The following is a 51388-nucleotide window of genomic DNA, read 5'->3' as shown; positions in this document are numbered from 1 at the left end:
CGGTCTATTAGCTCTGCCCCTGTCCGGGGCGGGACTTACTTTCTTTGCTGCTGCAAAGAAAGTAAGCAAAGAAAGCAGCTTTTCTGGCAGCAGTCACAAACCGGCAACGCACTGGCAATACTGACTGGCCCATCGCCTAAGTGTCGCCCTCAAACATCCACCCGGCTTGGTGCGCGGCACGCACTGACACCTCTAAAACTTCAACAGAGCGGTATGCGCTACGTTCCGGTCCGTCCGCGCTTCGCTCGGACGAGGGGCACAACCGAAAACCGGGGGACTACGACCTCGACCTCGAACCTAAACCGCACGACGAAAGCACCTCTCGTCCAGCGAAGCGAAAACGGATGAATGACTGCTGTGCCAACTCGTTCACTGCGCGATGACACAGTGCGTGCCGCGCACCAAGCCCCTCGGTCTTTTGAGGGCGACACTTAGGCGCTGCGCCACTCGGTATTGCGAGTGCGTTGACGTGCGGTGACTGCTGCCTAAAAAAGCTGCTTTCTTTGCTTACTTTCTTTGCAGCAGCAAAGAAAGTAAGTCCCGCCCCGGACAGGGGCAGAGCTAATAGACCAAGACCAAAACAAGTTCCATAGAAGCGCAAGCAACAGTAAACGGGTGCCAACCACACCACTAGTCCTGTTCACTCCGCGCAACGCGCTTGTTGGAAGTCCGCTCATCGAGCCACCGGACCACCTGCGGACCATACCCCCGCGGGGCCTTCGCGACCACGCGCGCCGCCAGATCGGCGAGACAGTCGCCCGCCAGCGCCTCGCGCATGCGTTTCTCCGCGTTTCTCATCACCGCGTGAATCGCGCAGACGCCGCTCGTCGCCCAAGGCGGCGGGTCCTCGTCGAACACGGCGCAGCGCGCGCGAATCTCCCTGCATTCGAAGATCGGCTTGTCGCCGTCGATCGCATCGACGACATCGAGCACGCTGATCTGCGAGGGCGGCCGCGCGAGCGCGAAGCCGCCCTTCGCGCCCTCGGTGGCGATCACGAGTCCCGCCTTGTGAAGCTTGGTGAACAGCTTCGCGACGTAGTCGACGGGCACCCCCTGAAGGTCCGCAAGATCGCGCACGCTGGCATCGCGCACGCCGTGCGGCGGCTCCGTCAAATAGAGCATGCAATGCAACGCGTACTCCACGCCCGTGCTGATGTGCGACATGTCCACTCCGGTCGACTGGTTTCCTCACTCACGCCGAGGACTCTTGCTGGAACAACCCGAATATTTCAAACCACACGTTTGCTTACAAACGCACACCGCTTGTCATTTGCCGATTGGCTAAATTGGTTTCACGCAATCACACGCGGATTCAAACGGATCTACACGGAGAAACCAATGAAAAAAATAGCGATCCTCGCAGCGCTCGCCGCCTTGCTCGGCACATCGCTCGGTGGCTGCATCATCGTGCCGGATGGCGGTGGCTACGGCTATCACCATCATCACGACTGGTACCGCTAAGAAGACACACGCACCCACACACCTTCAGAGGGATACACCATGAACAAGACGAAGAAAGGCCTGTTGCTCGCATCGCTTGCCGCCGCGCTCGGCATGGGACTGATGAACGTCGCCTCGGCCGACGATCATCGCCCCGGCTACGTCCATACCGTCGCACAAGGCTGGCACGGCGACCGTTACTGGGACGGCCATCGGTACTGGTCGCGCCACGACTGGGAGCGCCGTCACCCGACGAGCTATCATCACGCGCCGCCGCCCCCGCCGCATCGTTACTACTGATGCATCGCGGAAAGCCTCTGATCGCTGACCGCGACCGGGGCATCGAAAAGCCGGGACATGTCCCGGCTTTTTGCATTCGCGCGCATCGCTACCAGCTCTTCGGATCACCGCCGAGTTCCTTGCAAGTGTCGTAGGCGATGGCCTGCAGCTTCTCTTCGCCGATCTGCCCGGAAAGCGCATAGCCCGCGCGGTTCGCCGCCCAGTAGTACGTCGTGCGCGGTCCGTCGCGCAGCATGCGGATCTTCGACTGGCTGCGCGAGACGGTGGTCGTGTAGAGCGTGATCCGCTCGCCGGCCGCGTTCTGATACATGAGCTGCGCCGCCGGCCCTTCCTCGCCGGGAAGCAACCGCCCGCCGACGAGCTGGAATCCATACTCGGCAAGCGACGGAATCGTGAGCGTGCGATTGAGCCGCTTCGACAGCCAGTTGACCAGATGATCCTGCTGCGCCGCCGCCACCTCTACCGCATGACGCTGCTCGGGCGCATAGACCGCGTATGCAATGTCGGCGCGTTGCGCAAACGGCGGCCGTTCGTCGTGAAGCGCGGGCAGGAGCATGTGTAACAAATAGCCGCAAGCGATACCGACGAACACCCAGCACGCCGCCATCAGGAACCGTTCGCGCCGCCGCGGACGCATCACGACGACCTGCGGCTCCGCGGCCTCGCTCGCGAAGAGCGCACGCAGCGCATTGTCCTGCGCGCGGTACGCCGAGACGGTCGCGGCACTCGCCGGATCGCGTGCGATGCGCTCCGCCACGGCGGCGCGTTGCTCGTCGTTCAGCTCGCTGTCGAGATACGCCGACAGCGGCTGGAGGTCCTGCCCATCCTCAGGTTGGTCAGGACGGTCGGGGCGGTCCGGAGTCGTCATGTGCGATTCACCACTTTCAGCGACGAAGCCGAAGACGCGCGGCGCTGCGGCTCTTCACCGAGCAGCACACGCATGTGTTCGCGCGCGCGCGAAAGCCGCGACATCACGGTTCCGGCCGGCACGTTCAACACCACGGAAGCCTCCTGATAACTCATTTCCTCGACGCACACGAGCAGCATCACCTCACGTTGCTCGACGGGCAGGCAATAGAGCGCGCGCTGCACGTCACGCAGCACGAGCCCGTCGACTTCGCCGACCGGCGCCGCCATTTGCCGCCACGGCGCGGTTTCGTCGTCCACCGCGATGTCGCGGCGGCCGCGCAACTGGTCGATATACAGATTGCGCATGATCGTGAACAGCCACGCGCGCAGATTGGTCCCCGCGCGAAAAGCCTTAGAGCGGCCGAGCGCGCGTTCGGTCGCGTCCTGGACCAGATCGTCGGCCCAGGCGCGGTCGCCCGTCAGTGCGCGCGCGTAACGGCGCAACTGCGGCAGGTGGGCGAGCAGATCGGTCTCGAAACTCAAGACGCACCGCCCGCCAGCTTGCAGACATGGCGCATCATCAGTACCCGCCGCCGCCCATTTTCGGCACGTTGCCGGGGCCGTTCGCGCCGCCGCTGCTCACGCCGCCGCTTACCGTGCCGCTCGCGCAGGCCGCCCCCAGCACCGTCAAGCCGAGCGCCGACAAAAGCGCGAGAATTCTGATCGATTGCAGCATGTCCGCCTCAGCTGAGATCAGGGCTTCGCAACGTGCCAAACGTCGCGGAAGTTGTCGCCGTTCTTTTCGCCTGGCTTCGTGTCCTTCGCAAACCGGTAAAGCCGCTTGCCGTCATAGGCCCACTGCTTGCCGCCTTCGGCCGACTCCGTGGTCCACTTGCCCGACGGCTTGTCGGAATCGGTGGCCATTGCGGCGGGCCACGCCTGCACGCAAGCGCCCGAGCACGCGCTCGGACCGCCCTTGGTGTCCTTGTCGAAGGTGTAGAGCGTCATGCCGTTCGCGTCGACGAACATGCCGTTGTCCGCCTTCGGCGGCGCCGCGAAAGCGTTCGCCGAAAAGATCAGAGCGCCAAGCAGGCCTCCCGTTGCAGCCATAGCGATTTGCTTCTTCATTTCATCTCCTCTCTGGTGAAGTAACCGTAGAACGATCGGCGGCGCCGAACTATTCCGCGGGTGACGAAAAAAAGCTGCGTTCCGGTCTGACCGAGTTTCCGGAGGCTCGCGAAACCTTAAGCCCCCGCCTCCTCGCGCCAGCGGCGCGTGTCCCTGAGCGGCGGCGCGCCGAACAGCCGGCTGTACTCGCGGCTGAACTGCGACGCGCTCTCATAGCCCACGCGATGCGCGGCGGTCGCGGCATCGGCGATATCGAGCAGCATCAGCCGCCGCGCTTCCTGCAACCGAAGCTGCTTCTGGTACTGCAGCGGACTCATCGCGGTGACCGCCTTGAAATGGTGATGCAGCGACGACACGCTCATATGCACGTCCCGCGCGATTGATTCGATGCGCAGCGGCTGGTCGAAGTTCTGGCGCAGCAGCAGGATCGCGCGGGCGATGCGCTGTGTCTGGCTGTCGGTGAGCGCGATCTGGCGCAGCCGCGCGCCCTGCCCGTTCATCAGCAGGCGATACAGGATTTCACGCTTCACGAGCGGCGCGAGGATCGGGATGTCCTCGGGCGTGTCGATCAGGCGCAACAGGCGCAGCACCGCGTCGAGCATCGTGGCGCCGAGCCGGTTGACGTAGAGCCCGCGAGCGGCGTCCGAATGCGAAGCCGGCGGCAGGCTCTCGTCGCGGATCAGCTCGGCGATCGCCTCGACGTCGAGGTCGAGCCGCAAACCGAGATACGGCTCGGTTTCGCTCGCGACCGTCACCTGCCCCATCACCGGCAAATCGACCGACGAAACGAGATAGTGCAGCGGATCGTAGACATATACGTCGTCGCCGACCATCAGCCGCTTCGATCCCTGCGCGATCAGCGCGAGCGCAGGCGTCTGGATGCCGTGCTTCGGGCCGCCGGGATTCATCACGCGATGCAGGAAGAAGCCGGGAACGGGCGTGTCGACGGTGCCTTCGGAGCCGACGGTGAAGCGGTCGAGCAGTGCGACGAGTTCGAGCCGCGCCCCGTCGAGGGACGGATCGGGCGCACGGTGCGGATCGTGGCCGTCATGGCCGTCGTGGCCGTTCAGGGGATGCTGCTGGTCGTGCGAAAGGGTCTCGTTCAGTGCCATGGTTTCGCGAAAGAAGGAGGTTTCAGGGACTGTAGGTAGCTTACTCGCGCGTGCGCGAGTTCGCTCACCGCGCCCCGCTGCCTTTGCAGGAACAGGCAATGATCCGACAGGATCAGGCTATGGCCGCCGCTTCCGCCGGGACGATACTGCACGGGCGGCGGTCCGGCCATGTCCGCACTCAGCGCGCGCAAAATCGCTGCGACGCGGCAATTCCGGCCGGACGGCATCCCGTCAGCCATAGAGGAGTAGTCCATGCGCTACAGAAAATTCGGCAATACCGGTCTCTTCGTTTCGGAACTGTGCCTCGGCACGATGACCTTCGGCGGCGGCGGAGGCGGCATCTGGGACAACATCGGCCAGCTCCAGCAGGCGGACGCCGACAAGCTGATCGGCGGCTCGCTCGATGCGGGCATCAATTTCATCGATACCGCCGACGTCTACGCGGACGGCCAGTCCGAGATCATCACCGGCCAGGCGCTGAAAAACCTCAAGGTGCCGCGCGAGAACGTGGTCGTCGCGACGAAGATCCACGGCGAAACCGGCACGAAAAGCGTGAATTCGCGCGGCGGCTCGCGCTTTCACATCATCGACGGCGTGAAGGCGAGCCTGAAACGCCTGCAACTCGATCACGTCGACCTGTACCAGATCCACGGCTTCGATCCGGCCACGCCGATCGAAGAGACGCTGCGCGCGCTCGACAATCTCGTGCAGCACGGCCACGTGCGCTATATCGGCGTGTCGAACTGGGCCGCCTGGCAGATCGCGAAGGCGCTCGGGATTTCGGAGCGGCTCGGGCTTGCGCGCTTCGAATCGCTGCAGGCTTATTACACGATCGCCGGGCGCGACCTGGAGCGGGAACTCGTGCCGCTCCTGAAAAGCGAGAACGTCGGCTTGCTGGTGTGGAGTCCGCTCGCGGGCGGCCTGCTCTCGGGCAAGTACACGCGCGAGGGCGGCAAGGAAGAAGGCAGCCGCCGCACCAAGTTCGACTTCCCGCCGGTGAACGTCGAGCGCGCTTACGACTGCATCGACGCGATGCGCAGCTTGGCCGAAGCGAAGGGCGTCTCGGTTGCGCAGATCGCGCTCGCGTGGCTCCTGCACCAGAAGGCCGTGACGAGCGTGATCATCGGGGCGAAGCGCGTCGAGCAACTCGATGACAACATCGCCGCGACCAACGTGCGCCTGAACGAAGACGAACTCGCCGCGCTCGACGAAGTGAGCCAGTTGCCGGCCGAGTATCCCGGCTGGATGCTGGCGCGGGTCGGCGAATACCGGATCAGGCAGTTGAAGGAAGCGGCCGACTACTAATCCGGTTTGCCGAACGGCAGCGTCATCAGCAGCGAGTCGTGATAGATGCCGTCGATCTTGAGCGCGCGCGGTTCGCGGGCGAACTGCTCGAAACCCGCCGCGCGATAGAGCCGGATGGCCGCTTCATTGTCCGGCGCAACGACCAGTTGGACTTCCTCGACGACGCCGCGTGCATGATCCAGCACCCGCTCGACAATCGCCGCAGCCATTCCGGTGCCGCGCGCGGCGGGGCGCACGTACATGCCCCACAGCGTGCCCTTGTGCCTGAGCTTGGCGCCCGCCGGCACAAGCAGCCCGGCGATGCCGGCGAGCGTGCCGTCGCCGAGCCAGCCGCCGAACACCGCGTGGTCCGCGATGCGCGCCTCGAACCACGCGAGGGGCTGGATCGTTTCGTCGTCCCAGGAGGCGCCGAAGCCGTCCGGATGCAGTCGCAATCCTTCGAGACGGATGTCGCGATAAGCGGCGACATCGGCGGGGGTCAGCCGGCGCAGCGTGAATGAGGAAGGATTCATTTCGGCCGGGATGCGCGGTACTTCGACAGAAAGCGGTCGAGTTGCGCGGCGAACTGCTTGCCGTCACGCGGACTGTACGGCGACGGTCCGCCCGTCTCGACGCCGGTGCTGCGCAGTTGATCCATCATCGAACGCATGGTCAGCCGTTCCTCGATGTTCTCCGCGCTGAACCATTCCCCGCGCGGGTCGAGCGCATGGGCGCCCTTCGCGAGCACACTCGCCGCGAGCGGAATGTCGGCGGTGATCACGAGATCGCCCGCCTCCGCCATCTCGACGATGCGCGCATCGGCCACGTCGAAGCCCGACGGCACCTGCACCGAGCGGATGAACGGCGACGGTGGCGTGCGCAGAAACTGGTTCGCGACGAGCGTCACCGACACCTCGACGCGCGGCCCCGCTCGAAACAGGATGTCCTTGACGACGGCGGGACACGCGTCGGCATCGACGAGGATTTGCATGGCGTCACCTGGGCATTCGGGCTGGTCATCATACCGGGTGGCGCTATGTTTTTCAGATGATCGGCTTGCCGCCCGTCACGGCGATGGTTGCGCCCGAGGTATAGCTCGACTCGTCGGAGGCCAGCATCACGTAGGCGGCGGCGAGTTCGGCCGGCTGGCCTGCGCGCTTCATCGGCACTTGCGAGCCGAAATTCTTGACCTTTTCGGGCGGCATCGTCGACGGAATCAGCGGCGTCCAGATCGGACCCGGCGCGACGCAGTTCGCGCGGATACCCTTTCCGGCGAGCAGTTGCGCGAGGCCGCCGGTGAAGTTCTGGATCGCACCCTTGGTCGTGGCGTAGGCGATGAGGCCGGGATTCGGGGCGTCGGCGTTGACCGAACTGGTGTTCACGATCGCGCTGCCCGGCTTCATGTGTGGCAGCGCGGCCTTGATGATGCGGAACATCGCGCCGATGTTGGTCGAGAACGTCTTGTCCCACTCGTCGTCGCTGATGTCTTCGAGGCCGTCGTAGGTCATCTGATAGGCCGCGTTGTTCACGATCACGTCGATGCCGCCGAACTTCTCCACCGTTTTCGCGACCAGATTGCGGCAGTGCGCGCGATCCGTGATGTCGCCGGGCAGAAGCAGCGCGCGGCGTCCCGCTTCCTCGACCCAGCGCGCGGTTTCCCGGGCGTCGTCGTCTTCGTTCAGATAGGCGATGGCGACGTCGGCGCCTTCGCGCGCATAGGCGATCGAGACCGCCCGGCCGATGCCGCTGTCCGCGCCCGTGACCAGCGCGACCTTCCCGGCGAGGCGTCCACTGCCCTTGTAGGTTTTTTCGCCGTGGTCCGGTTGCGGGTCCATCGGCGCGGTCAGGCCGGGCTGGCGGTCCTGTTGCTGATCGGGAAACGGCGGGGTCGGATAGGAACGCTCGGTCATGATGGTTCTCCTGGCATCGGTTGTCGGATAACGATTGGACCGTTTTCAGCAAACGCCGGGCCTGTCGCCCTCGCGCCGAACGCCTAGACTCGTTGATACGCAACCTGTTCGAATGCGCGCGGACCTCACGCATGACCGATTTCGTCACCCTCCCCGCGACCGTCTCGCGCGATTCCGTCACGGTCGAATACGAATGGCTCGCCAGCGAGGGCCGCGACGCGCCCGTCGTCGTGTTTCTGCACGAAGGGGGCGCGCCGGCCGCCTCTGGCGAAGCGCCCGATGACTGGCCGATGGCACTCGGCCGGGCGCTGACTCGCGCGCTCGGCATGCGGGGACTCGTCCATTCGCGGCCGGGAAGCGGCTGGCCCGCCACGTTGCGCGCCCACCCGCATCCCTGGCCGATCGACCTGCTGCGCCAGCAGGCATGCGACATCCTGCCCGGACTGCTCGACGCCCTCGATATCGATCCGGCGCACCGCCGCCGCATGTGGATCGTGGGCGCGCGCGACGGCGCCACGATCGCGCTGCTCTATGCGATCGCGTATCCGGAAGCGCTGGCGGGTGTGGCGCTGATCGCACCGCAGGTTTTCGCGGAACCCGCGCGCACGGAGGACTTGTTGGGCGCGCGCGCCACCTTCGAAACGACGAACCTGCACAAGCGCCTCGGGCGCTTTCACGGCGACGCCGTTGCGACGCATGACGCACCGCCCGCGCAGACGCCACCGGAGCCATCGCTCGTCAACTGGAACCTCGAAGGCGAACTGGATGCCATCCGCTGCCCCGTGCTCGCACTGCCCGCGAACGCCGACGAGGACGAGTGCTTCGCCCGCCATCTCGATGCGCTTCGGCTGCACGCAACCCGCGCACGTCCGCTGGAGATCCCGCCGGCGCCGCCCGCGGACAGAGACGCGCTGATTGACACGATCGTGCGCTTTATCGAACGCTGCACCCCTCTATCTCAAAATTAGATAGGCGCTATCCGCCGTATCGCGTTGCGCGATACGGGCAGGCGGCATGACACTGTCTTCAACAAAATCACACGCATTCATGGAGACAATCATGCGTACTCAAGTCGGCATCATCGGTGCGGGCCCTGCTGGCCTTCTTCTCTCCCATCTCCTGCATCTGCGCGGCATCGACTCGGTCGTGCTCGAAGCGCGCAGCCAGCACGACATCGAATCGACGATCCGCGCCGGTGTGCTCGAACAGGGCACGATGGACCTGCTGAACGAAGCCGGCCTGGGCGCACGGATGCAGGCGGAAGGCGCGCTGCACCACGGCTTCGAACTGGCGTTCGAAGGGCAGCGCCGCCGCATCGCGCTCACCGAACTGACCGGCCATTCGATCACCGTCTACGCGCAGCACGAAGTCATCAAGGATCTGGTCGCCGCGCGCGTCGCTGCGGACGGCGCGCTGAAGTTCAACGTCTCGAACGTCTCGGTGCACGACTTCGACGGCGCCGCCGACGCGAAACCGCGCATCAAGTATCGCCACGAAGACCGCGACGAAGAACTGGAATGCGACTTCATCATCGGCTGCGACGGCTCGCAAGGCGTCGCGCGCGGCTCGATTCCGCCGGCGCTGCGCCACGATTACCAGAAGATCTATCCGTTCGGCTGGTTCGGCATCCTGGTGGAAGCGCCGCCCTCGTCGGATGAACTCATCTACGCGCGGCACGATCGCGGTTTCGCGCTCATCAGCACACGCTCGCCTGGCGTCCAGCGCATGTATTTCCAGTGCGATCCGAAGGACACGGCTGAAGCGTGGTCGGACGATCGCATCTGGGCGGAACTCCACGCGCGCGTCGATACCGCCGACGGCTGGCAGATCACCGAAGGGAAGATCTTCCAGAAGAACATCGTCGGCATGCGCAGCTTCGTTTCCACGCCGATGCAGTGTGGCAAGCTCTTCCTCGCGGGAGACGCCGCGCACATCGTGCCGCCGACGGGCGCCAAGGGGCTGAACCTGGCCGTATCGGACGTGAAGGTTCTGACGGCAGCGCTCGTCACGTTCTATGAGGAAGGCCGCAGCGACAAGCTCGCGGGCTACACCGAGACCGCGCTCAAGCGCGTGTGGCGCGCGGAGCACTTCTCGTGGTGGATGACGCGCATGCTGCACAAGCTCGACGACACTTCGCCGTTCGAGCAGCGTCTGCAAGTAGCGGAACTCGAGCACGTGACCACTTCGCGCGCCGCCGCGACCGCCCTTGCGGAAAATTACGTAGGTAGTGTCGCGGTTTAACCGCGACTGTGGCTGCGGACGGTGCTGGTCCGCAGCCACCAAACGCTACAGCAGCGCGATAACCCGCACATCCCCCTCCACTGACGGCACGACCTGCCCGCCCACGCGCCGGAACGTGATCGAGACGGTCCGTTCGCCGACCCGCAAATCGCCGATCTCCAGCCAGTCGATGCCATCCGGCAGTTGCGGCCGGTCGATCCGTACCTCGTCGCGCGAGGCGTCGATCGTCATGCCGAGACAGGCTTCCAGAATCATGAACGGCGCTCCCGCCGCCCACGCCTGCGGCAGGCACGCGACCGGGTAGGCGATCGGCTTCTCCCCGCGCTGGCGCGTGAAGCCGCAGAAAAGCTCGGGCAGACGCATGTCGAAGGTCACCGCCGCTTCGAACAGCGCCTGCAACAGCCGCACGGCGCCGCCGCGGTCGCCGTAGCGCGCAAGGCCCCGCGCGCACATCGCGGTGTCGTGCGGCCAGACCGAGCCGTTGTGGTACGACATCGGATTGAAGCGCGGCTGGGTTGCGGCCAGCGTGCGCACGCCCCAGCCTGTGTGAAAGAGCGTCGATTCCAGTTGCCGCGCCACCGCCTCGCCGCGCTCGCGCTCGACCAGGTCGAACGCGAGCAGATGCCCCGCATTCGACGCCAAAACGCGGCACAACTCGCCGTGACCGTCGAGCGCGATGCCGTAGAACTGCGACTCGGGCATCCAGTACATCGCCTCGACGCGATCGCGGATGTTCTGCGCGCGCGCCTCGTATTCGATCGCGTCGTCCTTGGCGCCGCGCTGGCGGGCGAGCCGTGCCATCGTGGCGAAGGCCGTAGCCGCGTAGCCCTGCACTTCGACGAGCGCGATCGGACCGTCGGGGAAACGGCCGTCCGCGTGAAACACGGAATCCTGGCTGTCCTTCCAGCCCTGGTTTGCGAGACCGTGTTCGGACGCGCGCTGATAATCGAGCAGGCCGAACGCGTTCTTGTCGCAGTGGCGCGCGATCCATTGCGTGGCCAGTTGCAGCGACGGCCACAGTTCGTCGATCAGCGCGCGGTCACCGGTCCGCTCAGCGTAGGCGCCAGCGAGCACGACGAAGAGCGGCGTACTGTCGACGCCGCCGTAGTACATCGCGAACGGCACCTCGCCGGTGGCGGCCATTTCGCTCTTGCGCGTCTCGTGCATGATCTTGCCGACTTCAGCATCGCGAAACGCCGAGTCCTCGCGCGCCTGATGCGCCGCGAGAAAGCGCAGCACGCCGCGCGCAAGCGACGGTTGCAGCCACAACATCTGCAGCGACGTGATGATCGCGTCGCGCCCGAACGCCGTGGAGAACCATGGAATGCCCGCGTAGGGATAGGGGCCAGTCTCCAGGTCGGTGGTCAGGAGGCCCAGGTCGGATAACGAGCGGTCGATCCATTCGCTGAAAAGCGGGTTGCTCGACCTGACCCGCGCCGTCGCGCGACGCCGTTCGCGCATGCGCTGGTGCGCCTCGACGAGCGCCTCGCGGATCGCCGACCGGCCCGATTCGGGCGCGCATTCCGGAGCTTCGGCGGCGTTCAGCTTGCTCTGCTCGCTCGCGTCGCTGAGCGCGAGGGTCACGGCCGTTACCGACAGATAGATGGAAATTGCCGTTTCCGACTGGATGTCGAGCGTGTAGTCGGCGCGGCTGGGCGTCAGCGCGTCCGGCTCGGGCGTGAACTGGATGCGCGCAGTGCGCTCGACTTCATCGAGGCCCGTGTAGCGCAGGACCACCTCTCCGTTCTCGACGACCGGCGGGCGCACCGTGCCGCGCTTCTTGCGCTTGGCGCCGCGCACTTCGAACATGTCGAGGAAGTCGGCGGCGAATGAAATCGACAGCGGAACGGTGGCCGGTTCTGTCCCGTAGTTGGTGAGCACGATGCTTTCATGCAGCACGTGACGCGACAGCACCCGTTTGCGTTCGACGTGGATCACGCCCTCCGGCGTGCGCGCGCCGCCGATGGGCGGCAGCGGATTGTTGGTCAGATGCGCGGTGAAGACGGCGTTGTCGCTCGACACGCTGCCCGACAGCAGTGACGGCGCGCGGCCGCCGAAGGTCAGCACCAGCTCCGAGAGCACGCGCGTATCGTTGACGAAAAGGCCGTCGTCGGTGCCGCGAATGTCGCCATTGGCATCGTTGACGGCGAACGTGTTGCCCGACTTCAGCACGAACTGCCGCTCGCTCGCGATATTCGCGTGCTCCGTCGGGATGAACGCGTCGTCGGGATGCGGCGTGGTTTGCTTTGTTTCCATTTGCACCTTCCTGCATGATCGTGGACGAGCGCGGAACCGCGCGTCGGGGCGCCCTATTCTGCGCCTCGCGCGCGCCCGCCGGCTCACATTGGCTTGCGCAAAAGATGCCGTCGGGGAGCGGGCGCGCCGCCGACCGGCTATCATCGACGGTTTTTCGACCGGCTCACGCCTAACGGGTTCTCCGCGCGAATGTCATTTCCGCATATCGACTTACTTTATTCAGCGTCCGGACTGGCCGTCGGGTTTCTCGTCGGCCTGACGGGCGTGGGCGGCGGATCGCTGATGACGCCGCTGCTCGTCCTCCTGTTCGGCATCCACCCGGCAACCGCCGTCGGCACCGACCTGCTCTACGCGGCCGCGACCAAGACGGCCGGCACGCTTGTGCACGGCATCAAGGGCTCGGTCGACTGGCGCATCACCGGCCGGCTCGCCGCAGGCAGCGTGCCGGCCGCCGCGATCACGCTCGTGCTGCTGCACAACTACGGCGTGCACTCACCCGGTGCGGCGCGCGTGATCCAGCTGATTCTCGGCACGGCGCTCCTCATCACCGCCGTTTCGCTCGTGTTCCGGCCGCAACTCGCGCGCCTCGCCTACCGCAAGGAAACGGGCCGCCCGGAACATCCGCGGCGCACGGCCGCGTGGACCATGCTCACCGGCGCCATTCTCGGCGTGCTCGTTTCGATCACTTCGGTCGGCGCGGGCGCGATCGGCGTGACGGTGCTCTTACTGCTCTACCCGCGCCTCGCGACGGCACGCATCGTCGGCTCGGACATCGCGCACGCCGTTCCGCTCACGCTGATCGCCGGCACCGGCCACTGGATGCTCGGTTCGGTCGACTGGGCCCTGCTCGCTTCGCTCCTCGTCGGCTCGCTGCCCGGCATCGCGCTTGGCAGCATGCTGTCTTCGAAGGCGCCGGAAGCGTTGCTGCGCAATGTGCTCGCCGCCACGCTCGTGCTGGTCGGCGTGAAGCTCGTGCTCAGTTGATCAGTCGAATTCAGTCGCTTGGTTGATAGTAGTCGCGTGCGATGACGGTTTCCAGTCGGCCAAAAGGCATAGGCGAATCGCACATTCGTTTCGAATTTTTGACTTTTTCGCTCTTTTGCTCTCTTTTGTGCATCGGCCTAGGCAAGATGCGATTCACCTGACATTTCGCGGGCGGCGCGCCGGGGTAAGCACCGGGTTCTGATCGGTTGGCGCGTCGGGCCGGATTGACCATAATGCTTGGCGCGCGCCGCCGCGTGTCCACGCAACTATCTTGCACGGGACCAGAGTAAAGGAGCCAGCGATGAGCCAGAACGACGATCCGCGTGACGACCTCCCCCCTGAAAGCGACGCACCCGCGGACCCCGCGCGGCGGCGCCTGCTTGCCGCCGGCGTCGGTCTCGCAGGACTGTCGCTCGGCGGCTGCAATCTGTTCGAACCGAAGCCGGCCGCGCCCAAGACCGCCGCCGATCTCGCGCTCGACCGCACGCTGCAGGCCAAGGTGCGCCGCATCGTCGTGATCTACGCGGAAAATCGCAGCTTCACAAACCTGTACGGCGACTTCCCGGGCGTTCAGTATCCGCTCTCGTCCGTGCCGTCCGCGCGCTACGTCCAGTTGGACCGCGACGGCCGCACGCCGCTTCCCACGCTGCCGGCCATCTGGGGCGGCCTCGTGCCCGAAGCGCAGGAGGTGAACGGCAAGCGCTATGCGATTTCCGAGAAGCAGATCGCCGGGCTCGCGAACTCGCCTTTCCGTCTCGTGGACGCGCAAGGCGAGCCGCTTCCGAACGGCGTCATCACGCGCGATCTCGTGCACCGCTTCTATCAGAACCAGATGCAGATCAACGCGGGCCGCAACAACCAGTTCGCCGCGTGGGGCGATTCGGGCGGCCTCGTGATGGGGCACTACCGCAATTCGGCCGATACGCTGCGCCTCTGGGGGCTCGCGAGCCAGTACACGCTCTGCGACAACTTCTTCATGTCGGCGTTCGGCGGCTCGTGGCTCAATCACATCTTCCTGATTTCGGCGCAGGCGCCGTTCTATCCGAACGTGGAGAGCGGACCGGCGGCCAAGCTCGTATCGGTCGTGGAAAGCGACGATCTCACTGGCACGCGCCTGAAGCTCGCGCCCGATTCGCCGAAATCGGCCCTCGAAGGGCCGCCCAAATTCGTGCGCGATGGCGCGCTGACCGCGGACGGTTACGCCGTCAATACGATGGCGCCGCCGTTTCAGCCGAGCAACGTGCGCCCCGCCGAACATGGCGATCCGATGGTCGCCGATCCGGCGAATCCGCGCGTGCTCCCGCCACAGGATTACGCGACCATCGGCGACCGGCTTTCGGCCAAGGGCATCGACTGGGCCTGGTACAGCGGCGCATGGCAGTACGCGCTCGATCACACGGACACCGGCTCGGTGCCCGATTTCCAGTATCACCACCAGCCGTTCAACTACTTCCGCAACTTCGCGCCGGGCACGCAGGCGCGCGCGCAGCACCTGCGAGATGCCGGTATCGGCAACGATCCGTCAACCAACAAGCTGTTGGCCGACATCGACGCCGGTCGTCTGCCCGCCGTCACGTTCTACAAGCCGCAGGGCAACCTGAACATGCACGCCGGATATGCGGACGTCGAATCCGGCGACCGGCATATCGCGAACGTGGTCGAACATATCCAGCGCGGGCCGCAGTGGGAAAATACGGTGGTCATCGTTACGGTCGACGAGAACGGGGGCTGGTGGGACCATGTCTCGCCGCCGAAGGGCGATCGCTGGGGACCGGGTTCGCGCATTCCCGCGCTCGTGATCTCGCCGTACGCGAAGAAGGGTTTCGTCGACCATACGGTCTACGACACGAACTCGATCCTGCGTTTCATCTCGCGCGTGCACGATCTCGCACCGCTCGACGGCGTCGCGGCACGCGACCGGGCGTTCGCCGCGAATGGCGAAGCGCCGCTCGGCGACATGACATCGGCGCTGGATCTGGCGTAGGCGCGGGCGTCGGGGCGAACGCAGGCAAGCGCTAAGAGGAAGCCCGCCCCGCCCGCGCATCCGCCGCATCGACGGCTTCCTGACGCCAGCCGCGCCGCGTGCGCATCATCCGGCGCAGCGCGAGCCGCGCCATCTTGAGCCAGCCGAACGGACGCGGATCGGCGAGCATGCTGAGCGCCCGCGCGTAGTCGAGCGTAAGGCCGGGCGTCCAGGCCATCGTTGCGGCGCGCTTGCGCAGTTGCGCCGCGACCCACAGTTCCGGCGTCACGATGAGTCGCCAGAACGCGCGCCAGCCCGTGTCGCGGCCATGAAAGTTGCCGACCGAGCCTTCGAGCGCGGCTTCCAGCGCATTGGACACGGTGCTCGAACAATTGCGGTACGTGAGGTTGTAGGTCAGGTCCTGTCGGTACGCGTCCCAGAATTCATGCAGGCGCGCCGGGCTGTAATTGCGGATGCGGACCTTCGTCGTCGATTCGCACCAGGCCTTCGATTCCGTCGCGTAGTCCGGCTGAAACACGCCCGGCACGTCGTTTTCGCGGGTCGCTCGAAGGATGCGGCCGAATTCGTCAGGAGAGCGGTCGATCTCGACGCCCGGATACAGGCTGATGTAAATGCCCTCGGGCGACTCCAGCGCGGCGTGCCCGGTCGAGATCACGCCGTTGGCATCGACCGCTGCGATATAGCGATCGACGATCAGCGCACGCTGCGCCTGCGTCCGCGCCGATCCGACCGGCGTCCAGACGTGAACCGTCAGCGCTTTTTCATCGGGTGCGGGCGGGCCGTCCCAGTCGAATGGCGTATCGGCGTCGGCGGCGGTGGCAGTCGCCGCGCGCGCCGCGGCGGATTTCGAGGCGATCGTGTGATCGGCGATCACGTCGTCCGAGAGACGCAGCGTGCGCTTGCGCTCCTCCGGGAGGCGCCGCAGCGAACGCACGCGCAGCGCGATCCACAGCAGGTTCCAGCCGCCGAAAGCGAGTCCGAGACCAAGGCAGTAAGGCGCCGTGCCGACGTAATGTGTCGGATAAGGCTGGAAGAAAAATATCGCCAGCAGGATTTCGATGACCGCCAGCGCCAGCACCACGCGCCAGCGCGGATAGCGCACGACGTATGCGGACGCGGCTTGCAGCAGCCCATCGGCGAGAAAGAGCGTGCCGAAAATCATCGAGAGCACGAAATTGCCGTGGTGATGTCCCGCGAGGATCAACGCCGCCGCGAGCACCACCGCGGCGCCCTTCACGTAGCGCAGCACGCGTTGCCCGCCCGCGCCCGTCCAGGCGACAGCGAGCGTCGCGAGCCCTTCCGCGAGCAGCAGATAGGCGAGGAGCTGCATCGGGAAGTAGATGGCGTTGTCGAGCGCGTCGAGAAAAAGCCCCACGCCGGTCACGAGCCAGACGAGCCCGACGACGAAGAGAGTGCGCCAGCGCTTGCGCAGATATTCGACGCCGAGGAGAAGCATGATGAGCTGAACCATGACGCAACCCGTAGTGACTGGACACCGGAATGATAAAAGCGACGTTCGGCCGCGCCAAACTGAACGAAAACTAGTCGCGCTCCACCCACGCCCGCGCGGCGATCTCCAGCAGGTAGCCGTAGTGCAGCGCGCCGACCGGCACGACCGCCCGCGCCGGCTTCCAGTCGCCGAAATGGCGCGCGTAGATCTCGTTGAACTCCTTCCAGTGCTCCACGCCGACGAGATAAACCGTCACTTCGATGCAGTCCTTCAACTCCGCGTCCGCCGCCGCGAGCACCGCGCGCAGGTTGGACAAGGTCTGCTCGGCCTGCACGGCGAACGGCTCCGAGCCGGTGTGCGTGCCGTCCGGTCGCATCGGCAGCTGGCCGGACACGCAGACGAGATTGCCCGTGCGGGTCGCGTGGCTGTAGTGGCCGGCGGGAACCGGCAGGTCGGGGGCGTTGATGGCTTCGATCATCGTCATGGTGCAGTTAATGAGGTCGGAAGGAAAGCATACGCAGCCGCGTCTCACGCCGCCAGCTTCGCCGCCAGAAAATCGAGAAACGCGCGCGAGCGCGCCGCCATCGATGCGCTCTGGTAATACACCGCGTTGATCGGCAGGCGCACGTCCGCGAGGGCGTCGTCGAGCAGCGGGCGCAGGCGGCCAGCGGCTACGTCGGCGGCCGTCATGAACTCCGACAGGCACGCGATCCCGCCATCGAAGAGCGCCAGTTGCCGGATCGTTTCGCCGCTCGATGCCGCCACGGTCGGCGAAATGGTCACGAACGTGCCGCCGCGGCCGTCGCGCAAGGGCCAGTCGTTCAGGCTTTCCGGCGCCGTGAAACCGATCAGCCGCTGGCGCAGCAGCTCGTCGACGTCGCGCGGCTCGCCGTGTTCGGCCAGATAGCCGGGGCTCGCGAGCACGCGCCAGCGCGTGCTGCCGAGCGAGCGCGCGTGCAGTGTCGAATCCTGCAGCGCGCCGAGCCGGATCGCAATGTCCACGCGCTGTTCCATCAGATCGACGATGCGCTCGTTGCTCGTCAGCTCCAGCCCGATTTCGGGATACAGCGCGGCGAACGCCTTCACGTGCGGCACGATGCAATGAAGCATGAACGGCGACGCGGCATCCACGCGCAATCGCCCCGCCGGCCGCTCGCGATGCCGCGCGATCGCCTCCTCGGCGTCGTCCATCGCAGCGAGGATCGAGCGGGCGCGCGCGAGGAACAGTTCGCCCTCGTCGGTCAGTTGCAGGCGGCGGGTCGTGCGGCGCACGAGCGAGGCGTCGAGTTTCTTCTCCAGCCGCGTGAGCGCCCGGCTCACGCCGGAGACGGTCTGCTGCAAGGCCTCCGCCGCCGCCGTGATCGACCCGCAGTCGATCACGCTCACGAAAACCTGCAATTCGTCGGTGTTCGTCTTCATTGTTGACTCGAAATCAAGATTGATTTGAGACTAGCACGGTTTTTGAGAAAGTCGAATGGGCCGATACTGCTACCCGTCGACTCATTCACCGGAGCAGCACCATGAAAATTTTTGTGACGGGCGCAGGCGGTTTCATCGGCGGCTCGATCGCGGCGGGACTCGCGCGCGACGGCCATCAGGTTCGCGGGCTCGTGCGCCGCGCGGAGCAGTCGGACGAACTGAAGCGCCTCGGCATCGAGCCGGTGCTCGGCAGTCTCGACGACCGCGCGCTGCTGATCGCCGAAGCACGCGCGGCCGACGCCGTCGTTAATGCCGCCAGCAGCGACCATCGCGGCGCGGTCGAGGCGCTGATCGAAGGGCTCGAAGGCTCGAACAAGCCGCTGCTGCACACGAGCGGTTCGAGCATCGTCGGCGATGCGTCGGGCGGCGAGTCTTCCGATGCAATCTATGGCGAGGACAACCTGCCCGAGCCGACCGCCGACAAGGCGCCGCGCGTGGCCATCGACCAGCTCGTGCTCGACGCAGCGAAGCGCGGCGTGCGCTCCGCCGTACTCTGCAACACGATGATCTACGGGCACGGCGCGATTCCCTCTGCGGCGAGCGTGCAGTTGCCGCGCCTCCTGCGGCAGGCGCAGAAGAGCGGCGTCGTGCGCCACGTGGGGCCGGGCCGCAACATCTGGTCGAACGTGCACATCGACGATGTGGTCGACGTCTATCGCCGCGCGCTCGACAAGACGCCGGCCGGCACGTTCTATTTCATCGAGAGCGGCGAGGCGTCGTTTCGCGAGATGACGACCGCGATGGCCGAGGCGCTCGGTCTGGGCGCGCCGCAGGACTGGCCGCTCGAAGACGCGAAGCAGGAATGGGGTTACGAGATGGCGTCGTATGGGCTCGGCTCGAACAGCCGGGTGCGCGGCCGACACGCGCGCGAACTGCTCGGATGGGCGCCGGAGCGCACATCAGTCGTCGAGTGGATCAAGAACGAGATGGTCTGAGGCCTCCGAAGGCTCGCTGACTAAAAAGCCGCGCCGGGCGAATCGCCCGGCGCGGCTTTTCTCATCGTGCAGCTCGCAGCCTCAGCGCAACTGGCTCGCGAACGCCTCGATCTCGTCGGCCGGCATGCCCGAGGTCCGGGCCGCGTCGCGAATCTGCTGCCACGTCGTCGGATCGATCGGCAGGCCGTTCGCGCCGCGTTCCGCGCGACGCGCCTCTTCCGGCTCGCCCGGCGCGTAAATGCGCTCGACGCCCTCCTGCAGCGGCGACGCCTTCACCCAGTCGACGAACGCTTCCGCTTCGGCCTGCGCAGCGGGCGCATCGAACGCGTTCGGGTCGAGGATCACCGAGGTCATGCAGTTGATGATCGCGTTCGATTTCTCCAGCGTGCTTTCGCGCGTCGTGTAGCCGCCCGAGAGCGCGCCGCCGAAGATCTCGCACATCGCGGCGAGTCCGAATCCCTTGTGCAGCCCGAACGGCAGCAGCGAGCCGAACGGCTCCTCGTGCATCACCTTCGGCTCGACGGTCGGCGTGCCGTCGTGTTCGATCAGATAGCCCGGCGCGACCTTCACGCCCTTGTTGTACGCGACGCGCGTCTTGCCATACGCGATTCCGCTCGTCGCGAAATCGAGCACGAGGGGCGTCTGGCCTTCGCGCGGAAACGCCGCGCAGAACGGATTCGTGCCGAAGCGCCGGTCGATGCCGCCGAACGGCGCGACGAGCGGATCGCCCGCGACGTTCACGAAGTGAAACGACACGAGACCGGCCTTCGCGCACTGCTCGGCCCAGTGCCCGATGCGGCCGATGTGGTGCGCGTTGCGCAAGCCGACCGCGCACACGCCTAGCTTCTTCGCCCGCTCGATGCCGTGCTCCATCGCCTCGTAGGCGACGACCTGGCCGAAGCCCTTGACGCCGTCGATCGACAGCACGGCGCCGGCGTCGCGCACGATGCGCGCGTGTTCGTTGAGTTTGAGCTGGCCATCCGCGAGCGACGCGACATAGCGCGGGATCATTCCGACGCCGTGCGAATCGTGGCCTGACAGGTTCGCCATAACCAGGTGATCGGCGACGAGTTCCGCCTCGCGCGGCGCGCTGCCGGCGCGCTCCCAGATCGCGCGGACGTAGGCGTGGAGGGCTTCAGCGGGAATGCGCAGTTCGGGCGCGGCGGGCGTCTTGGTATCGTTCATTGCTGCTTTCGTCTCCTGAAACAAGGTGTCGAGCGCGCGTTTTCGCGCATCCCACACTCTACAGACGATCAACTGGCCTTACCACTTTCAATCCGCGCGAGGGCGAAAAAAAAGCGCGCAATCGATGCGCGCTTTCTTGAAAAGACTCACGGAATCAATGTGACGCCGCGATTACCTCCGCAACCGCAGCCGTCAGCTTCTTGCCATACGGAACGTGCAGGAACTCGTTCGGCCCGTGCGCATTCGACTTCGGCCCGAGCACGCCGCACACCATGAACTGCGAGCGGGGAAAGCCTTCCTTCAGCGTGTTCATCAGCGGAATCGTGCCGCCCTGCCCGATATACGCGACATCCGCGCCAAAGTGCCGGCGCGACGCGTCGTTCAACGCCGAGCCGAGCCAGGGCGCGAGATCGGGCGCGCTCCAGCCGGTCGCCGCGCCCGCTTCCGGCTTGAACGTGACCTTCGCGTTGTAAGGCGGATCGAATTCGAGCAACGCCTTCAGGTCCGCGACTGCCTGCGTCGCCTCGACGAGCGGCGGCAGCCGCAGCGAGAGCTTGAACGCGGTGCGCGGCGCGAGCACGTTGCCGGCGTCGGCGAGCGGCGGGAGGCCCGACGCGCCCGTCACCGTGAGCGATGGACGCCACGTCGAATTAAGGAGCGCCTCCTGCGGGTCGGTCGTGGTCGGCAGCACCTGGCCGCCGTCCTGGCCACAGCTCCACGGCAGCTTCTTCCAGACGTCGTCGCCGAGAATGTGCGCTGTGGCTTCCGCCTCGCGCAGGCGCTGCATGGGGATCGGGCAATGGAAGCCCTTCGGCAGCAGGTTGCCCGTGCCAGCGTCTTCGAGCCGCTCGAAAAGCTGCCGCATGATCCGGAACGTCGAAGGCGCGATGCCGCCGTAGCCGCCCGAGTGAATGCCTTCGTCGAGCACCTGCACTTCGAGATCGCCGGAGACGAGGCCGCGCAGCGACGTGGTCAGCCAGAGCTGGTCGTAGTTGCCGGCGCCCGAATCGAGGCAGATCACGAGGCCGACGTCGCCGAGCCGGTCGCGCAACGCATCGATGTAAGGAAGCAGATCGTAGCTGCCCGATTCCTCGCACGTCTCGATGATGCCGACGCAGCGCGGCCGCTCGATGCCCTGCGCGTCGAGCGCGGCGATCGCCGTGATGCTCGCGTAGGTGGCGTAGCCGTCGTCGGCGCCGCCGCGGCCGTAGAGCTTGTCGTCTTCGAGCTTGGGCGTCCAGGGGCCGAGGTCGCGGCGCCAGCCTTCGAATTCCGGCTGCTTGTCGAGATGGCCGTAAAGCACGACCGTTTCCGTGCTGTTCGAGCGGGTCGCAGGCGCCTCGAAGAAGATCACCGGCGTGCGGCCGGCAAGACGCACGATCTCGACTTTCAGTCCCGTCACGCGCTGCTGTTCGACCCACTGCACGGCGTCCGTCACGACCCGCTCGATAAAGCCGTGGCGCGCCCAGTCGGCATCGAACATCGGGCTTTTGGCGGGAATCGCGATGTAGTCGGTCAGCGCGGGGACGATCTCGTCGTTCCATTTGCGCTCGACAAAAGCGGTCAGTGCGGTGCGGTCGAGTTGCGTGATGTCATCGAGATTCATGACGGTGCTTCCAATTCGGATAAACCTCAATGATAGACGCGTTCGGTGCGCTTTCGGCGCGACTTTCCCCGCGTCGTGCCCGTCTTCGAGCGATTACTGCGGCACGCGCCTCGGTCCGACCGCGCGCAGAACGGGCTCGGGACGGCGCTCGCCCGTGAGCGTCGTTCGCTCGATCGCGGGATCGGCGTCGATGGCCTGATCCGTGAACGGGAAGCGCTGCCACGTCTTGGACGAGAAGAGCCGGGTTCCGTCGCCGGAATGCGGCGAAGCAGGATCGTCGGATTCGGAGTGCGCGAGCATCGTGTCGGCCTCGACGCCCTGCTGCCCGAACGACACCACCTGCAAATAACTGTCGCCGTGGCCGTTGAAGTCCATCGGATAGCCGCGCGCATCGAGCGGACGGCGCGCGCAGACGATCGTGAAATAGCCCGCATCGTCGCAACCGCCATAGAGCGGCACGCGCGCGCCGTTGCGCGTCGAGTAGAGGATGTCGCCGCGTCGCGAATTCAGCGCGAAGCCGTTCAGCTTGAGCGCGAGCACCGCGCCGCCGAGCGCCTGCTTCAGGTCCTGCACGACCGAAGGATTCGACGTGTTGAAACCGCCGGGCGTCGCGAGCGGCGCGGCGGGGTCGAAACCGTTCGCGTAGAGGCGCTCAGGCGCGATGCGCGTCACTCGGACCCAGAATTCGTCCCACAGGTTGGCGCCGCGCGCGTCGATGTTCGCGGTGCCGTCCCAGGCGCGCAGCACGTCGCAGGCTTCGCGCAGGTTGTTGGCCGGATCGCCGAAGTTGCAGGCGGCGTCGAGCAGCGGCTTGCGAAAGAGGCGCTGGGACAGCGAGCCGCTTTCCAGCACCGCCGACTTCAGCGCGTCGCGCGTGACGCCGCCCTCTTCACGCTGAAGCTGCGCGGCGAGCAGATGCCCGTAGCGCGTGCGCAGCGACTGCTGCGCACCGGTCGCGCCCGCGATGCGCGGATAGCCGCTCATCGGCGCGTTCGCGTTGGTGAGCCAGTAGCTGTCGTTGAAATTGCCGACGTAGTCGCCGCGCGCGCTGCTCGGCATCTGCTCGACGGGCAGCGAGTCCGCCTGCACCGCCGACGCGTCCGCGCGCCACATGCACGCGCTCTTCGAGCCGTCGAGGAACGGCACGCCCGGCACGCGGCCGTTGAACGCGCGGCCGGCGGGCGTCGTGCAGGCGTCGGCGAGCGCGTCGGGCACGTTCGGCATCGGGCCGATGTCGGCGAACCAGACGCGTGCGTCGCCACGTCCGATCGCGAAGGTGTTCACCCACGGCGTCGCGGCGAAGCGCTTTTGGATCGCGACGAAATCGTTCAACGAGCGCGCCTGGTTCCAGGCGAAGAAGTTGAGGAACGCGCGGTCGTTGTCGGTGTTGACGTCGCGCAGCGCGTAGGCGCGCTGCGCGGTCCAGCCGAGTCCCGGCGCGAGCGACGACAGGTCGACCGCCGGCCCGAAGCGCGTGCGGTAGAGCGTTCGCGTGACGGTTTCGGACGAGCCGTCCGGGCGGCGCGACTGCACGGTGATCGGCACCGCTGTCATCGCTTCGGTGCGGCCGTCGTAGACGTAGCGCGTCGGATCGGCCGGGTCGAGCGTCAGCTGAAAGATGCCGAAGCGGCGCACGCTGGAGACGGTATGCGTCCACGCGACGTTGTCGTTGAAGCCGAGCACGATCACCGGCACGCCGAGGAACGACACGCCCGCGACGTTCACCACGCCCGGAATCGTCAGATGCGCCTGATAGAAGCGGTCCGGCCCGCGCCAGAACCAGTGCGGGTTGCCGAAGAGGAGGCTCTGGTCGTCGTGGGTGATGGGCGCGCCGAATGCGAGCGCGTTGCTGCCGATGCCGGGTGTCGTGCCGATGTCGAAGCGCGACGGGTCGTCGTCGAGGGCGGCGTCCTGCGTGGCTTCGCCCTCCCCCGGCGCGGCCGCCGACGACGCGCGTGGCGGCCGGGCATTCGCGATCTGCTGGACGAAGCGTGTCGCGCCGCCACCGAGATTCACCGCGATCAGGCGCTGATAGACGTCGGCGGAAGTGATCCGCTCGACCCACGGCATGCCCTTGCAGGCGGCGTGCGCGTTGGGGAAACGGCCGGCGTCGAGGTCGCCCAGATAGCGGTTGTAGCCCGCCGCGAATCCTTCGATCAGGGTTTGCAGCGTCGCCGGCTGCGCCGAGCGGTAACGCTCGACAGCCGCGGCATCGTCGACGAGGCGGAAGAAGAAGTCCGCGTCAAGGTTGCGCGGCTGCCCGAAAGTCGCACCGGAGGGCGGGCGCGCGTCGGGACCGAACCAGGCGGAGCGCTCGCCGCGATAAGTGACGAAGGCGTCGGCGAGCGTGCACAGGTTGTCCTGCGCCTGCGCGTAGCCGTAGCCATAACCCAGGCTGCCCCAGTCGGCGGCCTTGATGTGCGGGATGCCCGCCTGCGTGCGGCGGATTTCGGCGCTGTAGGGCGTCTCGGGCGCACCGGACAGATTCGGCTGGGGCTGGACACAGCCGGCCAGCGCGATGCCCGCGAGCACCGCGGCGGCGGCAAGCCTGGCGGTCTTGTTCATCGAAAGAACCTTTAATTCGTTCGAGATACGGCTCGCCCGGCTTGGCGCCATCGTGCGCGGCGAGCAGGAAATGACCCGTGGCGGGCCTTCCCGCGTGATTCGTCCGCCCGGCTCGTGACTGCTGCGGGAAGTATGCCATCGGGCGAGCCGTCGGCCGCCGCCAAAACCTAGCCGCCGAAGTCCGCGCGCGTCGATCGGGGCACAATGGGCGGATTGTCTTTCGCCTTCGGAAACATGCCCGACGCCCGGGACCCCGATTTCCGCCCCACGCCGCCCGAGCGTCCCGCTCCCGACGAGTGCTGCCAGAGCGGCTGCGATCCGTGCGTGTTCGATCTGTACGAAGACGCGCTAGATCACTACGAGACCGCGCTGACCGCCTGGGAAGCCCGCCGCAGGACGCCGCCGGCGTAACGCGCGCGCCGTTCGGGCAGCCGAAAGGACGAAGCGCTATGCTTGACACCCCTTGTCAAAAGACGGAGACACACATGTCCCTGACGATGTATCGCGCGTCGATTCCCGTGTTCATTCGCGGTCTCACCGTGCTCTCTTCGCTGCTGGAAAAGGCCGTCGCGTTCGCCGACGAAAAAGGCATCGCGCATGCCGACATCATCGGCGCCCGGCTCGCGCCGGACATGCTCGCCTTCGCCGCGCAGATCCAGCGCGCGAGCGACACGGCGAAGCTCTCGGCGCAACGGCTCGCGGGCGGCGAGGCACCGCGCTTCGAGGATAATGAAGACTCGTTCGAGGCCTTGCAGGAACGTATCGCGAAGACGGTCGCGTATCTGAAGAGCATCGACGCGAAGCAGCTGGACGACGCCGAAACGCGCACGATCACGCTCAAGTTCAAGGACTTCGAGCCGAGCTTCAGCGGCGTGGATTACCTGTTCGGCTTCGGGCTACCGAATTTCCAGTTCCACATCGTGACGGCCTACGACATCCTGCGCCATCTCGGCTTGCCGATCGGCAAGCGCGATTATCTCGGCCCGCTCAAATAAGCCCGGAAATTTCGGTGAGGTTCAGCTCCGGATCGCGGATGTAGACGGACCGGAGCTTTATGCGCTTCAGGCCCCGCCGCGGATCGCGATCTGCTTTTGCCAGCCGCCGAGGATGCGCTTCGCCAGCGCGTCGTAGTCGCCGCCGAAGTGGTGGTCACCCGGCGTCCTGATCACGTCGATGCCCGTCTTGGTCAGCTTCGGGCACAGCGTGTCTTCTTCCTTCTCGCCGTAGATGCACTGGACCATCGCGGGCGGCAGCTTCGCGAGCTCGCCCTTCACGGGCAGCGCCTTGTCGCTCGCCGGCATGCCGAGCCAGCCCGTCACGCGAATCTGGAAATCGGCGGACGGCGCGAAGCCCATCAGCGAGACATACGACACCTTCGCGCGCATCGCGTCGGGCAGGCGGTTGTAGGCGAACGGCATCACGTCGGCGCCGAACGAATAGCCGATCAGCGCGATATGGTTCGTGTGCCAGCGCGCGCCGTAGGTCTGGATCACGCGCGCGAGGTCCTGCGCGGTCTGCTGCGGCGTCTTCTCGCTCCAGAAATAACGCAGCGCGTCGATGCCGATGACCGAGACGCCGTCTTTCTGCAGCGCTTCGGCAACCGTCTTGTCGAGATCGCGCCAGCCGCCGTCGCCGGAGATGACGATCGCGAGCATGTCGGTCGGGCGCGCGGCGCGCAATTCGATCAGCGGCAGGTCGGACACGTCGTCCTCGTGCTCGGCCTGCGCCTTCAGATGCGGCGCGGTCATTGCGAAGAGCGCGTCGGCCTTGTTGCGGCCCGGCTGCATCGCGCCACGCTCGACGAAGCCCGGCAGGCCCTTGCCGTGCGTGATCGTCGGGTCAGGCGGACAGAGGGAAAAACGCGCGTCGAGTTGCTTGTCGGCGTCGAGCGAAACCGCGCCCGCGACCGTGTTCTCCGGCGCCTGCGCCAGAATGCGCTCGGCGAGAATCCCGCCCTGCCCCGTGCCCGCGACGATCGGCGCGAAGTATCGGCTCGTCTGCACGCCGCGTTCGAGCTGATGGCTCACGGCTTCGGCATCGCCGACGAGGTTATGGCAGCTTTCCTTCTCCGCCGGCGACTGCAGGCGCGCCGCGTAGCGCTCCATGTCCACGCCGACGACCATCGCGCCGTTCTTCGCGAGCGTGTCGGCGGCCTGCTGGTCCGCGGGGCTCCAGCCGCTCTTCTCCGAAAACAGCACGACGAAGCCGCGCATCTCGCCGACGGGTTTCGTCAGCGTGACCTGGCCGTAACGGCCGCCGGGGATCGTGCCTGCATGGGCGGTGGACAACAGCGCAAGCGAGAGCGCTGCGGCTTTGAAGAACGATTTCATGAACGCCAGCCTCCGGCCAGCAGGGAAAGATCTGCCAACGTGAAAAACACTCCGACCGAACCGGACGCCGCGAGATAACGCGGTTCCCAGCGCGGCTGGAACTTGCTCTTGAATCCGCGCAGACCGCGGAAGTTGTAGAAACGGCCGCCGAAGCGCCAGATCAGGCCGGCGAGCCGGTGCCAGTACGACGCGAGCGGCGTCGGCTGCATGCCGGACAAGGGTGCGATGCCGAGAGAGAGCGACTTGAACCCCGCCTGCTTCAGATGCAGCGCGAGCTTGGTGAAGAGATATTCCATCGCGTAGGGCGAGGCGCTCGGCAGATGCCGCATCACGCCGACTGTCGCCTCGGTGTTCAGGTCGGTCGTCATGAAGGTGACGAACGCGACCGGCACGCCCGCCTGGCGCACGAGCAGCACGGACTGCGCCGCCAGATACTCCTCGTTGAACGCCGCGACCGAAAAGCTCTTCTCGCGCGCGAGGCGGCTTTCGAGCCAGGCGTCGGAGATTTCGCGCAGCATCGCCACGCTCTCCGGCACCTGCGGCGGCTCGATCACTTCGACGTCGAAACCGTCGCGCTCGCCGCGCTTCAGCGCATAGCGCAGATGGGCGCGGTGCGAGCCCTTCAGGTCGAAATCGTCGAGCACGACGTGCGCTTCCTCGCCGAGCTTCATCAGCGTGAGGCCGGCGTCGAGGTAGAGCGGCAGCGCGTCGGCGCGCACCTGATAGAACGCGGCGCGGCCGTTGTGCGAATGCGCCAGTTCGACGAACTTGCGGATCAGTTCCGCCCATTCGCGGCGCGGGCCCACCGGATCGTGCAGCGCGGCCCACGTGCGGCCGTGCTTCGCGTACATCAGGAATGCCTCGCGCGACTCCGAGAACAGGAAGCTCTTGTCGCCCATCATCGCGAGGCCGGCGTCGCTGCGCTCCTGCGCGCGGAAGATGCGCGCGGCGTCGAGCAGGTCCTGCGGCGCCGGCTTGACGAACCGGCCGGCGGCCGGACGCAGCAGTTGCCACATCGCGAAGACGGCGGCGAACAGCACGGCCGCGAGCGTCGCGCGCAACGCGCGCGGCGCGCGGTGATCGAACGCGAACTGCCACCAGAGGTCGCCACTATATTGAACGTCGCGGAAGGCGAAAAACATGATCCACACCGCGAGCACCATCACGACGCCCACCGACGCGAGCCAGGTCGCCGTGAAACGCTCGGCGAACAGCGACGAGCGGCGGTTGAAGCGGTCGCGCGTCGCGAGCAGGAGGACGATCAGGAAACCGAGCACGCCGGCTTCGATAAACGCCAGGCCCTTCGCCAGCGAGAGCGCCAGGTTCGCGACCGCGAGGATCAGCGCGAGCCACCATGCGGCGTCCAGGCGCCGCAGCAGGCCGCGCGCGACAAACAGGAGCAGCACGCCGAGCACGCTGCCGAGCAACTGCGAGCTTTCGAGCACCCACAACGGCAGGATTGTCTGCAGCGTCGCGATGCGCTTCGCAAACGCGGGCGTCGCGCCCGAGATCACGAGCATCGAGCCCGCCACGAACGTGACGATGCTGAGGAACAGCGGCGCGAGCTGCGACACGTGGCCCGGGCGCAGGAAAGCGAAGCGACCCTTGAGCGCGCGGCCTTCGAACGCGGCCATCACGCCGGCGGAGAGGATCAGCGGCACGCCGAAATAGATCGCGCGATACGCGAGCAGCGCCGCGACCATTTCCGGCGTCTGCACGCTGCCGCCGAGCGCGAACACCATCGACGCCTCGAACACGCCGACGCCGCCGGGCGTATGGCCGATCATGCCGAGCAGCATGGCGGCGGAATAAACGGTCAGGAAATCGCCGAAACCGACCTGCGCGTGCGGCAGCAAAGCCCACAGCGCGAGACCGGCGGCGATCACGTCGACGATCGCGAGCGCGATCTGCGCGACGAAGTCGCGGCGCGCCGGAACCGTGAAACGCAGCCATTTCCAGCGCGAACTCAGGGTGCGCGGCGCCGTCCCGCAGCACGCGACGAGCACCGCCATCGCGAAAACGAGCGCCGCGCCGGTCGCGCGGAGCAGCGCGGGCGAAAGCGGCATCATGCGCGCGAGGGTGTCGGCGGACACGACCATGCCCGCCGCCGCCATCAGGACGAGCGAGAGTGCGAGCGTGACGCTCGTGAACACCGTCAGGCGCCCGACCTGCGCCGGCGTGACGTCCGCCGCGCCGTAGACGCGGCAGCGCACCGCGCCGCCCGTCAGCGCGCCGAAGCCGGTCGCGTTGCCGAGCGCCGAGCCGACCGTCGCGCCGACCCACAAGAGCGAGCGCGGCACCGTCGCGCCGATATGCCGCAGCCCGACGGCGTCGCGGCCGATCAGCGCGACGAAGCTGAGCGCGGTCGCGCCGAGCGCGGCGCCCCAGGCATCGAGCGGGAGATGGCGCAACTGCCGCATCACCGATTTGTAATCGACGGCCTGCGACAGGTGCTGGAACACGGCGAGAAGCAGCGCGCACACGACGACCGTCACGAGCGGTGCAGCGAAACGCTGCAAGCCACGTGCTTGGGACCATCGACTCAGTGTCGCGGTCACGCGGGCGGGATCGACCAACTTTATGCGAGACATGCGTTCAACCAGACTTGCAGAGCAGCCGCAGCGTCGCCCGAAGATCGGGCTCGGCTGCGGCAACTCGGAATTATTGTGGGCGTCAGCGCTTTTTCGGCCGTTCGTCGCGGCGGATCGCTGCGCAATAAGAAACGCCTGTATAACGGCGTTCGTTGACGTGACTTAAGGAAATGGTAAGAAAAGGGCGTCGCTACCGAATGTCGGAATCGGACGAATTATCGAGATTTGGTGAAATTTCGTCCGATTTTGGCGCCGTTTCCGCGCTTTTCATGCCAACCGGGCGTATCGAAGGCGCCGACGCGCCGACAGGCAACCCGCAATCATACGCGATCACCCTTGCAGTCAGCTTTGCGGTTCGCCTGACGAGCAGTTAGGATCGGGACGTCGATTCGCCTCGATTCCGCTCATCCCACAGAAGCAGCGCCTTTTGCGCGGCCCTATCCGGAACCCGTTCAACGCATGAAATTTCCCGCTCTCGCACCGACTGCCGCCGCTTTCGTGCTCGTCCTTTCCGGCTGCGCCGCCTCGATGGACGACAGCAATCTGATGAAAAACGTGCCGGTCGGCGCTGGAACGTCGCATCTCGACATTTATTCGTTCACGAAATGCGTGAAGGAGAAATGGACGCCGCAGGCGGGCCGCCTGCGCGAGTATTCGCCCGATGCCGACGGAGTGGTCCTCGCCGTGCGCGGCGCGACGAGCGGAGACTCGGTGCTGCTCTACGCGCAGCCTTCGGCGGCGGGCACGACCGGTTACACGATCTACGGCGATGTAGTGGCAGCGAGCCGCTACGTCGCGGCGGCCCACACCTGCGACTGAGCGGCGTTCCCGGCGTCTCCGGCCGTCAGGAAGCGGCCTTCCCGCCGTGCAGATCGACGCCCGCCTGATGCGTCCCGACGATGCGCCCGATCAGATACCCATCCGCCGCGCAGGCGTTCGTGCGCTCGTTGCCGTTCCACTGGATCTTGTACTGATCCTCGTGCGACTGGAGGCTCGACGCGTCGAACTTCTGCTTCGGCGGCGTCTTCGCGCCGGAATCGCGTGCCTGTTCCATCACCAGGCGGTTCCAGGTCAGCGCGTAGCCGTAGCGCACGCCGTCGGCGAACGCATCGTTGTCGCAGACCTGCGACGGCGGCACCAGTTTGAGCGTCACGTGATAGCCGCCCGAGCCGCCGACCACGATGCGCGTTTCGCCGGGCGGCCCGGCCGGCACGGGCGGGCCGACAAGCGCAGCAGGCGCTCCGGAGGCGGCATTCGGGGCCGCCGCCGGGGCGCTGCCGTCGCCATTCGGGGGAAGTGGTGCGCATGCGCTCAATACCAGCATCGCCGCGCCAAACACGGTCAAACGTCGGAAGAAAATCACCCTGCGGTTTCCATCTCAAAATAATCCGACCGCTACCTTAACATTTCAGACGAATCCTGATTTTGCGGAAATTTGACGAGATCATTCTGATCGACACGAATCGAGCCCGGTGAGGCCGCGCCGCTTCCGGACGATAATCCGACGAGGGGCGGCGGGCGTCGCCTCCCCGCTCATCGGACCCTGCGCCCATGCCCCAGCACCAAGTCATCTACGACACCGATCCCGGCATCGACGACGCCATGGCGCTCGTTTTTCAGGCGCTGCATCCGGAGATCGAATTGCTCGGTATCACGAGCGTGTTCGGCAACGCGTCGATCGATACCACCACGCGCAACGCGCTCTATCTGGCCGGGCGCTTCGCGCCAGGCGTGGCGGTGGCGCGCGGAGCCGCCGCGCCGTTGCAGTGCGCGGCGCCCGAGCCGCTCGGCTGGATCCACGGCGACGACGGTCTCGGCAATATCGAATTGCCCGAACCGGATCACGGCAGACTCGACGCACGGCCGGCGCATCGTTTCATCGTCGAGACGGTGCGTGCGCATCCCGGCGAAGTCACGCTGCTCGCGGTCGGGCCGCTGACGAATCTGGCGCTCGCGCTCGCCGACGACCCGGGCATCGCGCATCAGGTGAAGGAAGTGGTGATCATGGGCGGCGCGTTCGGGATCCGCGGCGTGCTCGGCAACGTCACGCCTGCCGCCGAGGCCAACATCCACTGCGACCCCGAAGCCGCCGACATCGTCTGCGGCGCGCCGTGGAAGCTCTCGATCGTCGGGCTCGACGTCACGCACGAAACCGTGATGACGAACGCCTTCCTGGCGTCGATCCGCGACCGCGGCGGCGACCCGGGCCGCTTCGTCTGGGACATTTCGCGCCACTACGAGCGCTTTCACTTCGAGAACGACCGGCTCGAAGGCATCTATTCGCACGATTATTCGGCGGTGGCGTACCTGCTCGCGCCGCATCTCTACGCGACGCGCAGCGGTCCAGTGCGCGTCGTGACGAGCGGCATCGCCACCGGGGAGACAATCCAGAAACCCTCCGCGATGCACGTCACCGCGCCCGACTGGGAAGGGCGCCCGGCATGCGAGGTGTGCATCGGCGTGGATGCTCAGGCCGTGCTGGCGATGTACGAACGCACGCTCTGCGGGCCGGCCTAGGACGCCGCCGCGAGCCGCTTGCCGAGCCACTCGCGCAAAGCCTCGATCTCTTCGAGGCAGACCGAATGCGGCATCGGATACGCGTGCCATTCGACCGGACAGCCGGCCGCGAGCGCGAAATCGCGTGCATCCTCGCCGAGTTTGAGCGAAAGCACGTCGTCGGCGGTGCCGTGGGCGGCGAAGATCGGCGTATCGCGGTTGGCGGCGCTGAACGACGCCTCGATCAGGCTCTTCGACGGCGCATAGCCCGACAGCACGATCAGTCCCGCGAGCTTGTCCGGATGCGTGAGGCCGGCGGTGTAGGTCATCGCCCCGCCTTGCGAGAAGCCCGCGAGGAAGATCCTTTCGGTCGGAATGCCGCGCGCGTTCTGTGCCTCGATCAGCCGCCGGACCGTGGCGCACGATTCCAGAATGCCCGCCTCGTCGACGCGCCTCTCTATGCCCTCGAACGACAGAATGTCGTACCACGCGCGCATCACGTAGCCGTTGTTGGCGGTCACGGCGATCTCCGGCGCGTTCGGAAACACGAAGCGCACGGCGGGCGCGTCGGAGAGGCGCAACTCGGGGACGAGCGGCACGAAATCGTTGGCATCGGCGCCGAGGCCGTGCATCAGGATGACGGCGAAGGCGGGGTTCGGCGCGGTCTCGATTTCGATCGTCGACGGCTGTTCGGTCATGTTGTCTTCCATAAAAGATACTTGCGATTCAAATGATCGGGACGAGCACCAGGATGATGCCAGTGAGCGACACCGCCCACACCAGCGAGCGCAAGAACGGCACGCCCGCCGCGTACAGCGGCACGTAGAGTACCCGCGCGACAATATAGAGCAGCGCGCCCCAGTGCGTGAGCGCGCCTTCGCGTCCGGCGACATGCGCGATCAGGATCGCGGCGGCGAACACGGGCAGCGTCTCGAAGAGATTGTTCTGGGCGCGCATCAGGCGGCCGGTGAGCTTCCCCGGCGGCGGCGCGGGCGCGTCGCGCGGACCGGCGTTGTAGCCGATGCCCGTCTCGCCGTTGCGCAACAGCGCGGGCAGGAGCACCTGCACCAGCGCGAGCACGAGCGTCCAGGCGAGAACCGTCAGTTCGAAGCTCATGGGGTCTCCGGTGGCGGAAGTGAATGGGCAGGGCAGCCAGCCGCGTGCGCCGACATGATGCCATCGCGGTCGCGTTTTGGCTGGCAGCGACCATCCTTCGTCAACGCGTGTAGTCTTGCTGCTTTCAGCATGGGGACCGCAGATGCGGACACTTCCACTGCGGCTCGTGCCCGGCGACGACCTGCGCACGAAGCTCGAAGACATCGCCCGCTTGCACGCGCCCGAAGCCGCGTTCGTGCTGCAGGGCATTGGCAGCCTGAGCGTCGCACAGTTGCGCTACGCGGGCCTCGACGACCCGGCCGAGCTGCGCGGCGACCTCGAAATCCTGACGCTCGCGGGCTCGCTTTCGCCCGACGGCGCGCACCTGCACATGTCCGTCTCCGATCGCGACGGCCGCGTCTACGGTGGACATGTCGCGAAAGGCTGCATCGTGCGCACGACGGCGGAAATCCTGATCGGGTGTCTCGAAGAACATCGGTTTTCGCGGGAAACCGATCCGGCGACCGGTTTTCCCGAACTCGTCGTCAGGCCGCGCTGAGGGCGTCGACGGCACTAGCGACGACGCCGGCGCCACACCATCCGCGTCACCTCGATGCTCACAATGCACGCGACGAGCCACGCCGTTCCGGACGCGAAACCCGCCAGCACGTCGCTCGCGAAATGCACTCGCAGGAAGACGCGGCTGCACGCCGTCGAGAACGCGACGACCGTCGCCGCCACCACGATCGGCACGTGCCAGCGCGCGGGCGTCGTGCGCACGAGCACATAGGCGATGATCCCGTAGGTCACGAGCGCACCGGAGGTATGCCCGCTCGGGAAGCTCCAGCCGGCGGCCGTCGCGATCGACTGATCGTGCACCGGCCGCACGCGCTCGAAAATGTGCTTGAGCGTCTGGTTGAGCAGGCCGTTGCCGGCAATCGCGAGCACCACGCCGAGCGCGAGCAGCCGCCGCCGCGCGACGAACAGCGCCGCAGCGCCGCCGACGCACCACACGGTCAGCACCCACGGATCGCCGAGATGCGTGATCCAGGCGAACGCGCGGATCACGCCGGGCGCAACCGATCCGGCGATCGCATCGGCGAACGTCTGGTCGAGCCGGCCGAGTTCCTCTTCGGCGCCGAGTTCGTCGGCGATCGCGGCAAAGAGCGCAGCCCCGCCCGCAATGACCGCGAAACTCAGCATAAGCTGGATGACGAGCAGCGTCTTCGGCGGAATGCGGCTGTCACTGCGCGGCACGCCGTGGCGCAGCACGAGACGCCATGCGAGAGGCACCGCCACCAACAGCGCGAGCAAGGCAACGCCGAAGCCCGCGAGCGCGTGCTCGCCCGCGAAGCGCGCGAGGGTGTCGGGGTCGACGCCGCCGAGGGCGCTCATGGCGTTGCGCAAGCCTGGTGGGCTTCGTCGAAGACGAGTTCGTGATGCGTCACGCGCCCGAAGGCGCCGCTCGCTTCCGCGAAATCCCAGCGCTCGACGACCGCGCGCCGTGGCCCGGGCGCCGCCTGATCGTAGCGAATCAGGTTCACCGAATTGTCGATCGTGCCGCGCACCCGCGACGACAGCGCCGTGCCCGCCTGCACCGCCCACACCCGGCGCGGCAGGTTCGCGAAGGTATCGTGCAGCGGCAGCACGTAAGGCAGATGGATGTGGCCGCCCATCACGAGATCGGCGCCCGCGCGCGCCCAGCGCTGCACGGCGCGCTCGCGTCCATGCAGCAGGTTCGTTTCGTCCTGCGCGCGCGTCACCGCAACCGGTTGATGCGTGACTACGATGCGCAACTGCGCAGGCGTGGCGCGTTCGAGCCGCTCCGCGACGCGCCGCACCTGCTGCATCGACACCTCGCCGTCCTTGTGACGATAGGGCCGCGTCGTGTTCAGCGTAATCACGAGCAGCGCCGGCGAATCGAACACCGGTTCGAGATCGACGCCGAAGACGCGCTGATGGTTCGCGTACGGATGGAACACGCGCGCAAACAGGTTGAAGAGCGGAATGTCGTGATTGCCCGGCACGACGATCGCAGGCGTCGGCGCGAGCCGGTCGACGAACGTGCGCGCCGCGCGGAACTGGGCTCGGCGCGCACGCTGCGTGAGATCGCCGGACATCACGACGAGATCGGGCGGCATCGAATCGACGAGACGCAGTAGCGCATCGACGACGCGCGGCCGTTCAGTGCCGAAATGCGGATCGGAAACCTGCAGCAGCAGCGTCATGAGCGATTGGCTTGGGCGATGTCGGGCTCCGGCTTGAGCAAAAAGAGCGGTTCCGGCGCGACGTGGAATTCGAGCGGCATATTGAGCCATGTCACTTCGCCGTCGGTCGCGATCTTCACGCGTCGGCGGCGCTTGCCCGGATGCGTCACGGTGATGCTGCGAAACGTGAAACTGATCACGTTGTCCGCGTCGGACAGACGGCCCGCCGCGCCGTGCAGCGTGAGCGCGATCTGCGCGAGCCGGCCGACGGCGCGCGGCGCGATCGCTGCGAGCAAGCCCTGTTCCAGCAGCGGCGCCTCCTTCATGCCGATCTGCTCGAGTTGCAGCCGATTGTTGCCGACAAAGAGCGTCGAGGTGCGGATTTCGCGCCGCTGTCCGTCATTGTCGATGTGCAGTCGCAGATGGCGATGGCGCCGCAGCAGGGTCGCGATCGCAGAAAAGAGCGCAATCAGGCGGCTGCGGCCGAACTGCCGCTTGTAGATCTCGCGGTCTTCGAGGAGCTTCGGATAGAGGCCAAGACTCGCGTTCACCAGAAACGTGCGGCCGTTCACGACGCCAACCTGCACCGGATAGGCGCGCGCAGTGAGCAAAAGGCGCGTCGATGCTTCGAGATCGGACGGGATGCCGTGGTCGCGGCTGAAGTAGTTGAACGTGCCGCGCGGCAGGACGGCGTACGGGCAGCCGCTGCCGAGCGTCGCCTCGGCGACGGCGCAGAGCGTCCCGTCGCCGCCCGCGCCCACGACCACGCCGTTCTGCTCGATCGCGTCCGCGACCGCACGACGCGCAGTGGCGCCGAGTTCGGCGGGATCGTCGACGAGACGCAGTTGATAGCGGCGTCCCGCGGCGCCCAGTTCCCGATCGAGGATCGCGCGGGTTTGCTCGCTCTGCTTGCGGCCGGAGCCCGCGTTCATGACGATGAAGAACGGGGCGTCGTCGGGGATCGTGAGGACCGGGGCGCAGGCGGGGAATTCGTCCCGCGGTGCGGCGGGCGTGTCTAGCGGGGTCATCGGGCGGGCGCCTCCTCGGGCACAACGCGCCGCCTTTTTCCGGATGAATCGCGACGCGGCGCGCGCTTCATGCGTCGCAGCCAGTATAGGAGTTGCTTACAGTTTGCTTGGTTCCGGGTACGAATGGATGAACGACGTCGGATGGCGCGGCGCGCGGAGCAAAGGGAAACGTCAGGCGTGACAAGGCGGCGTCCATCGCGTCAGGCCGGCGACGTCGCCAGCCGAACAAGCGACGATGAAACCTGCAACTGCGCGGGCAGTGCGCCCTACGTATGCTCCCCGCGAATGTAGAACTCAAGCTGCTGAATGGTGAACTGCTGCTCGGAGATGATGTTTTTCACCAGATCGCCGATGGAAATCATCCCGACGAGCTTGCCGCCGTCGATCACCGGCAAATGGCGCATGCGCTTGTCCGTCATGAGCGCCATGCAGTCGTCGGTGGTCTGGTCGAGGCGCACGTAGCGCACTTGCGACGTCATGATGTCGCGCACCGGCGTCTGCTTGGACGCGCGGTCCATCAGCACCACCTTTCGCGCGTAGTCGCGCTCCGTCATGATGCCGACGATCTCGTCGCCCTCCGTCACCACCACCGCGCCGATGTGCTTTTCCGCCATCAGCTTGATCGCGTCGTACACCGACGCCGTCGCGGCAATCGTATAGACCGTCTGTTCGGGCTTCGAATTCAGAACCTGTGCGACAGTTGCCATCGAGCGCCTCCGGTTTGACCGCACGGCGCGCATCGGCCGATGCGCGCCTGTCGAACAGAGTCAGCGCTTTGGCGCTTACTCTGGTCCCATGCAGACTGCTTGTTTCTTCTTCGGGATCACCGCCTCTCGCCGCGGCGCACGCGGCAGCAATTACGCCCCGATTACCCCGACTATTCAAAAAGTATAGATCAGAGACCCGCCCCGATGTGCGCCGCCGCGCGCAATGCGCGACGCGCGGTGGCGCAACGCCGGTCTGCCCGGCGTCGAGGCGCGGCGGGATTTCGCATCGAACATGCCTTCAGTTTCGCAGAAGTCTGCCGCTAATCAGCAATCAATCGCCGCAAACCGGGCGATGGCACACAGACTTACACACACGCCTGGACGCGCACGCCGCTTCCCGGCGACGATCAGGGGCAAAGAGTGAGCAATTCACAGCACGACATCGAGCAGCGCGTCCGGCTCGCCGGCAACAACATGTTCGAGCTGCTGTTGTTCCGGCTGGGCGAAGCCCCGGAGTCGGAGCAGCGGGAGCTTTACGGCATCAACGTCTTCAAGGTGCGCGAAATCCTCGCGATGCCGTCCATCACCGCCGTGGCAGGCGCAAACGAGGAAATTCTCGGTGTCGCGGACATCCGCGGCCAGATCATCCCTGTGATCGACCTGGCAAAAGTCACCGGCTGCCGTCCGAAAAACGGGCCGAAGATCCTGCTCGTCACGGAATTCGCGCGCACGACGCAAGGTTTCGCCGTCGAGGAAGTCGACGATATCGTGCGGTTGGAGTGGAATCAGGTGTTGTCGGCGGAATCGCATTCGAGCGGCCGCACCGTGACGAGCTTCGCGCGCCTCGATGGCAACGTCGACGGCTCGCGGCTCGCGCAGGTGCTCGACGTCGAGCGGATCGTGCGCGACGTGCTGCCCTCGCAGGACGCCGACATCACCGAGGAAAGCACGGGCCGCGTGAAGCTCAAGCCGGGTGCGAAGGTGCTCGCCGCCGACGATTCGGGCGTCGCGCGCAGCCTGATCGAGCAGAGCCTGACCGCGATGGGCGTGCCGTTCGTGATGACGAAGACCGGCCAGGAAGCGTGGAACGTGCTGCAAAGCGCTCAGAAAAAAGCTGAGGCCGACGGCACCGCGGTGAGCGACCAGATTGCTCTCGTGCTGACCGATCTCGAAATGCCGGAAATGGACGGTTTCACGCTCACGCGCCGCATCAAGGCCGACGCAGGCCTGCAGTCGATCCCGGTCGTGATTCACTCGTCGCTGTCGGGCTCGGCGAACGAGCAGCACGTGCGCAAGGTGGGCGCGAACGCCTATGTATCGAAATTCGTGGCGGCCGAACTGGCGTCGGTCATGCGCGAGGCGCTCTACGGAACGTGATTGCACGAGCGCGCGAGAACTAATGCCGTAAACGCGCCGACGCCCGGTGCAGCGAGACCTTGTGAGTCTGCTGCACCGGGCGTCGGTTCGTTTTCACGACGCACCCGGACCGGCGGATACCCGGCCGGGCGCAGTTTCGATCAGTGACCGAAGTAGATCGAGTTCGTGTCGCTGGCTTGAGCACGATTGCCTGCCTGGCTCAACGTGTCGCGCGAACCGCCGAAGGCGCGGGCATCTGCGCCGTTCACTGCTTGTTCAGCGGCGATCGTCTGTGCGCTCGGACCTTGTTGCGAAGCCGGTGCGCCGACTGCCGGACGATACGAAGGAGCCGGGCCATAGCCGCTGGCGAAAGCCGGCGCTGCGAGGGTGGCGGAAGCTGCGATCAGCAAGGTAGCGAGAAGATTGCGTTTCATGGTGTTCTCCAAAGGCGTTTGACGTTCGTTTCAGAAGGCGCCGCAGCAGGCTTGCTTGAAACTGGTGCTACGTCGATGGAATGGAGTGTATACCCCTACTATCGGATTTTTATCCCCATAAATTTCAATTCTCTTTTCGGGATATACCAACAATCGATCTGGCACCCGGAAGGCGCGATTGGGCGCGAAAGCCCGTCGCGCAAGGCTTCCTGCGAATAGGGCAAACACGTTGGTTGACGGGGGCAGAACAATCGCGGCGCAATTTTTTCAGTGCGCCGCGTGTCGGAGAGCGAGGAAGGCGGACTAGTGAACGAGCCGCTGGATGAGGTGAACGAGCGCGCCGGGCGTATTGCCCTTCTGGCAATAACCGTCGAAGCCGGCACGTACGCCTTGCGTGCGGACGTAATCTTCGCCCAGCGCGGTGAACGCGATGATCCCGACATTACGGGTCGGAGGGATGCGCCTGAGGACACGCGCGGTCGCGAAACCGTCGTGCTCCGGCATGCTGATATCGAGGACGATCACGTGCGGAACCCACCCGTTGATCGCGTGGAGTGCGTCGACGCCGCTCAGCACGTAGCGTGTGTCGAAACCATCGGCGGCGAGCGCGGCGGCAAGTCCTTCGGCGCTCGCTTCGTTATCGTCTACGACGAGAATACGCCAACGCTGCAAATCGACGTCGACACTTCGATCCGTCCAGAGGACGCAGGAAGACTGAAAGACTGAATGCATGAAACGCCCGGAATATTCGTCTGAGCGACGAGAAGCAGGTTTCGCGCCCGGACTCGGGCATCGCGGGGGACGTCCGGCCGGGGGGCGCGTGCTCAGGCGACGTCTTTTTTCCCCCGGCGGGGCTTGACGGATGGTTCTTCGCTGTCGCGAAGACGCGCGTTCGCCTGCACGAGCAGATCGGCGCCGCGTTGGACCACGGAGTGGTCTAACGCCTCGATGGCGTCGCGCAACGCGGCCTGCTCGGCTTTTCCGAGAGTCACCGGACCGCGCTCGACGACACGCTTCGCCTCCTTTTCGAGGCGCTTGTGCAATTTCGCGCCGAACCTGCTGTCGATGGCCTGCTCGCGCATCAGCTCGCTGATCGCCATGGCAAGCCGTATGAGGCCGGCCGCGCTCGTCTGCGTGGGCTCGTCGATTTCGTCCTGAATATCCACCTCGGTTCTCCGTAAAGCGGCAAATGCGGGGCAATGAGCCGGGAACGGCTACGTCCGACGTCACGCGTAGCGCCATCGTAGTGGATCAATATGACAGTCACACTAGCAACCCAATATGCACGATTTCACCGACGCGCGCAGCAACCAGCACGCGCAATCGCGGCAACCTGGCGGCGAACCGATGGCACACTACGGCTCTGAAGGCGCTCCGAACCACGGCATCATCGACAATTCCAACCCCGCATGAAATCCGCCACGATCCAGGCAGCGCAATACGGCTCCGACTTCTCCGGCCTCGTCTGCGGCTTTCGCTTCGTCGCCGACGAACCCGGCACGCCCATCGATTCGAGCGGCGTCCTCGAATGGCTGGAGCGGACGGACACCGCGAAGGAGTTTCTCTGGCTGCATTTCGACCTCGCGAACAGTTCGAGCGAGCGCTGGATTCGTGCGCGGCTCGACCTGCCCGACGCCTTCTTCGACACGCTGCGCGACGGCTCGCATTCGACCCGCATCGAGCATCAGGAAGGCGCGCTCATCGCGGTCATCAACGATGTCATCTTCAACTTCGAACTGACGCCTGCCGAAATCGCGACGCTCTGGGTCTATACGCATCAGAAACTGCTCGTCACGGCGCGGCTGAAGCCGCTGCGCTCGGTGGACACGCTGCGCGAATCCGTGCGGCGCGGCGAAGTCTTTCGCTCGCCCGCCGAACTGCTCACGCACCTGCTGCGCGATCAGGCCGACCTGCTCGTGCAGATCGTGCGGCGCACGAACGTCGAGGTGGATGGCATCGAGGACCGTTTCCTGTCGATGCGCGCGCCCGCCAGCCGCTCCGACCTCGGCGCCATGCGACGCGTGCTCGTGCGCCTGCAGCGCCTGCTTGCGCCCGAGCCGGGCTCCGTGTTCCGCCTGCTCGCGCGGCCGCCGCGCTGGCTTCATCTGCACGACGTGCAGGACCTGCGGGACGCGACCGAGGAATTCTCGCTCGTGCTCGGCGATCTGGCCGGGCTGGTCGAGCGCATCAAGCTACTGCAGGAAGAAATCGGCACCCGCATGGACGAGCAGAGCAACCGCACGCTCTTCACGCTGACGCTCGTCACGGTGCTCGCGCTGCCGATCAACATCGTCGCTGGATTCTTCGGGATGAATGTCGGCGGGATTCCGTTCGCCGAGAATCATCACGGGTTCTGGCTGATGGTGCTGATCGTGGCGAGCTTCACCGTGCTCGCCGGATGGTGGGTGTTCCGCCGTCGGCGTGATCGCTAGCCGGTCACAGTCCGAGCTCGCTCAGGCCCGGGTGGTCGTCCGGCCGGCGGCCAAGCGGCCAGTGATACTTGCGCTCCGATTCCTTGATCGGCAGGTCGTTGATGCTCGCATGCCGGTGCGTCATCAGGCCCGCCTCGTTGAACTGCCAGTTCTCGTTGCCATAGCTGCGGAACCAGTGGCCGGAATCGTCGTGCCATTCGTAGGCGAACCGGACCGCGATGCGCGAGCCGTCGTGCGCCCACAGTTCCTTGATCAGCCGATAGTCGAGTTCGCGCACCCATTTGCGCTGCAGGAACGCTTCCACTGCCGCGCGGCCGTTGACGAATTCCGCACGATTACGCCAGCGCGTGTCCTCGCTATACGCAAGCGCGACGCGCTGCGGATCGCGGCTGTTCCAGCCGTCTTCGGCTAGACGCACTTTCAGCCTGGCGGATTCGAGTTCGAACGGCGGGAACGGCGGTTTGGTTTCCATGGCGCATCCTCGGTACGTATTCAGGGGAAGTAGACAGGTCTGTCTACCAGCGCACTCTAGCGCAGGGAGACAGACCTGTCTACAATTCTTTCCATGAACTCCACCGCTCAAGCCGAAGCCGCCGATCCCTCGCCGTCCGAGCGCATCCTGCACACCGCGCACGATCTTTTTTATCGCGACGGCATCCGCGCGACCGGCATCGATCGGGTGATCGCGGAATCGGGTGTCGCGAAGAAGACGTTCTATCGGTATTTTCCGAGCAAGGACGATCTGATCGTCGCGTTCCTGGAGTACCGGCACCAGAACTGGATGACGTGGTTCACCGATGCGCTCGAACGTCACGGCGGCAATCCCGCGGCGCTCGTGCCGGCGCTCACCGAATGGTTCGAAAGCGATCTCTATCGCGGCTGCGCGTTCATCAACTCGGTGGTGGAAGTGGGCGGCACGCACGCGGATGCCGTCGGGATCGCGCGGAGCCACAAGCGCGACATGACCGACGCCATCAGGAAGCTGCTGCCCGCATCGCGGACCGCGAAGGCCGATGCACAAGCGCTCGCGATGGCGGTCGACGGCGCGATTGTCGCGGCGCAGTTCGAAGACTCGCCGGCTGTGGCGTTGAAGTCGCTTGGGCGCATCGTCCGGGCGATGAGCGCGTAAGACCTGCGAGGAGCGAGCGGGCAAAAAAAAGCACCGGCGTGAAGCCGGTGCAGAAGGGTTGGTCTACGGGGATGTGACGCAACCGAGAGAAAACGTGAGCTTATCGGCGCGTCGCGAGAGAGGACAATCGAACGTTCCAATCACGGCGATAGGTGCGCGATTTATCGTGTGAGCACGATCTGCGCGATGATTCCCGAGGTCACCGCCACGAGCAGATAGTCACCGCCGACGCCGACCCAGTGATACCCGTGCGGCGGCTGACGCAGGCCATAGCCGCGCCAGTCGTCGACGACGTACTGACGGTTGTGATAGTCGCTCGACAGGCGCTCGCCCTTGTGCCAGTCCGGGTGATCCGGACCATTGTCCGCATGCGCCGGCGGACGTCCCATGTCGTGGCGGTCGTCGTGACGCTGGTCCGGCGCTGCGCCCGGATGTCCCTGCGCAGGCTGGTTGTTTGCGTGCTGCTGGCCCGGGCCGCCGTGCCCGTCTTCGGGGCCGCCGTGCATCTGCTGCGCGAAGGCCGCGCTGGTTGCAAGACCCACGCTCGCGCACAGCAGCGCAGCGACGATTCGACTTTTCTTCATGAGCACCTCTTGTACGTTCCAGAAATTCTGCCGATTAAAAAGGTCGTCCGGATCGGTCGATGCCGGACGAATCGGTAGTCGAAACTGTACGCGGCGGTGCGCGAAATCGGCGTGAGAATGTGTAAGTAACGCTTACGTCAAATTACGGGACTAGCGCGGTGCGAAGCGTCATTGCCTGGTTGATCGTCTGCGCGAGCGTCGCGAACGCGGGTCCGATCTGCTCGTTGGGCACGCATGCATAACCGAGCATCAGCCCCGGCCGCGCCGAGGCCTGATCCACGTAGTAGTTCACCAGCGGCCTCGTGACGACACCCGCTTCGAGCGCCGCGGCGGCGACCGCGCGGTCGTCGGTGCCGTCGGGCAGGCCGAGCACGAGATGCAGGCCGGCTTCGTCGCCCATCACGTCGAGCGTGTCGCCGAAGTGCGCGGTGATCGCGTCGATCAGCAATTGCCGCCGTTCCCCGTAGAGCGTGCGCATGCGCCGCACATGCGAGGTCAGATAGCCGTCCATGATGAATTCCGTCAGCACGGCCTGCTGCATCAGTTGCCCTTCGCGATAAAGCTCGGCGATGCCCGTGCGGAACGTATCGACCAGTTGTTCCGGCACGACCATATAGCCCATGCGCAGGCCCGGAAACAGCATCTTGCCGAGACTGCCGACATAGATCACCTGCCCCGCATCGTCGAGACCCTGAAGCGACGCGAGCGGCCGGCTGCCGTAGCGGAACTCGCTGTCGTAGTCGTCCTCGATGATCCAGACCTCGTGCTGGCGCGCGAATTCGAGCAGCGAGCGCCGTCGCGCGAGACTCATCACCATGCCGAGCGGATACTGGTGCGACGGCGTCACGAGCGCGAGGCGCGGCGGGTTCTGCATGTCGCGTTCGAGCGGATTGAGCCCTTCGCCGTCGACGGGAATCGGCACGAGCGTCAGCCCGGACGACTGCAACACGCTTCTCACGCCCCAGTAGCACGGCTCCTCGACCCACGCGCGGTCGCCGAAATCGGTGAGCAGGCGCACGGCGAGATCGATCGACTGATGGATACCGGTCGTGATCACGATCTGGTCCGGCGAGCATTTCACCGACCGCGCGACGCGCAGATAATCCGACAGCGCGCGCCTGAGCGGCCGGTAGCCGCCGCCCGGCGCGTAGGTCAGCAGTTCGGGATTGGCGCGCTTCCAGAGCCTCGCCTGCAGGCGGCTCCAGGTGCGCGCGGGAAACTCGGCGACGTCGGGCACGCCCGGCATGAACGCGCCCCACTGTTTCGGCGACACGCCCGCCTCTGCGATCAGCCGCGCGCCGCGTCTGGAAAGCGCGCAAGGCTTGCGCGGCCCGCTGCCGTTCAGGTGCGGCGCGGTTTCCTGCGGACGCGTGTCGGCGACGTAGGTCCCGCTTCCGGTCGACGAGATCACGTAGCCCTCGGCCGTCAGTTGGTCGTAGACGTGCAGCACGGTATTGCGCGCGATTTCGAGGTCGGTCGCGAGCGTGCGCGAGCTTGGCAGCTTGGTGCCGGGCGCAAGCTGGCCGGTCAGGATGGCCTGCTGCATCAGGTCGAGCACCTGACGGTACATCGGTTCGGCGTGCGCGCGGTCGAGCCGCGAGTGCAGCCAGTCGGAAAGGATGATCGTGTCCAAGTGGTTACCTGCCCGGCAATCGCGGCCGTCTAAGTGGTTCCACCGCGAATATTGAAATGGCTCCACATTGTAGAACCGTACAGGGCTATAGTTGTCGCGGGCAGTGGAAATAATTTCCGGTGCGGCGCCGCAAAGCGTCGCAACCGCGGTCGTCAGCCATACAGGAATCGAAGGAGACTCGGACGATGAAATCCGATCAGGTGATCGTCAGCTTTCGCGGTGTTCGCAAGACCTATGACGGCGAGACGCTCGTCGTAAAGGGACTCGACCTCGACATCTATCAGGGCGAATTCCTCACGCTGCTGGGGCCGTCCGGGTCGGGCAAGACGACCTGCCTCATGATGCTCGCGGGCTTCGAGTTCCCGACGGGCGGCGAGATCTGGCTCGACGGCAAGCTGCTGAACAAGGTGCCCCCGCACAAGCGCGACATCGGCATGGTGTTTCAGAACTACGCGCTCTTTCCGCATTTGTCGGTGCAGCAGAACGTCGAATATCCGCTGACGGTGCGCAAGATGTCCGCCGCCGAGCGCGCCGAACGCGTCAACACCGCGCTCAAGATGGTGCGCATGGAGAGCTTCGCGAAGCGTTATCCCGCGCAGCTTTCCGGCGGCCAGCAGCAGCGCATCGCGCTCGCCCGGGCGCTCGTGTTCGAGCCGAAGCTCGTGCTGATGGACGAGCCGCTCGGCGCACTCGACAAGCAGTTGCGCGAACACATGCAATACGAACTGAAATCGCTGCACGAGAAGCTCGGCGTGACCTTCGTCTACGTGACGCACGACCAGGGCGAGGCGCTCACGATGTCCGACCGCGTCGCGGTCTTCGACAAGGGCATCGTGCAACAGCTCGACACCGTCGATCACCTCTACGAAGCGCCGTGCAACGAATTCGTCGCGAACTTCATCGGCGACAGCAACCGCCTGCGCGGCACGATCGAACAGACGCAAGGCGATTTCTGCGACATCCGTCTCGCCGACGGCACGCGCGTCTCGGGTCTGAACGTCGCGAAGGCCAAGCCGGGGTCGGAAGCCATCGCGTGCATCCGGCCCGAGCGCATGAAGCTCACGGCAATGGCGGGCAGCGACCGCCCGGGCGCGAATGCGCTCGCGGGCGAAGCGAAGAGCCTGATCTATTTCGGCGATCACGTACGCATGCGCTGCGGCGTGCGCGAGCAGGACGAGTGCTTCGTCAAGGTGCCGCTCGGCACGGACGCGCTCGCCGCCTTCGCGCCCGGCGCGCCCATCGCGCTCGAATTTGCGCCGGAGCATCTGCGGGTATTCGCATAAAGGTTCGTGCAGCAACGGTTCCCAACAGCAGTCCACTCATAACAGCAAGCAGAAGAGGAAACCCGATCATGAAGAAGTTCGCAATGTGTTCCATCGCGGCTGCGGCTGCGCTCGTGTGTGCATCGGGGGCGATGGCCGCCGAACTGACCGTCGTGAACTTCGGCGGCGCCAACGGCAATGCGCAGAAAGTCGCGTTCAACCAGCCGTTCGAGAAGGAATCGGGCACCAAGGTCACGGCCGTCGAGTACAACGGCGAGCAGGCCAAGGTCAAGGCGATGGTCGAAGCGAAGCACGTGAACTGGGACGTCGTCGAAGTCGAATCGGGCGATCTCGGACGCGGCTGCGACGAAGGTCTGTATGAGAAGCTCGACTGGTCGAAGATCGCGAAGAAGTCCGACCTCGTGCCGGAGTCGCCGGCGACGTGCGGCGTCGGCTTCTTCGTGTGGTCGACGGCGCTCGCCTACAACGCCGACAAGCTCAAGTCCGCGCCCGCCAGCTGGGCCGATTTCTGGGACGTGAAGAAATTTCCGGGCAAGCGCGGCATGAGAAAGGGCGCGCGATACAACCTCGAATTCGCGCTGATGGCCGACGGCGTCGCGCCGAAGGACGTCTACAAGGTGCTCGGCACGAAAGCCGGCGCCGATCGCGCATTCAAGAAGCTCGACGAGCTGAAGCCGAACATCCAGTGGTGGGAAGCGGGCGCGCAGCCGCCGCAGTTCCTGGTCGCGGGCGACGTGGTGATGTCGACGGCCTACAACGGGCGTATCGATGCCGCGCAGAAGGAAGGCAAGAACCTGAAGGTCGTGTGGAACGGCAGCATTTACGACCTCGACTACTGGGCGATTCCGAAGGGCTCGCCGAACAAGGACCTCGCGACGAAGTTCATCGCGTATTCGGTGTCGGACAAGCCGCAGCAGGTGTATGCGCAGAACATCGCCTATGGTCCGGTGAACAAGGCCGCAATCAAGGCGCTCGACGCGAAGACGCAGGACAACATGCCGAACTCGCCGGCCAACGCGAAGAACGCGGTGCTGCAGGACATGGCGTTCTGGACCGATCACGGCGACGAACTGGAGCAGCGCTTCACGGCGTGGGCGTCGAAGTAAGGTAGTGACGGCCGCCTTCGCAAAGCGGAGGCGGCCGCGAAAAGCCAGGAGACTTTTGCGTGAACACGATGACGATTGCCGCCGAACCGACGCTCGAATCCGCCGCCCGGCTCAAGCGCGAACTGAAGCTCGCGGAAGCGAAGAAACGCGCGGTGGCGCTTCTCTTCATCGCACCGCTCGCGATCTTCCTGTTTCTGATTTTCGTGGTGCCGATCGGCGCGCTGCTCACGCGCGCGGCCGAAAATCCCGAAGTCGCGACAGCGCTCCCGCACACGGGCGCGGCGTTGCGCGCGTGGGACCGCAAGGCGCCGCCGCCCGACGCCGCATACGCCGCGCTCGCCCAGGACCTCACGGCGATCCAGGACGGCGAATCGATGGGCGCGCTCGCCCGGCGCCTGAATACCGAGATTCCGGGCTATCGCTCGCTCGTCGCGAAGACGGCGCGCGCGATGCCGCTCAACGGCGACGACGGCAAGCCGCTCGCTGCGCCGCAGATCCGCGCGAAGATCGTCGAACTCGACGAACGCTGGGGCGACGTCAACTACTGGCAAGCAATTGCGAAGAACGCGGGCCGCTATTCGCCGTTCTATCTGCTGGCTGCGCTCGATCATCGCCAGGACGGCTTCGGCAACATCGAGCACGCCGGTCCCGACCAGTCGATCTATCTCAGCATCTTTGCACGCACCTTCGTAATCGGCGTCGCGGTGACGTTCTTCGCGCTGCTGCTCGGCTTCCCGCTCGCGTACTGGATCTCGACGCTGCCCGCCCGCCGTGCCAACCTCGTGATGGTGCTCGTGCTGATTCCGTTCTGGACTTCGGTGCTGGTGCGCGTCGCCGCGTGGATCGTGCTGCTGCAAAGCGAAGGCCTCGTGAACAAGGCGCTGATCGGCGCAGGGCTGATCGACCAGCCGTTCGCGCTGCTTTTCAACCGCGTCGGCGTCTATATCTCGATGACGCACATCCTCCTTCCCTTCATGATCCTGCCGCTCTACAGCGTGATGAAGTCAGTGCCGCCGACTTATCAGCGCGCGGCCGTGTCGCTCGGCAGCCATCCGTTCGCCGCGTTCTGGCGCGTGTACGTGCCGCAGACGTATCCGGGCATCGGCGCGGGCGTGCTGCTCGTGTTCATTCTCGCGATCGGCTACTACATCACGCCGGCGCTGCTCGGTGGACCGAACGACCAGATGGTCAGCTACTACATCGCCTACTTCACGAACGTGACGATCAACTGGGGCATGGCCTGCGCGCTCGGCGCGCTCCTGCTCGCCGCCACGCTCGTGCTGTACGTCATCTACGGACGCTTCACGCGCTCGAACGTAAGCCTGGGATAAAGGGGAGAAACACAAAGCCATGAAACTTTCCAAGCCTTTGTTCGCCCCGCATACGTCGGCCATCGAACGCATCTGGTTCTTCGCGCTGCGCATCATCTGCGTGCTGACGCTCCTGTACCTGATCCTGCCGGTGCTGGCGATCGTGCCGCTGTCGTTCTCGTCGAGCACGTTCCTCGTCTATCCGATTCCCGGCTTCTCGATGCGCTGGTACGAAAACCTCGTGATGTCGGACGAGTGGCGCATGGCCGCGAAGAACAGCTTCATCGTGGCGCCCTCGGCGACCATCGTCGCGACGATTCTCGGCACGCTCGCCGCTGTAGGCCTGACGAAAGCCAACTTCCTCGGCAAGAGCCTGCTGATGGCCGTGCTGATCTCGCCGATGATCGTGCCGGTGATCGTCGTCGGCGTCGGGATGTATCTGTTCTTTGCCCCGCTCGGCATCGCCAACACGTATTTCGGGCTGATCCTGGCCCACGCGGCGCTCGGCGTGCCGTTCGTCGTGACGACCGTCGGCGCGACCTTGCAGAACTTCAACTACAACCTCGTGCGCGCGAGCCAGTCGCTCGGCGCGAGCCCGCTCACGACGTTCTTCCGCATCACGCTGCCGGTGATCGCGCCCGGCGTGATCTCGGGCGCGCTGTTCGCGTTCGCGACCTCGTTCGACGAAGTCGTCGTCACGCTTTTCCTCGCCGGCGCCGACCAGACGACGCTCCCGCGCCAGATGTTTACCGGTATCCGCGAGAACATCAGCCCGACGATCGCCGCCCTCGCGACGATCCTGATCGTGTTTTCGACTAGCCTTCTGCTCGCGCTCGAATGGCTGCGCGGCCGTGCGGCGGCCCGGGCGGTCGCTGCCTGACGGGGCTTTACGGCACAGTCCCGGTTTATTCCACGGGATTATTCGTGCCAATGGGACAGTGTTTTCACCGATGCAGTATTTATCAGAATATGCTTGTTGACGTACGTTCTAGGGCAAGCAACGCCTGGAACAGATGCCATGACAGCATTACTGAAAAGAGCGGACCCGTGGATGCAGACGGTCCACCAGTTGAAGGCGCTCCCGAGCGAGAGCGTCGAGGGGAGCGCGCCGAAGGCCGGGCGCGCGGAAAACGACTTCATCCTGCAGCTGACGCGCGCGTGGGATCGGGATCATCCGCAGCCGTCGAACGACCGCCGGCCGTTCCCGCAGGCCGTCGTGCGGGTGATCGAGCGTCCGAGCAGCGCGACGGCGCTCGTCTACTGGTCGGACCCCGGAACGTGTCATTACGGTTACCAGGGCTGGCGCGCGACGACGGCGACGGGCGAAGGCGTCTGCTCGCTCTCGGGCACGCCGATTCACCGTGGCGACCCGATCTACCGGCCGTCGCAGCGCGATCCGAAGCCGCAGAACGCATCGGCGATGATTCTCGCCGCCGCGATGCCCGTCGACGAGGAAGTGGAAGCCGACGTGCACGAGTGACTCGCCCGCACGGCTGAAAGCGGCGCTCGGATGAGTGCCGCTTTCGTTCGCCTTACGCCGGTCGGGATCGGTCAGTATCCGACCGTGAAGCGCTGGCGGATATGCGCGGGCTTCTCGAATTCGTCGAGGAAAGCGATCGCGAAGTCCTGGAAAGTGATCCAGCTTCGGCCGCCGCCGTCCACGAGCAACTCGTCGCGGCCGAGGCGGAAATGCTGCGTGCGCTTGCCATCGACGAATTCCGCCGACGGCGACACGAAGGTCCAGTCCAGCTCCTTCTCGGCGCGCAGGGCATCGAGGAACGCGGCGCCGGCCGCAGCCTCTTCCTTGTACTGCGGCGGGAAATCCGGCGTGTCGATCACGCGCACGCCGGGCGCGACGAAAAGGCTCCCCGCTCCGCCCACTACCATCAGCCGCCGGACGCCCGTCTCCCGCACCGGCCCGACGATCGCGCTCGCCGGAACGCCCGCGAAGCGCGCTGAACTGAATACCGCGTCGTGACCTTCCATCGCACCGGCGAGCGCGTTGGCGTCGAACAGATCGACGCTGCGGGCACTCACGCCCTCTCCCTCTTCGAGCGGCGCCGCATTGCGCGCAATGCCCGTCACGGTGTGTCCGCGGCGCAACGCCTCAACGAGCAATTGAGTTCCGACGTGCCCCGTCGCCCCGATGATCGCGATCTTGCTCATAGTCTCGTTCTCCTTACACGGCCTGCGGACAACAGCGTCCGCTCTGCCACACCGATCATAGTGGCGAACAAAGCTGCGTGACAGCGGCGAAACCGGCAGAAATAATTTCTCCGGATGACGGAATCGCGTGGATTCGCCCTTCGCCCTATTTTACATTACGCACCAGAATGGAACATGCCGGCAATATTCACGCCCGCTTGCGGTGCGCAAACGCTATACCTGGACGCATGCGCCATAAGTCGGAAGAACATTCGCCTGGCACGGTCGCGATTAAACTGTAGAGCCGCGCACTCGTTGCAGACGCAGCCGGGGCGTCCGATTCCTTTGCTTCGCGCCGCCTCCAGTCTGCTTTCGGGTGAAATGAACGTCGTCAATTTGTCATCCCTTTGGTTTATATTGCACTCTCTCGCCCGCTCCCACTACCGCAAGGAGTAAATCGTGAAGAATCCGCAAGTGCAGGGTGTTAACGAAAGAGGCGCGGTCCGCCCCGGCGAAGCGAACGTCGAGCCACCGGTCCGCGCGATGCCGGAATCGTCGTCCGACGATTCCGGCTACTCCGATTCGCTAGACATCCCGCTCGACTACGGCATCGTGATGGATGCCGTCAGAGACGCCGTCAGGGCGAATCTGTGATCCACGAGCTGGTCCCTCAAACAGCGCCCCAAATGGGGCTAATGCCGTTCAGTTAAGCACTGGACGGCATTTTAATTTTGGTACGGGAAGTGGTTGTAAACGTTGCGCCGAGCTGTTAACTTTTCGGAGCGATGCTTGCCAGCCACCTCACCTACCTGAT

55 protein-coding genes are annotated in these 51388 nt (G+C 65.7%); 23 read left to right on the top strand and 32 right to left on the bottom strand.

From position 1 onward, the window contains the following. Positions 1 to 630: 630 nt before the first annotated feature. A complete protein-coding gene (locus AWB81_RS24285) occupies positions 631 to 1164 on the bottom strand; it encodes an RrF2 family transcriptional regulator (protein WP_062639096.1) in 534 nt (177 codons plus the stop codon). A gap of 174 nt (positions 1165 to 1338) precedes the next feature. Here AWB81_RS24285 and AWB81_RS48335 point away from each other — a divergent pair, with 174 nt between their 5' ends. Both AWB81_RS48335 and AWB81_RS24275 read left to right on the top strand, forming a co-directional pair. Then, a complete protein-coding gene (locus AWB81_RS48335; protein ID WP_087135170.1) occupies positions 1339 to 1461 on the top strand; it encodes a hypothetical protein in 123 nt (40 codons plus the stop codon). A gap of 39 nt (positions 1462 to 1500) precedes the next feature. Next, the gene (locus AWB81_RS24275; protein WP_062639095.1) at positions 1501 to 1740 is read left to right on the top strand and encodes a hypothetical protein; all 240 of its coding nucleotides are present in this window, start codon (positions 1501 to 1503) and stop codon (positions 1738 to 1740) included. Between the two features lie 88 nt (positions 1741 to 1828). On the opposite strand, the gene AWB81_RS24270 is transcribed toward AWB81_RS24275, so the two are convergent. The 5 genes from AWB81_RS24270 to AWB81_RS24255 form a co-directional block, all read right to left on the bottom strand. Then, entirely contained in the window at positions 1829 to 2608 is a 780-nt protein-coding gene (locus AWB81_RS24270; protein ID WP_062639094.1) for an anti-sigma factor family protein, read from the bottom strand. Beyond that, positions 2605 to 3132: an RNA polymerase sigma factor gene (locus AWB81_RS24265; protein WP_062639093.1), complete on the bottom strand. Its 528-nt coding sequence runs from the start codon at positions 3130 to 3132 to the stop codon at positions 2605 to 2607. Before AWB81_RS24265 ends, AWB81_RS24270 begins: the two co-directional genes overlap by 4 nt. Before the next feature lie 37 nt (positions 3133 to 3169). After that, on the bottom strand, positions 3170 to 3325 hold the full coding sequence (locus AWB81_RS45820; RefSeq protein WP_159938931.1) for a hypothetical protein: 156 nt from the start codon (positions 3323 to 3325) through the stop codon (positions 3170 to 3172). Positions 3326 to 3342: 17 nt separating this feature from the next. Further along, positions 3343 to 3717, bottom strand: coding sequence for a COG4315 family predicted lipoprotein (locus AWB81_RS24260; RefSeq protein ID WP_087135169.1), 375 nt, complete (start codon positions 3715 to 3717; stop codon positions 3343 to 3345). A 116-nt stretch (positions 3718 to 3833) separates the two neighbouring features. Then, on the bottom strand, positions 3834 to 4829 hold the full coding sequence (locus tag AWB81_RS24255; RefSeq protein ID WP_087135168.1) for an AraC family transcriptional regulator: 996 nt from the start codon (positions 4827 to 4829) through the stop codon (positions 3834 to 3836). A 252-nt stretch (positions 4830 to 5081) separates the two neighbouring features. Here AWB81_RS24255 and AWB81_RS24250 point away from each other — a divergent pair, with 252 nt between their 5' ends. Beyond that, the gene (locus AWB81_RS24250; protein ID WP_062639092.1) at positions 5082 to 6134 is read left to right on the top strand and encodes an aldo/keto reductase; all 1053 of its coding nucleotides are present in this window, start codon (positions 5082 to 5084) and stop codon (positions 6132 to 6134) included. Here the strand turns inward: AWB81_RS24250 and AWB81_RS24245 are convergent. From AWB81_RS24245 to AWB81_RS24235, 3 genes are read right to left on the bottom strand one after another with little or no spacing between them, the layout of a single operon-like run. Continuing rightward, complete coding sequence (locus tag AWB81_RS24245) at positions 6131 to 6646, bottom strand: GNAT family N-acetyltransferase (RefSeq protein ID WP_062639091.1); 516 nt, start codon at positions 6644 to 6646, stop codon at positions 6131 to 6133. The two genes, AWB81_RS24250 and AWB81_RS24245, sit on opposite strands and share 4 nt — an antisense overlap. After that, a complete protein-coding gene (locus AWB81_RS24240) occupies positions 6643 to 7104 on the bottom strand; it encodes a YaiI/YqxD family protein (RefSeq protein ID WP_062639090.1) in 462 nt (153 codons plus the stop codon). Before AWB81_RS24240 ends, AWB81_RS24245 begins: the two co-directional genes overlap by 4 nt. A 52-nt stretch (positions 7105 to 7156) precedes the next feature. Continuing rightward, positions 7157 to 8023, bottom strand: a complete 867-nt coding sequence (locus tag AWB81_RS24235; protein WP_062639089.1) for a glucose 1-dehydrogenase — start codon at positions 8021 to 8023, stop codon at positions 7157 to 7159. 131 nt (positions 8024 to 8154) lie between these two features. On the opposite strand from AWB81_RS24235, the gene AWB81_RS24230 reads away from it, so the two are divergent. Then, positions 8155 to 8991: an alpha/beta fold hydrolase gene (locus tag AWB81_RS24230; protein WP_062639088.1), complete on the top strand. Its 837-nt coding sequence runs from the start codon at positions 8155 to 8157 to the stop codon at positions 8989 to 8991. Positions 8992 to 9082: 91 nt separating this feature from the next. Next, on the top strand, positions 9083 to 10264 hold the full coding sequence (locus tag AWB81_RS24225) for a 4-hydroxybenzoate 3-monooxygenase (protein WP_062639087.1): 1182 nt from the start codon (positions 9083 to 9085) through the stop codon (positions 10262 to 10264). A 45-nt stretch (positions 10265 to 10309) separates the two neighbouring features. On the opposite strand, the gene AWB81_RS24220 is transcribed toward AWB81_RS24225, so the two are convergent. Continuing rightward, positions 10310 to 12520, bottom strand: coding sequence for an amylo-alpha-1,6-glucosidase (locus AWB81_RS24220; protein ID WP_062639086.1), 2211 nt, complete (start codon positions 12518 to 12520; stop codon positions 10310 to 10312). A gap of 189 nt (positions 12521 to 12709) precedes the next feature. On the opposite strand from AWB81_RS24220, the gene AWB81_RS24215 reads away from it, so the two are divergent. Both AWB81_RS24215 and AWB81_RS24210 read left to right on the top strand, forming a co-directional pair. Further along, positions 12710 to 13504, top strand: a complete 795-nt coding sequence (locus AWB81_RS24215; protein WP_062639085.1) for a sulfite exporter TauE/SafE family protein — start codon at positions 12710 to 12712, stop codon at positions 13502 to 13504. Positions 13505 to 13805: 301 nt separating this feature from the next. Continuing rightward, complete coding sequence (locus tag AWB81_RS24210; RefSeq protein ID WP_062639084.1) at positions 13806 to 15488, top strand: acid phosphatase; 1683 nt, start codon at positions 13806 to 13808, stop codon at positions 15486 to 15488. 31 nt (positions 15489 to 15519) lie between these two features. Here the strand turns inward: AWB81_RS24210 and AWB81_RS24205 are convergent, their stop codons facing one another. The 3 genes from AWB81_RS24205 to AWB81_RS24195 form a co-directional block, all read right to left on the bottom strand. Next, positions 15520 to 16959 carry an HdeD family acid-resistance protein gene (locus AWB81_RS24205; RefSeq protein WP_062639083.1) on the bottom strand — a complete coding sequence of 480 codons (1440 nt, stop codon included), beginning with the start codon at positions 16957 to 16959 and terminating at the stop codon, positions 15520 to 15522. 70 nt (positions 16960 to 17029) lie between these two features. Further along, the gene (locus AWB81_RS24200) at positions 17030 to 17422 is read right to left on the bottom strand and encodes a RidA family protein (protein ID WP_062639082.1); all 393 of its coding nucleotides are present in this window, start codon (positions 17420 to 17422) and stop codon (positions 17030 to 17032) included. Between the two features lie 44 nt (positions 17423 to 17466). Beyond that, on the bottom strand, positions 17467 to 18357 hold the full coding sequence (locus AWB81_RS24195; protein WP_062639081.1) for a LysR family transcriptional regulator: 891 nt from the start codon (positions 18355 to 18357) through the stop codon (positions 17467 to 17469). Positions 18358 to 18458: 101 nt separating this feature from the next. On the opposite strand from AWB81_RS24195, the gene AWB81_RS24190 reads away from it, so the two are divergent. Beyond that, positions 18459 to 19352 carry an NAD-dependent epimerase/dehydratase family protein gene (locus AWB81_RS24190; RefSeq protein ID WP_062639080.1) on the top strand — a complete coding sequence of 298 codons (894 nt, stop codon included), beginning with the start codon at positions 18459 to 18461 and terminating at the stop codon, positions 19350 to 19352. An 81-nt stretch (positions 19353 to 19433) separates the two neighbouring features. Here AWB81_RS24190 and AWB81_RS24185 read toward each other — a convergent pair whose 3' ends face one another. From AWB81_RS24185 to AWB81_RS24175, 3 genes are all read right to left on the bottom strand, one after another. Further along, complete coding sequence (locus AWB81_RS24185) at positions 19434 to 20537, bottom strand: malate/lactate/ureidoglycolate dehydrogenase (protein WP_062639079.1); 1104 nt, start codon at positions 20535 to 20537, stop codon at positions 19434 to 19436. A gap of 154 nt (positions 20538 to 20691) precedes the next feature. After that, positions 20692 to 22143: a M20 family metallopeptidase gene (locus tag AWB81_RS24180; protein WP_062639078.1), complete on the bottom strand. Its 1452-nt coding sequence runs from the start codon at positions 22141 to 22143 to the stop codon at positions 20692 to 20694. A gap of 93 nt (positions 22144 to 22236) precedes the next feature. Continuing rightward, complete coding sequence (locus AWB81_RS24175) at positions 22237 to 24708, bottom strand: penicillin acylase family protein (RefSeq protein WP_062639077.1); 2472 nt, start codon at positions 24706 to 24708, stop codon at positions 22237 to 22239. Positions 24709 to 24921: 213 nt separating this feature from the next. Here AWB81_RS24175 and AWB81_RS24170 point away from each other — a divergent pair, with 213 nt between their 5' ends. Continuing rightward, positions 24922 to 25119, top strand: a complete 198-nt coding sequence (locus tag AWB81_RS24170) for an oxidoreductase-like domain-containing protein (protein ID WP_374730510.1) — start codon at positions 24922 to 24924, stop codon at positions 25117 to 25119. 74 nt (positions 25120 to 25193) lie between these two features. After that, the gene (locus AWB81_RS24165; protein WP_062639076.1) at positions 25194 to 25703 is read left to right on the top strand and encodes a DUF1993 domain-containing protein; all 510 of its coding nucleotides are present in this window, start codon (positions 25194 to 25196) and stop codon (positions 25701 to 25703) included. A gap of 66 nt (positions 25704 to 25769) precedes the next feature. Here AWB81_RS24165 and AWB81_RS24160 read toward each other — a convergent pair whose 3' ends face one another. Both AWB81_RS24160 and mprF read right to left on the bottom strand, forming a co-directional pair. Beyond that, positions 25770 to 27038, bottom strand: coding sequence for a virulence factor family protein (locus AWB81_RS24160; protein ID WP_062639075.1), 1269 nt, complete (start codon positions 27036 to 27038; stop codon positions 25770 to 25772). Continuing rightward, positions 27035 to 29629, bottom strand: coding sequence for a bifunctional lysylphosphatidylglycerol flippase/synthetase MprF (mprF, locus tag AWB81_RS24155; protein ID WP_062639074.1), 2595 nt, complete (start codon positions 29627 to 29629; stop codon positions 27035 to 27037). The genes AWB81_RS24160 and mprF overlap by 4 nt, the downstream gene beginning before the upstream one ends. A gap of 459 nt (positions 29630 to 30088) precedes the next feature. On the opposite strand from mprF, the gene AWB81_RS24150 reads away from it, so the two are divergent. Then, positions 30089 to 30448 carry a hypothetical protein gene (locus tag AWB81_RS24150; protein ID WP_062639073.1) on the top strand — a complete coding sequence of 120 codons (360 nt, stop codon included), beginning with the start codon at positions 30089 to 30091 and terminating at the stop codon, positions 30446 to 30448. A 25-nt stretch (positions 30449 to 30473) separates the two neighbouring features. On the opposite strand, the gene AWB81_RS24145 is transcribed toward AWB81_RS24150, so the two are convergent. Beyond that, on the bottom strand, positions 30474 to 30953 hold the full coding sequence (locus AWB81_RS24145) for a hypothetical protein (protein WP_062639099.1): 480 nt from the start codon (positions 30951 to 30953) through the stop codon (positions 30474 to 30476). A gap of 227 nt (positions 30954 to 31180) precedes the next feature. On the opposite strand from AWB81_RS24145, the gene AWB81_RS24140 reads away from it, so the two are divergent. Next, the gene (locus tag AWB81_RS24140; RefSeq protein WP_062639072.1) at positions 31181 to 32146 is read left to right on the top strand and encodes a nucleoside hydrolase; all 966 of its coding nucleotides are present in this window, start codon (positions 31181 to 31183) and stop codon (positions 32144 to 32146) included. On the opposite strand, the gene AWB81_RS24135 is transcribed toward AWB81_RS24140, so the two are convergent. Beyond that, the gene (locus AWB81_RS24135; RefSeq protein WP_062639098.1) at positions 32143 to 32823 is read right to left on the bottom strand and encodes an alpha/beta hydrolase; all 681 of its coding nucleotides are present in this window, start codon (positions 32821 to 32823) and stop codon (positions 32143 to 32145) included. The two genes, AWB81_RS24140 and AWB81_RS24135, sit on opposite strands and share 4 nt — an antisense overlap. Positions 32824 to 32851: 28 nt before the next feature. Then, a complete protein-coding gene (locus AWB81_RS24130) occupies positions 32852 to 33241 on the bottom strand; it encodes an MAPEG family protein (RefSeq protein ID WP_062639071.1) in 390 nt (129 codons plus the stop codon). Between the two features lie 142 nt (positions 33242 to 33383). On the opposite strand from AWB81_RS24130, the gene AWB81_RS24125 reads away from it, so the two are divergent. After that, positions 33384 to 33779: a PPC domain-containing DNA-binding protein gene (locus AWB81_RS24125; RefSeq protein ID WP_062639070.1), complete on the top strand. Its 396-nt coding sequence runs from the start codon at positions 33384 to 33386 to the stop codon at positions 33777 to 33779. A 14-nt stretch (positions 33780 to 33793) separates the two neighbouring features. Here the strand turns inward: AWB81_RS24125 and AWB81_RS24120 are convergent, their stop codons facing one another. The 4 genes from AWB81_RS24120 to AWB81_RS24105 all read right to left on the bottom strand — a co-directional run bounded on the left by AWB81_RS24120 (position 33794) and on the right by AWB81_RS24105 (position 37162). After that, positions 33794 to 34615 (bottom strand): phosphatase PAP2 family protein, encoded by an 822-nt coding sequence (locus AWB81_RS24120; RefSeq protein ID WP_062639069.1) that lies wholly within the window; start codon positions 34613 to 34615, stop codon positions 33794 to 33796. Beyond that, positions 34612 to 35448 (bottom strand): metallophosphoesterase family protein, encoded by an 837-nt coding sequence (locus tag AWB81_RS24115; RefSeq protein WP_062639068.1) that lies wholly within the window; start codon positions 35446 to 35448, stop codon positions 34612 to 34614. The genes AWB81_RS24120 and AWB81_RS24115 overlap by 4 nt, the downstream gene beginning before the upstream one ends. Beyond that, positions 35445 to 36455, bottom strand: coding sequence for a diacylglycerol/lipid kinase family protein (locus tag AWB81_RS24110; protein WP_087135167.1), 1011 nt, complete (start codon positions 36453 to 36455; stop codon positions 35445 to 35447). The genes AWB81_RS24115 and AWB81_RS24110 overlap by 4 nt, the downstream gene beginning before the upstream one ends. 266 nt (positions 36456 to 36721) lie before the next feature. Then, entirely contained in the window at positions 36722 to 37162 is a 441-nt protein-coding gene (locus AWB81_RS24105; protein ID WP_062639067.1) for a CBS domain-containing protein, read from the bottom strand. A 420-nt stretch (positions 37163 to 37582) separates the two neighbouring features. Between AWB81_RS24105 and AWB81_RS24100 the strand changes: the two genes are divergently transcribed. Next, positions 37583 to 38539: a chemotaxis protein gene (locus AWB81_RS24100; protein WP_062639066.1), complete on the top strand. Its 957-nt coding sequence runs from the start codon at positions 37583 to 37585 to the stop codon at positions 38537 to 38539. A gap of 140 nt (positions 38540 to 38679) precedes the next feature. Here AWB81_RS24100 and AWB81_RS24095 read toward each other — a convergent pair whose 3' ends face one another. The 3 genes from AWB81_RS24095 to AWB81_RS24085 form a co-directional block, all read right to left on the bottom strand. Beyond that, positions 38680 to 38952 carry a hypothetical protein gene (locus AWB81_RS24095; RefSeq protein ID WP_062639065.1) on the bottom strand — a complete coding sequence of 91 codons (273 nt, stop codon included), beginning with the start codon at positions 38950 to 38952 and terminating at the stop codon, positions 38680 to 38682. A gap of 303 nt (positions 38953 to 39255) precedes the next feature. Next, complete coding sequence (locus AWB81_RS24090; protein ID WP_062639064.1) at positions 39256 to 39684, bottom strand: response regulator; 429 nt, start codon at positions 39682 to 39684, stop codon at positions 39256 to 39258. Between the two features lie 92 nt (positions 39685 to 39776). Next, positions 39777 to 40118: a hypothetical protein gene (locus AWB81_RS24085; RefSeq protein WP_062639063.1), complete on the bottom strand. Its 342-nt coding sequence runs from the start codon at positions 40116 to 40118 to the stop codon at positions 39777 to 39779. Between the two features lie 115 nt (positions 40119 to 40233). Between AWB81_RS24085 and AWB81_RS48330 the strand changes: the two genes are divergently transcribed. Together AWB81_RS48330 and AWB81_RS24080 are read left to right on the top strand one after the other, a co-directional pair. Continuing rightward, on the top strand, positions 40234 to 40365 hold the full coding sequence (locus AWB81_RS48330) for a hypothetical protein (RefSeq protein ID WP_268811763.1): 132 nt from the start codon (positions 40234 to 40236) through the stop codon (positions 40363 to 40365). Further along, complete coding sequence (locus AWB81_RS24080; protein ID WP_062639062.1) at positions 40362 to 41384, top strand: transporter; 1023 nt, start codon at positions 40362 to 40364, stop codon at positions 41382 to 41384. The genes AWB81_RS48330 and AWB81_RS24080 overlap by 4 nt, the downstream gene beginning before the upstream one ends. A 4-nt stretch (positions 41385 to 41388) precedes the next feature. Here AWB81_RS24080 and AWB81_RS24075 read toward each other — a convergent pair whose 3' ends face one another. Further along, entirely contained in the window at positions 41389 to 41856 is a 468-nt protein-coding gene (locus tag AWB81_RS24075; RefSeq protein WP_062639061.1) for a nuclear transport factor 2 family protein, read from the bottom strand. Positions 41857 to 41949: 93 nt separating this feature from the next. Here AWB81_RS24075 and AWB81_RS24070 point away from each other — a divergent pair, with 93 nt between their 5' ends. Then, on the top strand, positions 41950 to 42513 hold the full coding sequence (locus AWB81_RS24070; protein WP_062639060.1) for a TetR/AcrR family transcriptional regulator: 564 nt from the start codon (positions 41950 to 41952) through the stop codon (positions 42511 to 42513). A gap of 161 nt (positions 42514 to 42674) precedes the next feature. Here the strand turns inward: AWB81_RS24070 and AWB81_RS24065 are convergent, their stop codons facing one another. Both AWB81_RS24065 and pdxR read right to left on the bottom strand, forming a co-directional pair. Beyond that, positions 42675 to 43097 carry an RcnB family protein gene (locus AWB81_RS24065; protein WP_062639059.1) on the bottom strand — a complete coding sequence of 141 codons (423 nt, stop codon included), beginning with the start codon at positions 43095 to 43097 and terminating at the stop codon, positions 42675 to 42677. Positions 43098 to 43239: 142 nt separating this feature from the next. Continuing rightward, positions 43240 to 44730: a MocR-like pyridoxine biosynthesis transcription factor PdxR gene (gene pdxR / locus AWB81_RS24060; RefSeq protein WP_062639058.1), complete on the bottom strand. Its 1491-nt coding sequence runs from the start codon at positions 44728 to 44730 to the stop codon at positions 43240 to 43242. A 185-nt stretch (positions 44731 to 44915) separates the two neighbouring features. Here pdxR and AWB81_RS24055 point away from each other — a divergent pair, with 185 nt between their 5' ends. The 5 genes from AWB81_RS24055 (at position 44916) to AWB81_RS24035 (ending at position 49909) form a co-directional block, all read left to right on the top strand. Further along, a complete protein-coding gene (locus AWB81_RS24055) occupies positions 44916 to 46013 on the top strand; it encodes an ABC transporter ATP-binding protein (RefSeq protein ID WP_062639057.1) in 1098 nt (365 codons plus the stop codon). A 68-nt stretch (positions 46014 to 46081) separates the two neighbouring features. Then, the gene (locus AWB81_RS24050) at positions 46082 to 47119 is read left to right on the top strand and encodes an ABC transporter substrate-binding protein (RefSeq protein WP_062639056.1); all 1038 of its coding nucleotides are present in this window, start codon (positions 46082 to 46084) and stop codon (positions 47117 to 47119) included. A gap of 59 nt (positions 47120 to 47178) precedes the next feature. Next, positions 47179 to 48450 carry an ABC transporter permease gene (locus AWB81_RS24045; RefSeq protein WP_062639055.1) on the top strand — a complete coding sequence of 424 codons (1272 nt, stop codon included), beginning with the start codon at positions 47179 to 47181 and terminating at the stop codon, positions 48448 to 48450. A 19-nt stretch (positions 48451 to 48469) separates the two neighbouring features. Continuing rightward, positions 48470 to 49309, top strand: coding sequence for an ABC transporter permease (locus tag AWB81_RS24040; RefSeq protein WP_062639054.1), 840 nt, complete (start codon positions 48470 to 48472; stop codon positions 49307 to 49309). Between the two features lie 138 nt (positions 49310 to 49447). Further along, on the top strand, positions 49448 to 49909 hold the full coding sequence (locus AWB81_RS24035; RefSeq protein ID WP_062639053.1) for a DUF3331 domain-containing protein: 462 nt from the start codon (positions 49448 to 49450) through the stop codon (positions 49907 to 49909). A 71-nt stretch (positions 49910 to 49980) separates the two neighbouring features. On the opposite strand, the gene AWB81_RS24030 is transcribed toward AWB81_RS24035, so the two are convergent. Next, complete coding sequence (locus AWB81_RS24030) at positions 49981 to 50595, bottom strand: NAD(P)-dependent oxidoreductase (RefSeq protein WP_062639052.1); 615 nt, start codon at positions 50593 to 50595, stop codon at positions 49981 to 49983. Positions 50596 to 51033: 438 nt separating this feature from the next. Here AWB81_RS24030 and AWB81_RS24025 point away from each other — a divergent pair, with 438 nt between their 5' ends. Next, positions 51034 to 51228 carry a hypothetical protein gene (locus AWB81_RS24025; protein WP_062639051.1) on the top strand — a complete coding sequence of 65 codons (195 nt, stop codon included), beginning with the start codon at positions 51034 to 51036 and terminating at the stop codon, positions 51226 to 51228. The last annotated feature ends 160 nt before the right edge of the window (positions 51229 to 51388 follow it).

The sequence above is a fragment of the Caballeronia arationis genome (assembly GCF_001544975.2).
Taxonomy (GTDB): domain Bacteria; phylum Pseudomonadota; class Gammaproteobacteria; order Burkholderiales; family Burkholderiaceae; genus Caballeronia; species Caballeronia arationis.
This window is presented reverse-complemented; position numbering and strand designations above follow the sequence as displayed.

Excerpts from the sequence above, each read along its gene's own strand:
- AWB81_RS24035 (WP_062639053.1), top strand. The coding sequence starts at position 49,448 with ATGACAGCATTACTGAAAAGAGCGGACCCGTGGATGCAGACGGTCCAC.
- AWB81_RS48335 (WP_087135170.1), top strand. The coding sequence starts at position 1,339 with ATGAAAAAAATAGCGATCCTCGCAGCGCTCGCCGCCTTGCTCGGCACA.
- AWB81_RS24125 (WP_062639070.1), top strand. The coding sequence starts at position 33,384 with ATGCGGACACTTCCACTGCGGCTCGTGCCCGGCGACGACCTGCGCACG.
- AWB81_RS24030 (WP_062639052.1), bottom strand. The coding sequence starts at position 50,595 with ATGAGCAAGATCGCGATCATCGGGGCGACGGGGCACGTCGGAACTCAA.
- AWB81_RS24260 (WP_087135169.1), bottom strand. The coding sequence starts at position 3,717 with ATGAAGAAGCAAATCGCTATGGCTGCAACGGGAGGCCTGCTTGGCGCT.
- AWB81_RS45820 (WP_159938931.1), bottom strand. The coding sequence starts at position 3,325 with ATGCTGCAATCGATCAGAATTCTCGCGCTTTTGTCGGCGCTCGGCTTG.
- AWB81_RS24240 (WP_062639090.1), bottom strand. The coding sequence starts at position 7,104 with ATGCAAATCCTCGTCGATGCCGACGCGTGTCCCGCCGTCGTCAAGGAC.
- AWB81_RS24150 (WP_062639073.1), top strand. The coding sequence starts at position 30,089 with ATGAAATTTCCCGCTCTCGCACCGACTGCCGCCGCTTTCGTGCTCGTC.
- mprF (WP_062639074.1), bottom strand. The coding sequence starts at position 29,629 with ATGTCTCGCATAAAGTTGGTCGATCCCGCCCGCGTGACCGCGACACTG.
- AWB81_RS24110 (WP_087135167.1), bottom strand. The coding sequence starts at position 36,455 with ATGACCCCGCTAGACACGCCCGCCGCACCGCGGGACGAATTCCCCGCC.
- AWB81_RS24285 (WP_062639096.1), bottom strand. The coding sequence starts at position 1,164 with ATGTCGCACATCAGCACGGGCGTGGAGTACGCGTTGCATTGCATGCTC.
- AWB81_RS24235 (WP_062639089.1), bottom strand. The coding sequence starts at position 8,023 with ATGACCGAGCGTTCCTATCCGACCCCGCCGTTTCCCGATCAGCAACAG.
- AWB81_RS24275 (WP_062639095.1), top strand. The coding sequence starts at position 1,501 with ATGAACAAGACGAAGAAAGGCCTGTTGCTCGCATCGCTTGCCGCCGCG.
- AWB81_RS24245 (WP_062639091.1), bottom strand. The coding sequence starts at position 6,646 with ATGAATCCTTCCTCATTCACGCTGCGCCGGCTGACCCCCGCCGATGTC.
- AWB81_RS24250 (WP_062639092.1), top strand. The coding sequence starts at position 5,082 with ATGCGCTACAGAAAATTCGGCAATACCGGTCTCTTCGTTTCGGAACTG.
- AWB81_RS24270 (WP_062639094.1), bottom strand. The coding sequence starts at position 2,608 with ATGACGACTCCGGACCGCCCCGACCGTCCTGACCAACCTGAGGATGGG.
- AWB81_RS24090 (WP_062639064.1), bottom strand. The coding sequence starts at position 39,684 with ATGCATTCAGTCTTTCAGTCTTCCTGCGTCCTCTGGACGGATCGAAGT.
- AWB81_RS24220 (WP_062639086.1), bottom strand. The coding sequence starts at position 12,520 with ATGGAAACAAAGCAAACCACGCCGCATCCCGACGACGCGTTCATCCCG.
- AWB81_RS24185 (WP_062639079.1), bottom strand. The coding sequence starts at position 20,537 with ATGAACGATACCAAGACGCCCGCCGCGCCCGAACTGCGCATTCCCGCT.
- AWB81_RS24055 (WP_062639057.1), top strand. The coding sequence starts at position 44,916 with ATGAAATCCGATCAGGTGATCGTCAGCTTTCGCGGTGTTCGCAAGACC.
- AWB81_RS24145 (WP_062639099.1), bottom strand. The coding sequence starts at position 30,953 with ATGCTGGTATTGAGCGCATGCGCACCACTTCCCCCGAATGGCGACGGC.
- AWB81_RS24105 (WP_062639067.1), bottom strand. The coding sequence starts at position 37,162 with ATGGCAACTGTCGCACAGGTTCTGAATTCGAAGCCCGAACAGACGGTC.
- AWB81_RS24135 (WP_062639098.1), bottom strand. The coding sequence starts at position 32,823 with ATGACCGAACAGCCGTCGACGATCGAAATCGAGACCGCGCCGAACCCC.
- AWB81_RS24205 (WP_062639083.1), bottom strand. The coding sequence starts at position 16,959 with ATGGTTCAGCTCATCATGCTTCTCCTCGGCGTCGAATATCTGCGCAAG.
- AWB81_RS24255 (WP_087135168.1), bottom strand. The coding sequence starts at position 4,829 with ATGGCACTGAACGAGACCCTTTCGCACGACCAGCAGCATCCCCTGAAC.
- AWB81_RS24075 (WP_062639061.1), bottom strand. The coding sequence starts at position 41,856 with ATGGAAACCAAACCGCCGTTCCCGCCGTTCGAACTCGAATCCGCCAGG.
- AWB81_RS24230 (WP_062639088.1), top strand. The coding sequence starts at position 8,155 with ATGACCGATTTCGTCACCCTCCCCGCGACCGTCTCGCGCGATTCCGTC.
- AWB81_RS24095 (WP_062639065.1), bottom strand. The coding sequence starts at position 38,952 with ATGAAACGCAATCTTCTCGCTACCTTGCTGATCGCAGCTTCCGCCACC.
- AWB81_RS24195 (WP_062639081.1), bottom strand. The coding sequence starts at position 18,357 with ATGAAGACGAACACCGACGAATTGCAGGTTTTCGTGAGCGTGATCGAC.
- AWB81_RS24200 (WP_062639082.1), bottom strand. The coding sequence starts at position 17,422 with ATGACGATGATCGAAGCCATCAACGCCCCCGACCTGCCGGTTCCCGCC.
- AWB81_RS24120 (WP_062639069.1), bottom strand. The coding sequence starts at position 34,615 with ATGAGCGCCCTCGGCGGCGTCGACCCCGACACCCTCGCGCGCTTCGCG.
- AWB81_RS24140 (WP_062639072.1), top strand. The coding sequence starts at position 31,181 with ATGCCCCAGCACCAAGTCATCTACGACACCGATCCCGGCATCGACGAC.
- AWB81_RS24215 (WP_062639085.1), top strand. The coding sequence starts at position 12,710 with ATGTCATTTCCGCATATCGACTTACTTTATTCAGCGTCCGGACTGGCC.
- AWB81_RS24080 (WP_062639062.1), top strand. The coding sequence starts at position 40,362 with ATGAAATCCGCCACGATCCAGGCAGCGCAATACGGCTCCGACTTCTCC.
- AWB81_RS24040 (WP_062639054.1), top strand. The coding sequence starts at position 48,470 with ATGAAACTTTCCAAGCCTTTGTTCGCCCCGCATACGTCGGCCATCGAA.
- AWB81_RS24070 (WP_062639060.1), top strand. The coding sequence starts at position 41,950 with ATGAACTCCACCGCTCAAGCCGAAGCCGCCGATCCCTCGCCGTCCGAG.
- AWB81_RS24165 (WP_062639076.1), top strand. The coding sequence starts at position 25,194 with ATGTCCCTGACGATGTATCGCGCGTCGATTCCCGTGTTCATTCGCGGT.
- AWB81_RS24130 (WP_062639071.1), bottom strand. The coding sequence starts at position 33,241 with ATGAGCTTCGAACTGACGGTTCTCGCCTGGACGCTCGTGCTCGCGCTG.
- AWB81_RS24210 (WP_062639084.1), top strand. The coding sequence starts at position 13,806 with ATGAGCCAGAACGACGATCCGCGTGACGACCTCCCCCCTGAAAGCGAC.
- AWB81_RS24160 (WP_062639075.1), bottom strand. The coding sequence starts at position 27,038 with ATGAAATCGTTCTTCAAAGCCGCAGCGCTCTCGCTTGCGCTGTTGTCC.
- AWB81_RS24190 (WP_062639080.1), top strand. The coding sequence starts at position 18,459 with ATGAAAATTTTTGTGACGGGCGCAGGCGGTTTCATCGGCGGCTCGATC.
- AWB81_RS24050 (WP_062639056.1), top strand. The coding sequence starts at position 46,082 with ATGAAGAAGTTCGCAATGTGTTCCATCGCGGCTGCGGCTGCGCTCGTG.
- AWB81_RS24115 (WP_062639068.1), bottom strand. The coding sequence starts at position 35,448 with ATGACGCTGCTGCTGCAGGTTTCCGATCCGCATTTCGGCACTGAACGG.
- AWB81_RS24065 (WP_062639059.1), bottom strand. The coding sequence starts at position 43,097 with ATGAAGAAAAGTCGAATCGTCGCTGCGCTGCTGTGCGCGAGCGTGGGT.
- AWB81_RS24225 (WP_062639087.1), top strand. The coding sequence starts at position 9,083 with ATGCGTACTCAAGTCGGCATCATCGGTGCGGGCCCTGCTGGCCTTCTT.
- AWB81_RS48330 (WP_268811763.1), top strand. The coding sequence starts at position 40,234 with ATGCACGATTTCACCGACGCGCGCAGCAACCAGCACGCGCAATCGCGG.
- AWB81_RS24180 (WP_062639078.1), bottom strand. The coding sequence starts at position 22,143 with ATGAATCTCGATGACATCACGCAACTCGACCGCACCGCACTGACCGCT.
- AWB81_RS24175 (WP_062639077.1), bottom strand. The coding sequence starts at position 24,708 with ATGAACAAGACCGCCAGGCTTGCCGCCGCCGCGGTGCTCGCGGGCATC.